General features: G+C 55.3%; 41 protein-coding genes. 17 read left to right on the top strand and 24 right to left on the bottom strand.

What is annotated here, in order from left to right; genetic code table 11:
- From V2P20_RS02385 to V2P20_RS02375, 3 genes are all read right to left on the bottom strand, one after another.
- Positions 1-202: hypothetical protein (locus V2P20_RS02385; RefSeq protein WP_331815751.1), on the bottom strand; the 202-nt coding region annotated here is incomplete at its 3' end.
- 13 nt (positions 203-215) lie between these two features.
- A complete protein-coding gene (ilvE, locus tag V2P20_RS02380; RefSeq protein WP_331815749.1) occupies positions 216-1,085 on the bottom strand; it encodes a branched-chain-amino-acid transaminase in 870 nt (289 codons plus the stop codon).
- An 11-nt stretch (positions 1,086-1,096) separates the two neighbouring features.
- Positions 1,097-1,999, bottom strand: coding sequence for a DMT family transporter (locus V2P20_RS02375; RefSeq protein WP_331815747.1), 903 nt, complete (start codon positions 1,997-1,999; stop codon positions 1,097-1,099).
- A 249-nt stretch (positions 2,000-2,248) separates the two neighbouring features.
- Between V2P20_RS02375 and V2P20_RS02370 the strand changes: the two genes are divergently transcribed.
- Positions 2,249-3,655 (top strand): PLP-dependent aminotransferase family protein, encoded by a 1,407-nt coding sequence (locus V2P20_RS02370; protein ID WP_331815745.1) that lies wholly within the window; start codon positions 2,249-2,251, stop codon positions 3,653-3,655.
- A gap of 97 nt (positions 3,656-3,752) precedes the next feature.
- Here V2P20_RS02370 and V2P20_RS02365 read toward each other — a convergent pair whose 3' ends face one another.
- The 3 genes from V2P20_RS02365 to V2P20_RS02355 form a co-directional block, all read right to left on the bottom strand.
- Positions 3,753-4,271, bottom strand: a complete 519-nt coding sequence (locus V2P20_RS02365) for a hypothetical protein (protein ID WP_331815743.1) — start codon at positions 4,269-4,271, stop codon at positions 3,753-3,755.
- A gap of 272 nt (positions 4,272-4,543) precedes the next feature.
- On the bottom strand, positions 4,544-4,807 hold the full coding sequence (locus V2P20_RS02360) for a hypothetical protein (RefSeq protein ID WP_331815741.1): 264 nt from the start codon (positions 4,805-4,807) through the stop codon (positions 4,544-4,546).
- A 336-nt stretch (positions 4,808-5,143) separates the two neighbouring features.
- Positions 5,144-7,666, bottom strand: a complete 2,523-nt coding sequence (locus V2P20_RS02355; RefSeq protein ID WP_331815739.1) for a PAS domain S-box protein — start codon at positions 7,664-7,666, stop codon at positions 5,144-5,146.
- A 187-nt stretch (positions 7,667-7,853) separates the two neighbouring features.
- On the opposite strand from V2P20_RS02355, the gene V2P20_RS02350 reads away from it, so the two are divergent.
- The gene (locus tag V2P20_RS02350; protein WP_331815737.1) at positions 7,854-8,120 is read left to right on the top strand and encodes a hypothetical protein; all 267 of its coding nucleotides are present in this window, start codon (positions 7,854-7,856) and stop codon (positions 8,118-8,120) included.
- A gap of 100 nt (positions 8,121-8,220) precedes the next feature.
- On the opposite strand, the gene V2P20_RS02345 is transcribed toward V2P20_RS02350, so the two are convergent.
- From V2P20_RS02345 to V2P20_RS02325, 5 genes are all read right to left on the bottom strand, one after another.
- Positions 8,221-8,454, bottom strand: coding sequence for a hypothetical protein (locus V2P20_RS02345; protein ID WP_331815735.1), 234 nt, complete (start codon positions 8,452-8,454; stop codon positions 8,221-8,223).
- Between the two features lie 40 nt (positions 8,455-8,494).
- On the bottom strand, positions 8,495-8,995 hold the full coding sequence (locus V2P20_RS02340) for a hypothetical protein (protein ID WP_331815733.1): 501 nt from the start codon (positions 8,993-8,995) through the stop codon (positions 8,495-8,497).
- A 191-nt stretch (positions 8,996-9,186) separates the two neighbouring features.
- Positions 9,187-9,690, bottom strand: coding sequence for a nuclear transport factor 2 family protein (locus tag V2P20_RS02335; protein ID WP_331815731.1), 504 nt, complete (start codon positions 9,688-9,690; stop codon positions 9,187-9,189).
- Between the two features lie 198 nt (positions 9,691-9,888).
- On the bottom strand, positions 9,889-10,317 hold the full coding sequence (locus V2P20_RS02330) for a hypothetical protein (protein ID WP_331815729.1): 429 nt from the start codon (positions 10,315-10,317) through the stop codon (positions 9,889-9,891).
- A 312-nt stretch (positions 10,318-10,629) separates the two neighbouring features.
- Positions 10,630-13,668 carry an AAA family ATPase gene (locus V2P20_RS02325; RefSeq protein ID WP_331815727.1) on the bottom strand — a complete coding sequence of 1,013 codons (3,039 nt, stop codon included), beginning with the start codon at positions 13,666-13,668 and terminating at the stop codon, positions 10,630-10,632.
- 553 nt (positions 13,669-14,221) lie between these two features.
- On the opposite strand from V2P20_RS02325, the gene V2P20_RS02320 reads away from it, so the two are divergent.
- From V2P20_RS02320 to haoB, 7 genes are all read left to right on the top strand, one after another.
- Complete coding sequence (locus V2P20_RS02320; protein WP_331815725.1) at positions 14,222-14,722, top strand: hypothetical protein; 501 nt, start codon at positions 14,222-14,224, stop codon at positions 14,720-14,722.
- A 26-nt stretch (positions 14,723-14,748) separates the two neighbouring features.
- Positions 14,749-15,786 (top strand): dienelactone hydrolase family protein, encoded by a 1,038-nt coding sequence (locus tag V2P20_RS02315; RefSeq protein ID WP_331815723.1) that lies wholly within the window; start codon positions 14,749-14,751, stop codon positions 15,784-15,786.
- 222 nt (positions 15,787-16,008) lie between these two features.
- Complete coding sequence (locus tag V2P20_RS02310) at positions 16,009-17,565, top strand: MBOAT family protein (RefSeq protein WP_331815721.1); 1,557 nt, start codon at positions 16,009-16,011, stop codon at positions 17,563-17,565.
- A 3-nt stretch (positions 17,566-17,568) separates the two neighbouring features.
- The gene (locus V2P20_RS02305) at positions 17,569-18,573 is read left to right on the top strand and encodes a hypothetical protein (protein WP_331815719.1); all 1,005 of its coding nucleotides are present in this window, start codon (positions 17,569-17,571) and stop codon (positions 18,571-18,573) included.
- Positions 18,574-18,662: 89 nt separating this feature from the next.
- Positions 18,663-18,941, top strand: coding sequence for a hypothetical protein (locus V2P20_RS02300; protein WP_331815717.1), 279 nt, complete (start codon positions 18,663-18,665; stop codon positions 18,939-18,941).
- 239 nt (positions 18,942-19,180) lie between these two features.
- Positions 19,181-20,887, top strand: a complete 1,707-nt coding sequence (locus V2P20_RS02295; RefSeq protein ID WP_331815715.1) for a multiheme c-type cytochrome — start codon at positions 19,181-19,183, stop codon at positions 20,885-20,887.
- 29 nt (positions 20,888-20,916) lie between these two features.
- Entirely contained in the window at positions 20,917-21,891 is a 975-nt protein-coding gene (haoB, locus tag V2P20_RS02290; protein ID WP_331815713.1) for a hydroxylamine oxidation protein HaoB, read from the top strand.
- Positions 21,892-22,252: 361 nt separating this feature from the next.
- Here the strand turns inward: haoB and V2P20_RS02285 are convergent, their stop codons facing one another.
- Positions 22,253-22,660: a hypothetical protein gene (locus V2P20_RS02285; protein ID WP_331815711.1), complete on the bottom strand. Its 408-nt coding sequence runs from the start codon at positions 22,658-22,660 to the stop codon at positions 22,253-22,255.
- A gap of 198 nt (positions 22,661-22,858) precedes the next feature.
- Between V2P20_RS02285 and V2P20_RS02280 the strand changes: the two genes are divergently transcribed.
- The 3 genes from V2P20_RS02280 to V2P20_RS02270 all read left to right on the top strand — a co-directional run bounded on the left by V2P20_RS02280 (position 22,859) and on the right by V2P20_RS02270 (position 25,472).
- Complete coding sequence (locus V2P20_RS02280; protein WP_331815709.1) at positions 22,859-23,041, top strand: hypothetical protein; 183 nt, start codon at positions 22,859-22,861, stop codon at positions 23,039-23,041.
- A 372-nt stretch (positions 23,042-23,413) separates the two neighbouring features.
- The gene (locus V2P20_RS02275) at positions 23,414-23,992 is read left to right on the top strand and encodes a hypothetical protein (protein WP_331815707.1); all 579 of its coding nucleotides are present in this window, start codon (positions 23,414-23,416) and stop codon (positions 23,990-23,992) included.
- Positions 23,985-25,472 (top strand): M64 family metallopeptidase, encoded by a 1,488-nt coding sequence (locus V2P20_RS02270; protein ID WP_331815705.1) that lies wholly within the window; start codon positions 23,985-23,987, stop codon positions 25,470-25,472. The genes V2P20_RS02275 and V2P20_RS02270 overlap by 8 nt, the downstream gene beginning before the upstream one ends.
- A gap of 188 nt (positions 25,473-25,660) precedes the next feature.
- Here the strand turns inward: V2P20_RS02270 and V2P20_RS02265 are convergent, their stop codons facing one another.
- From V2P20_RS02265 to V2P20_RS02245, 5 genes are all read right to left on the bottom strand, one after another.
- Positions 25,661-26,479, bottom strand: coding sequence for a class I SAM-dependent methyltransferase (locus tag V2P20_RS02265; RefSeq protein ID WP_331815703.1), 819 nt, complete (start codon positions 26,477-26,479; stop codon positions 25,661-25,663).
- A 99-nt stretch (positions 26,480-26,578) separates the two neighbouring features.
- A complete protein-coding gene (locus V2P20_RS02260) occupies positions 26,579-27,748 on the bottom strand; it encodes an acyl-CoA dehydrogenase family protein (RefSeq protein ID WP_331815700.1) in 1,170 nt (389 codons plus the stop codon).
- A 189-nt stretch (positions 27,749-27,937) separates the two neighbouring features.
- Positions 27,938-28,348 carry a hypothetical protein gene (locus V2P20_RS02255; protein ID WP_331815697.1) on the bottom strand — a complete coding sequence of 137 codons (411 nt, stop codon included), beginning with the start codon at positions 28,346-28,348 and terminating at the stop codon, positions 27,938-27,940.
- Positions 28,345-28,980, bottom strand: a complete 636-nt coding sequence (locus tag V2P20_RS02250; protein WP_331815695.1) for a peptidoglycan recognition family protein — start codon at positions 28,978-28,980, stop codon at positions 28,345-28,347. Before V2P20_RS02250 ends, V2P20_RS02255 begins: the two co-directional genes overlap by 4 nt.
- Before the next feature lie 321 nt (positions 28,981-29,301).
- Positions 29,302-29,523 carry a hypothetical protein gene (locus V2P20_RS02245; RefSeq protein WP_331815692.1) on the bottom strand — a complete coding sequence of 74 codons (222 nt, stop codon included), beginning with the start codon at positions 29,521-29,523 and terminating at the stop codon, positions 29,302-29,304.
- Between the two features lie 12 nt (positions 29,524-29,535).
- Between V2P20_RS02245 and V2P20_RS02240 the strand changes: the two genes are divergently transcribed.
- The 5 genes from V2P20_RS02240 to V2P20_RS02220 all read left to right on the top strand — a co-directional run bounded on the left by V2P20_RS02240 (position 29,536) and on the right by V2P20_RS02220 (position 37,971).
- Positions 29,536-29,658, top strand: a complete 123-nt coding sequence (locus V2P20_RS02240) for a methyltransferase domain-containing protein (RefSeq protein ID WP_331815689.1) — start codon at positions 29,536-29,538, stop codon at positions 29,656-29,658.
- A gap of 686 nt (positions 29,659-30,344) precedes the next feature.
- The gene (locus V2P20_RS02235; RefSeq protein WP_331815686.1) at positions 30,345-31,505 is read left to right on the top strand and encodes a helix-turn-helix transcriptional regulator; all 1,161 of its coding nucleotides are present in this window, start codon (positions 30,345-30,347) and stop codon (positions 31,503-31,505) included.
- Positions 31,506-32,225: 720 nt separating this feature from the next.
- Positions 32,226-33,401: an efflux RND transporter periplasmic adaptor subunit gene (locus tag V2P20_RS02230; protein ID WP_331815683.1), complete on the top strand. Its 1,176-nt coding sequence runs from the start codon at positions 32,226-32,228 to the stop codon at positions 33,399-33,401.
- A complete protein-coding gene (locus V2P20_RS02225) occupies positions 33,398-36,496 on the top strand; it encodes an efflux RND transporter permease subunit (protein ID WP_331815681.1) in 3,099 nt (1,032 codons plus the stop codon). The genes V2P20_RS02230 and V2P20_RS02225 overlap by 4 nt, the downstream gene beginning before the upstream one ends.
- On the top strand, positions 36,493-37,971 hold the full coding sequence (locus V2P20_RS02220) for a TolC family protein (RefSeq protein ID WP_331815678.1): 1,479 nt from the start codon (positions 36,493-36,495) through the stop codon (positions 37,969-37,971). The genes V2P20_RS02225 and V2P20_RS02220 overlap by 4 nt, the downstream gene beginning before the upstream one ends.
- Before the next feature lie 501 nt (positions 37,972-38,472).
- Here V2P20_RS02220 and V2P20_RS02215 read toward each other — a convergent pair.
- From V2P20_RS02215 to V2P20_RS02185, 7 genes are all read right to left on the bottom strand, one after another.
- The gene (locus tag V2P20_RS02215) at positions 38,473-38,835 is read right to left on the bottom strand and encodes a hypothetical protein (protein ID WP_331815675.1); all 363 of its coding nucleotides are present in this window, start codon (positions 38,833-38,835) and stop codon (positions 38,473-38,475) included.
- Between the two features lie 14 nt (positions 38,836-38,849).
- Complete coding sequence (locus V2P20_RS02210) at positions 38,850-40,073, bottom strand: beta-ketoacyl-ACP synthase (protein ID WP_331815672.1); 1,224 nt, start codon at positions 40,071-40,073, stop codon at positions 38,850-38,852.
- Entirely contained in the window at positions 40,073-40,798 is a 726-nt protein-coding gene (gene fabG, locus V2P20_RS02205) for a 3-oxoacyl-ACP reductase FabG (protein ID WP_331815669.1), read from the bottom strand. The genes V2P20_RS02210 and fabG overlap by 1 nt, the downstream gene beginning before the upstream one ends.
- Positions 40,795-41,226: a hotdog family protein gene (locus V2P20_RS02200; RefSeq protein ID WP_331815666.1), complete on the bottom strand. Its 432-nt coding sequence runs from the start codon at positions 41,224-41,226 to the stop codon at positions 40,795-40,797. Before V2P20_RS02200 ends, fabG begins: the two co-directional genes overlap by 4 nt.
- 151 nt (positions 41,227-41,377) lie before the next feature.
- Positions 41,378-42,556 carry a beta-ketoacyl-[acyl-carrier-protein] synthase family protein gene (locus tag V2P20_RS02195; protein WP_331815664.1) on the bottom strand — a complete coding sequence of 393 codons (1,179 nt, stop codon included), beginning with the start codon at positions 42,554-42,556 and terminating at the stop codon, positions 41,378-41,380.
- On the bottom strand, positions 42,537-43,139 hold the full coding sequence (locus V2P20_RS02190) for a DUF3261 domain-containing protein (protein WP_331815662.1): 603 nt from the start codon (positions 43,137-43,139) through the stop codon (positions 42,537-42,539). The genes V2P20_RS02195 and V2P20_RS02190 overlap by 20 nt, the downstream gene beginning before the upstream one ends.
- Entirely contained in the window at positions 43,136-44,416 is a 1,281-nt protein-coding gene (locus V2P20_RS02185; RefSeq protein ID WP_331815660.1) for an NAD(P)/FAD-dependent oxidoreductase, read from the bottom strand. Before V2P20_RS02185 ends, V2P20_RS02190 begins: the two co-directional genes overlap by 4 nt.
- Positions 44,417-44,743: the final 327 nt, after the last annotated feature.

The raw sequence follows: 44,743 nt of genomic DNA, 5'->3' as shown, positions 1-44,743 counted from the left end.
GGGCGATGGACCACCTGGTCCTAAGGTTAGGTGGATCGGGCTCCAGCGATTGCGTGATTTCGCCATCGCGCTGAACGCCCAACAGTGTATCTCGAAGAGATGTGTATAACGATGAGCGCTCCCGCGTGGGAATGCCGCCGGTGACGCTCCGGCGTCGCGCAACGCAGGAGCGTTGCAGGATGCGTTCCCACGCATAGAGCATGGGAACGATAAATTTACCTGGATTCCGTCTCGATGCGCTCGAAAAACAGCCGGTTCAGCTGTTTGAAAACCGGCCCCGGGCATTTCGTCAATCCTCGTCCGTCAATATCCTTGACCGGAATCATTTCCGCGCCGGTGCCGGTCAGAAAACATTCATCCGCCGTATAAAGATCATAAGGCGCCAGCGGCGCGATTTGCGCAGGAATGCCCGCCTCGGCGGCCAGTTCCAGAATCAATTCGCGGGTAATGCCTTCGAGCGCCCCTTCCGTGCACGGCGGTGTGGCCAGCGTTCCGTCCCGCACGATAAAAAGGTTGTCGGCCGTGCCTTCGGTCACCCGCCCCTGACCGTTCAATAAAACGGCTTCATCGACGCCGGCGTGATTGGCTTCGATCTTTGCCAGGATATGGTTCAGATAGTTGAGGCTTTTGATCCTCGGGTCCAGGCCGTCGAACGGCAGCCGGCGCGTGGCCGCGATGATCAGGCGGGCGCCCTGTTCGCGGCTCTGGCTGTGCACGAGACTTATCTGATCGGCAATGATGATCACGTTGGGCCGATGGCAGCCGACGGGATTCAACCCCAGCGGGCCGGGCCCGCGCGTCGCCATCAGCCGGATATAACCTGTCTCGCAGCCGAAAACCTCTACGATTTCCTCGACGGCCGCCGTCATCTCGGCAAGACTGTAAGGCATATCGAGCGCAATCGCCCTGGCCGACAACGCGAGGCGGTCAAGATGCTGTTGCAGGCGGAACGCGCGTTTATGATAGATGCGGATCCCTTCGAAAACGCCGTCGCCGTACAGCAAACCGTGATCGTTGACCGGAACGGACGCATCCGCCAGTGGTAACAGCTGGCCGTTCAGCCAGCACAGAGCTTGTTCAGACATATCAATCCTCGCTAATGTTTTTGGATAACGACTGTATTGGCGGGCAGAGATTTTCTGCCAACTGCAACACAACAAAGCACAATGATGGCGGTAATGATTTGGGAAGCCTGTACGGATTCGCCCAGCATGATTGCCCCGCCGGCAAGCGTTAAAAACGGTTGCAGTAACTGAAGCTGCCCTACGCGGGCGATGCCGCCCATGGACAGCCCTTTGTACCAGGCAAAAAAGGCCAGGTACATGCTCACGATGCTGACGTAAGCGAATCCGAGCAGGCTCGTCCAGCGCACCGCAAAAATATCCGTCGGCGCCGACATGACAACAGGCGGCAGCAATACCGGCACGGACAGCAGCAAGGCCCAACTGATGGTTTGCCAGGCACCGATCTCCTTGGACAGCCGGGCACCTTCCGCATAGCCGAAACCGACCGCGATAACAGAGCCCAGCAATAAAAAATCCGCAGCTTGAAACGCGCCTGCTCCGGCCACAAAAGAAAACGCGACGATTGCGGCGCTGCCGACTATCGTCGACAGCCAGAAGAAAGGGCCGGGACGCTCTTTTGCGAGCCAGGCGCCAAACAGCGCCGTCGACAGCGGAATCAGACCGACAATAACAGCGCCATGCGCAGCCGGAACGCTTTTCATGGCCAGGGACGACAATAGCGGGAAGCCAATGACGACGCCGAGTGCCGTGGCTCCTAACCTGAGCCATTGTCGTTTAGTTGGAATGGTCGCTTTCGTCGCCCAAAGTGCGATAGCGGCCAGGCTTGCGGCTATGACGGCGCGCCCCAATCCTACGAAAGCCGGGTCCAGATCGACCACAGCCAAGCGGGTCGCCGGCAATGTCAGACTGAAACAGAATACGCCTAACAGGCCCAGTGCCAGGCTTTGACGATTTGCCGGCCCATATTCAGGCATAAAACTCACCTTTCAAAACCGTTCTGGCTCGGCCGGGCAAATGCGCTTGGCCGTCGGCTTTTCCGCTGAACGGCTGTTCGACGATATAGAGGGATTTAATCATGATGAACTCCTTGTTGTTGACGCCGTTATCGTAGCCCACTATGCTTGTGCCGATACAGAAGCAGAAATAACTAATTAAACCGGTACAGATGGCGTCGATCGGCCACTGTACCGCTGTCCTGACGCCTTATCTGTAACGGTAAAACCATGGCATTACTCTATGAAGTCATCGCGGATCATTTACTGACAGCCATCGACCAGGGTGTTTACCGCCAGGGCGACCGCCTGCCCAGCGTCCGCAAGCTGCGCGAGCAGCATAACATCAGCGCGGCCACGGCGGTTGCGGCGCTGCACCAGTTGGAAGACCAGGGCTGTATTGAAGCGCGGGAGCGTTCCGGCTATTACGTGCGCTTCCGGCCCGGTGCCAGATTTCAAGAGCCGGCCGTGTCCAAACCGTCCAGCCGGCCGACGCCCGTGACCGGCCAGGACATGGTGCTGCGTCTGGCACAGGCGACTAACGATCCGGGCATGGTGCAACTGGGCGCGGCAGTGCCGGCACCGTCGTTTCTGCCTACGCAACGCGTGGAGCGGACGCTGGCTGGCTGTTCGCTCCGCTACCGCAACCGCGTCGCCGGCTACGAATTTCCGCCCGGCAGCCCGGAGCTGAGACGGCAGATCGCCCGGCGCATGTCCGAGGCCGGCTGTCAGGTCAGCCCCGACGACATCGTCATCACCAACGGCTGTCAGGAAGCGATCACGCTGGCCTTGCGCGCGGTCACCCAACCCGGCGACATTGTCGCGATCGAATCGCCGACCTTTTACGGCATGCTGCAGGTCATCGAGTCGCTGGCCCTGAAAGCCATCGAGATTCCGACGCACCCGCGCGACGGCATGGCGCTGGACGCCCTGCAACTGGCCTGCGAACAGTGGCCGATCAAGGCCTGCATCGTCGTGCCCAATTACAGCAATCCGCTAGGCTATTGCATGAGCGACGAGCGCAAGCGCGATCTGGTCAACCTGATGAATCGTTACCGCATCGCGCTGCTCGAAGACGATGTCTACGGCGATCTGGGTTTCGGCCTGCAGCGGCCCTCGGTCGCGAAAGCCTGGGATACCGAAGGCCGGGTCCTGCATTGCTCGTCGTTTTCCAAGTCGTTGTCGTCCGGGTTGCGCGTCGGCTGGATCGTGCCGGGCCAATACTTTGAAAAAGTGGAATACCTGAAATACGTGACCAACCTGGCCGCTCCGACCCTAGCCCAGCTGACCGTGGCGCAAATGCTGGAAGGCGGCAGTCACGACCGCTACCTGCGCCAGGCCAGAAATCAATACGCCCGCGCCATCGGACGCATGACGGAAGCCATCAGCCTGCATTTTCCCAAGGAAACCCGCGTGACCCAGCCGGCGGGCGGCTTCGTGCTGTGGGTGGAACTGCCCGGCGGCATCAATGCCGTCGAACTGGCGCAGCAGGCGCTGAAGGCAGGCATCAGCATCGCGCCCGGGCCGATTTTTTCAGCGACGCAGAAGTACCGGAATTTTATCCGCCTGAACTGCGCCTGCGAATGGGATGAACGGGTCGATCGGGCTTTGGTGACTTTGGGCCGGCTTATCGGTTAGCAGCTTAGCGTTCCCACGTTCCCGCGTGGGAATGCATCCTGCAACGCTCCGCGTTGCGTGGCGCCGGAGCGTCACCGGCGGCGTTTCCACGCCACCACTAGCTCAGAACAAGGGCCGGCACTTCACTTATGAAAGAGCGCTGGAGCATGTGCTTGATCGTCTGATGCAGAGTTGCGCCCGCCAATGAGCTTGCGTCATCGCTTTTAAAGAATTGATACAGCGCGGCGAGTTCTGATGGTCTATAACTTGACAGTTGATCAAGCCCATCCAACTCGGTTATATCCATTAACATGCGGTAATTGGCTTCGGTCGCCGGCAGGTCGATCATGGCCAAAAGATTCCGGAGAGATTGCCGGCGACACTGCAGCCATTGCTGATCAGACCAGTCTTGACGCTGCGCATAATAAACCAGCAGCAGAAACAACAGCGGGTGCTGTTGCCAAAGGGATTGCTGATAATAACGGGTCAGCCAGTGCTCGCTAAAGGCAAACACGCTGCCTTCACCATGATTTGCCGGATGGCTTATGGCCGGCCCTTCCAACGCTTCTGATGAATGGGCGGGGTATCGAAGGATGCCGGGATTTGTTTGGGCGGCGGCGATTAAGGCCTTGCTCATAAAAAGCTCCTTTTTGACGCTTTGCGCTTGAATCATATAAACAATCAAAAAACGGAAGGACCTAAAAACAAAAGATAAACGTGGGGTATTACGGGCGAGTTACAACACGGTAAAAATTTGAATAAAGACCGAATACACAGGTTTTCGCGTCTGAACCGGCTACAGATCATGACCAGGGAGGTGTCGGATTGCGACGAACCGCACCCGGCTTGTCTCTCTTAATGCAGCCGTTAGCTTTCCGGGAGTCCAGACGCTATTTCTGCCTCCGGCAATCAGGCAGACACCACTCGCTTGTCTCGGTTATCTGCCTGTTTCAGCGGAAGATCACATGGCTGATTTCCATGATTTTCATAGGCATAAATACCGGTGCCGCCCTTCTCTGGCAGGTCATAGGTGTGGATGTTACAACCCTGGCCGGCCTTGATTTCGCCGGTCGTAAATGTATAGTCAGGCTCCGCTGCCATAACTATGCCACTGATGCCCAGTGACAGCGCTGACACCATGGATAATGCGATTGCAAAATGTATCATTTTCATTTTCGGCTACTCAAAATTTACAAAATTAATAATCAATGATCCATCGAGCATGGCTGTTATGGCGCAATGGTTCTCCGGATCTCTGGTTCTTAATAAAGCAACTCTCGTGCCAACTAAGTAAAAATAAAAAACAATATAAATATCAAAATGATATGTTCAGAGGAAAAGAATTGAAAACAACTTTGCCTGGCGGGTGAGACAGTACGGCTGTCTCACAGCTGTCTTATGAGACAGTCGCGAGACAGTGTCCAGGCAAGGTCGGAGGATTACGGAATCTGCGAGTCGGGCCCGGGGCGAACACTGGATTGAAAAGCGCCTGTTACGGCCATAGGCTGGCTATCGATTCAGCGAAATGTCCAATTCAGACAGACGCCGGTAGAACGTAGCGCGGCTGATGCCGAGCATTCTGGCGGCTTGCAGGCGATTGCCGCGGGTTTTGTTCAGAGCGGCCAGAATGCGGCCCCGCTCGTCTTCCACGGCCGTCGTGGGTTCAGTCTCGATAAAGGCAGGTGCTGCGCCCCGGCTGAATTCGGGCGGCAGGTCCTGAGGATTGATGCGCTCGCCTTTACTGTGGATAACCGCATAGTCCACGCAGGCTTTCAGCTCGCGCACATTGCCCGGCCAGTCGTAATTCATCAGGCATTGCAGGGCTTCGGCCCCGAACCGGGGCTGAGCCCGGCTGGAAAAATGGAAGCTCTGGCAGAGGAAGGACTCGACCAGCAGCGGGATGTCCGCTTTGCGCTCGCGCAGGGCCGGCACATAAAGCCGCGCCACGCGCAGGCGGTAGAGCAGGTCCTCGCGGAAGCGGCCAGCGCGGACCTCTTCGGTCAGATTCTTGTGCGTCGCCACCAGAATCCGCACATCGACCTTGCGTATCCGGGTGTCGCCGAGGCGGGTGATTTCCTTTTCCTGCAGCACGCGCAGCAGGCTGGCCTGCATGCTCAAGGGCAGATCACCGATCTCGTCCAGAAACAGGGTGCCGCCGTGCGCGGCCTCGAAAAAGCCCTCCTGGTCCGCGACCGCGCCCGTAAACGCGCCCTTGCGGTGGCCGAAAAGCTGGCTGGCCAGCAGCGATTCGCTGAGTCCTGCCGAGTTGACGGCGATGAACGGCCCGTCCTTGCGCGGGCTGGCGGCATGGATGCTGTGGGCGACCAGTTCCTTGCCGACGCCAGTTTCGCCCTCGATCAATACGGTCCAGTCGCCGCGCGCCACATCCTCGATGAGCCGGTACAGTTCCTGCATGGCCTCACAATTGCCGAGCATCCGGCCGTAGCGGCTCTCGTCGATGGTCTGCCGCAGTTGATGGATTTCGGTGACGTCGTAGAGCAGCAGAATGTGGCGGTCGGGCGCTTGCGGATCGTCGCGCACGTCGCATTCCACCCAGCAGGCTTTCCGGTCCGGACACTGCCAGTGCAGGGTGATGCGGTAGCGTTCGGCGGGCGGAAGATCCAGCAGCCGCTGCAATTGTATTTTCGACTGCATTTCGAAAGGCAGAACCTGATCCCAGGAACGGCCCACGGCGGTGTCGCGGTCGATGCCGGCAAACTGCTCGCAGGACTCGCTGACGAATTCCACGCGGTGATCGGCGTCCAGCATCAGGGTGCCTACGCGGAATTGATTGAGCAAGACCAGCAGGTTTTCCTGGCTTTTCTTGAGCTCGGCCAAGGTATGCGCGGCCAGCGCCTCGGCTGACTTGCGCTCGGAAATGTCGCGCACGATGCCCTTGAACGTGACTCCCTGGGGGAGCTTCACCTCGGTCACGGTGAGATCGATAGGGAATACGGTGCCGTCTTTCTTTAGCGCCGAGATCTCCCGAGCCGCCCCGATCATTTTGGCGCGGCCGGTTTTCAGGTAGTTTTCAAGGTAGCGGTCATGCAGGTTGCGATGCGGCTCCGGCATCAGCAATCTGACGTTATGGCCCAGCAGTTCTTCCGGGCGGTAGCCGAAGATGCGCTCCGTGGCGGGGTTGACGGACTGGATGATGCCGGATGCGTCGATAGTGATGATGGCATCGACGGAGCTGTTCAGCAAGGCGCGATGGCGGACTTCCTCTTCCTTCAGCTGGTTTTCCTTTTCCCGGATCTCGGAAATATCGGCGAAAACCGCAACCGCATGGCTGATGTCGCCTTGCTGGTTATGTATCGGGGAGGCGCTGACATGGAGAGGGATACAGCGGCCGTCGCGCCGGATCTCTACGTCGCTCACAGCCAGCGTTTCCCCCGCCAGCGCCCGCGTGGTCGGCAAGGCTTCAAGCGGATAAGGCTTATCGGTGCCGGCCAGGGTCACCTGGAAATAGTCCACCAGATTTTCAATTATGCTGCCCGGCTCGAGCGCTTTTCCGGTAATGTCGCTGGCCGCCCGGTTGGCAAAGAAGATCCGGCTTTGCGCATCCAGCACCACGATACCGGAAGGGATGGCTTCGAGGAATTTATGGAACTGCCGGGCTTGCCTTTGCACTTCGGCCTGGGCTTCCTTTTGCGCCGTCACATCGGTCTGGATGCCTATGTAATGGGTGAGCCGGCCCTGGTCGTCGAAAACCGGGGCCAGACGCAGTTCGTTCCAGAAGAACGTGCCGTCCTTGCGGTAATTCCTGAGCACGACCGTCGTTTCCCGGCCCTCGTCAATCGCCTTGCGCAGAATGTCCAGATCGGGCTGGTCATGGTCCTCGCCCCGAAGGAACCGGCAGTTCCGTTCCAGGATTTCGGCTTTCGAGTAGCCGGTCATGACTTCGAATGCCCGGTTTACATAGATGAGAGGCGTGTCATACTGTCTCGCGTCGGCTACGGTGATGCCGCAGCTGGCGGAGTCCAGCGCTTTGATGATCCAGTCCGGTACGTTTTGGGGATTAGTCAAGGGCACGATGGTCGCCTTTTTTATTAGTTCAGGTTGGCAGAAAGATACTATACGTCTGGCCTTTGTTTGCTCCTCCTAGTTCCCGGAAATCTCTGGAAAATAAACCCGGACTCTACCATCCGGTTACCGTTTCTACGCTCCGGCGCCGCCTTACGAAAACAGGAATAGAGGTGCGTATTGCGGAAGACAGGTTATGGCATATGGAAAAGCCGGACAAAAGTGGCAGGGCTTATGCAAGCTTGTCCGCTTCGGCGCGCGCTCGCGCAGTCTCTTCTTGCGCCAGCCTGTATTTGCCGACAATCTGGTGGAACAGCAGCCGGAAGCGTCGCTCGATCAGAACGCCCGCTTCCATAGCGGACATGATTTCCGCGAAGCAGCGCGCGGTGTCGTCATATTGCCCCAGCCCCAAGTGCGCCCGTCCGAGCAGGATCGGTCGGAAACTGACGGCATGAGGGACTAGGATGACTGGCCGTCTCGCGCTCCTTTCTCAAAGCTCGGGATGTCCTGCCACCCAGTCTGCCAGCCACAGAATCGGGCGCATCCTGCTGCTGTTTCCAGGATCATTTTACTTTTTTGGGCGAGGTCGCAAAGTAGGCAGTGGCCAAGCGTTTGACCTGGTTCGGCTTCAGCCCGTCCCGCCCCGGCAGCACGGTGGCCTTGGGATCGTAATACTGCATGACATTAAGGACCTCGGCATTCTTGATGACGGCTCCCTCATGGACAAGCCCCGCCGCGTGTCCGATCTCGTGAAGCAGGATCACATTGTCGGGAGATTTGATCTGGGAGTTGATCAAGATGAACTCCAGGTTCCAGTTTCCAACGCCCTCATCGACATTAAGGCAAACAAAGTTCGCCGCTTATTGGGGTTTCAAAATGCCCGTTGACGGGTTTGCCGGCGAAAAAAAGATACCCTGACGCGCCTTGGTATTTCCCTGTCCCATCAATAACAGTGGCAAAGGCACTAGAAAATCCACTCGTGGATGTTCCCGTCGATGTATCAAACACCCCCGTGTCACGAGTTATCAAAGTACCGTGATTCGTTGTAATCTCCAAAATTCCGCTATACGAGAGGGTAGTGGATGGATTTGGAGCAGTGCTAGGACCTGGAGCGGTGCTATCCACGGTAAAGAATTCAATCGCTCCGTTTAACCCTAGATTTCCGCTGATGGTCCCGGTATCGCAGAGGCCGATGGGACTCGTGCATCCAGTAGTCGTCAGGAACGATATGGCGTGTGCCTTGACTGGCTTGCATTCGGTGGCTTTCGCCTGAAAGGGGATGCCGGCCGACAATACAGCGGATACCAATACCGCCGCCAAGTTTTGGGGAATTTTCATGATTATATCCTTGTATTCTTCGGGTTGTTAAAACGCTTCGTCGAAATGGTTTTTAAGGCCGGACGGGATATTCATCCCGTCCGTAACGTTTGGAGGAACTTCGGAAATGAAGGAAGTTGTTGGGGCTGCCCAAGGGCGTCCAAACGTTGAGACAAGGTTGCAAACCCCGTCCCGCTCAGCCGCGCCAGAGCTCACTCGATCATCATACCGCCCGCGAGTTGCTGTACCTCGGCGCCGTCGTCGCTCGCTCGAAGCGCACTCGTTTCGAGCTCTGGCAGGTCGGCCACAAACTCGCGGGCTTCTATAATATGACCGTGGTGAACTTTGTAGAACGCCCCAACCTCTAGGCTTATCCGGCTGCCCTTGGGGTAATCCAACAAGTCTCCGTTAACGGTGGCCGACCATGTGCAGCGCATTGAAAATGCTGAATCGTTGGCGAGGAGCTCATGGAGAACAACATGCCGGTCAACCATCACTGATTGAGCGAAGGTGAGCGCTTCTCTGAGTTGTGCCAATCCTCCACTTCTGCCGGCCGGAAACAGCTTCGAAGGATATTCAATCCAGACACAGTCTTCGGCGTAAAGCTCGAGAAATCGGTCAGAGCCATAAAATGTTGGCGTGCCGTCGTTATAGAGTTCAATCCACCGCCGCGCGATTGCCGCAGTCTTGCTATTATTCCTATATAACTCATTCATAAATAATAATTCCTTAAATCGTGGGTTACCTGTTGATGAAACCGCAAAATCCCGCCCGCAAGCGGATTGAGCTGAAAGCCTGATTAGGGTGGACAGTTTGGATATGCGATTCCCATTTCAGTAGTCATGCATGTATCCGGGCTAGCCTCTTGCGCGGAGCAAACAAAGAAACCTGCCCATCCTAGCCGTCTTTACTTATCATTTTGGTATAGTTGGTATAGTCTGTCCGTACCAAGACCACTGTTCTACACCATTGTGCGCAAAAGTTCCGGCCATGCCCCTAAGCGTTTCGGCACTTCCACCTTCAAATAACCAGCCATCATAATCTTGCTCGAAGCCACCTTCTCTGATCCTTTTAAAGGTTATGTGTCGATCTTTGCATTTACCTATAATTTTGTCACCCTTTTCACCCTTAAAGAAAATTACCGATTGGAATGTGTATGTACCATCAGCCGCTTTTGATAGCGATAGCCCTGGTGAAACGTAGGCGGCGTCACCTTCATGCCCATTTGCCGTGATCCTTAATCCCTTATGGTCTAGGAAGCCACATACATCCTCGGCTAAAGCAGAGGTAGGGATTGCCGCACTCAGTAGTAGAGCGAAGGTAAACAACGTATTTTGTTTCATTTGTATCTCTTAAAATTTATGGGAAAGATGATAATAAAGACAGCGGTTTTTCTCATACCACTGCCCCGCTGCGGCTATGGCTCGCGGTGAGTTTAGCCGTAAGCCAACCTGAACGGGACGGTCGGCAGATTACTGGATGACTGCGCTCAAAGTCGTTAGGCAGCGGTAAGGTATCGGTAAGGAATTGGTAAGCCTTTCACCGCGAATACCGGATCGGTAATCGGGCATCCGGCCGAAAGGTCATGATTGGGAAAGGATTTTTGAATGCCGGCTTCCGGTATTCGGCAACCGGCAGACAAATCTTCGAGCCGATTAGGACGTATATTGGAGTTCTCTTTTCATGAGCTCGGCATTAAGCAGCGAGGCGCGCAAAATCAGGGCTTCTTCATCGTCCTCGCCCAGGGAATCCACAAGTTTATGGATGATAGCCGCGGATTGCGTCCAATAGCGGCGTGCTTCCTCGTGGCGATCCAGGCGCTGGTTGACATCTCCCGCGAGGGCATACACCCGCCAGGCCGCCAGCGGGAGTTCCGCACCTTCGGCATCGACGATGGCGAGCGCGCGCGACAGATGCGCCAGCGCTTCCTCCCAGGCATGCTCCGCCATGGCGATCTCCGTGAGCAGCCGATGGCCGAGTGCGAGATAGGCCCGTTCGCCCGGCGGGCCGGCCAGTTCGAACAGCTTATCCGCTTCGGCGCGCGCCCGCGCCGGTTCTCGCTGCGCCAGCCAGTATTCGCCGACTCCGTGGTGGAACATCATGCCAAAACGCCGATGGATCAAAACGCCCGCTTCCATACCGGAGGTGATTTCTGCGAAGCAACGTGGGGCCTCGTCATATTGCCCCAGCCCCAAGTGTGCCCGTCCGAGCAGAATCGGTCGGAAAATGACGGCATGGGGATCACCGAGCCGCGGTTGCGCTCGTTCGCACAACGCCAGTCCGCCTTGAAAGTCCAGGGCCTCCAGGTGCAGCCACGCCGCCAGCAACTGGAGCAAGGTCTGGACGAAAGGACTGGCGTTTTGCTCGGCGGCGCGCAAACCTTCCGCCAGGAGCTTTCTCAGTTCGCCCCACTCGCCTAGATGCAGCAAGGCCCAAGTCTTGGAAACATCACCGGCTGCGCAATGAAAACCGTCGCCCAGCTCGCGGCCGAGCTGCGAGTACTCTCGCGCCGCAGCCAATGCAGTGCGGTAATCGGACCGATACAATTCGAAGGCCGTGTACAGCATGAGATATAGAGCCAGCGTCGGCCAATTTCCCGCCTCCCGAGCCGCATCGATAGCGCGCACGAGGGCCGTCTGCTCCCGATCTCCCGGCCAGACGCCCATTTCGAGGTGAAAATAGACCCGTTGAGCTTCCGCATATGCCTTAAGGCCCTCATCGGCAACCGCCTTGCTTCGTTCTACAGCCTGTTCCATGGTTACGAGAAAGCGCGCAGAATCATATAACATCAGCGTGAAGCACAAGAAAATCAGGCCCCCGACTTCCTGCTCCAATCGGCCTTCGGCGCGGGCCAGGGCAGCTAGGCCATCGAGATCCTCCACCACGCTCGGCCAATCGTTCAGAGCGCGGTGAACGAGGGCGCGTTGCTGCAACAGCACCAAACGCGCGTCGACCCGCTCTTCCGCCGGCAGCCGGTCCACCCACGCGAGGGCTCGGCCGAGATAGTCGAGCGCTTCGCGATTGGCGAAGCGTGCCGCCGACTGATCGGCAGCCTGGCGCAGATAGCGCAGGGCTCTGGCGAAATCACGCCCCTCTTCGAAGTGGCGGCCCAACTCGGCGGCGATCTCTCCCGACTGTTCACCATAGGCAAGCTCCAGCCGTTCGCCCAGGCGCCGGTGCAAGGCGACTCGATAGGCCGGGGGAAGCTGTTGGTAAAGCACTTCTGCGTACAAGGCATGGCGAAACCCATAGTTTCCGGCGACCGTGCCATCCTGCCACTCCGCCACCCCGGCCGAGGCCAGCATCGGTCCCCGCCGCGCCAGCGCCTCGCAGTGGGACTCGACGGCGATCAGGTCCTTCTCCAGCACCGCCGCCAAAAGCGCCGCGGAGCTTTCCATGCCGGCCGCGCTGGCCACCTGGAGAATTTGTTGCTCCTCCGGGCTCAGCCTTCGGATCTGGTGTTCGATCATTTGCTGGATATCCTCCGGCACCCCCCGTTCCAACCCTTCGCCGTCCTCGGAGATACTCCATAAGCCGTCAGTGTGCCGCAGCCGCCCCTCGGTCAGAAGATAATCCAGGAGGTTCGCCACGAACAAAGGGTGTCCGCCGGTGCGGCGATAAATGATTTGAGCCACGGCTCCGGGAAGCGGTTTTTCCGGAAACCGGCAAGCGAGATAGGCGTTCACTTCATCGGGCGAGAAGGCGTCGAGGGGAAGGGTGGCGCAAAGCCGATGCGTCTGCAGCTCCTGCTGCATTCGTTCCATCGGATGACCCCTCAGCGCCGCGTCGCTCGGCCGATAGCTGCCGATCACCAGGAGACGCGCCCGCTCCCGCTGCCGCCCCAGCGCCGCGAGCAGATCCAGGGTGGCGTAATCGCTCCAGTGCAGGTCTTCCAGCACCACGATCAACGGCGCATTCATGCTCAACACCTCGAGCAGCTCGCAGCCTTCCCGCACCAGCCGTTCCCGCGTCGCCCCGAGCACCTCCTGCTGCAAGTCCAGACGTTCCTCCGCCGTGAGCAGTCCCGGCAACTGCAATAGCCAGGTCGGCGCATAGCCCCTCAAAGCGGCTTTTACCTGCCGGGAGTCGCCCGCTCGGCTGAGCGGATCCAGAAGCGGCAACAGCGCCTCGCCCGAGCCATAATGCTCGATGCATTGCCCCCGCAGCACGGCGGGCGCATCCGCCACGGCAGCCTGCAGAAACATCTCGACCAGCGTGGTCTTGCCCAGCCCCGCCTCGCCGGTCAGGAACACGATTTGCCGCTCGCCCTGCAGCGCAGTCCGCCAGAGTAGCAACAGGCGTTCCAGCAACGCCTCCCGGCCTACCCAGTGCCGCGTTTCCGCATACGGCACATGTTCTTTCGCCATGGGCCTGGCCGGGTTCACTTCGGCGATGAACCGGTAGCCACGCCGGGCCACCGTCTCGATGTACCGGGGCTCGCGCGGATCGTCCCCGAGCGCTTTGCGCAGCTCATATACGGCCAGCTTCAGTACGGCCTCGCTCACGAACCGGTGCCCCCATACCGCATCCAGCAACTGTTCTTTGCTGACCAATTGGCCGTGATGCTCCACCAGGTAAGTCAGTACCGCCAATTGCCTGGCCGGCAGCGTCAGCGCCTCCGTCTCCCGCCAAAGGCGCGCACCGCACGGCTCCAGCCGGTACGGACCGAATATCCATTCCCCCTGCTCCGACATACTCTTTCCTCGTTATTTTTCTTAACCGAAACCTAACCAAATCTTACCGTTTCCTAACGACTTTTCCTAGTCGCCGCAACTATTCTAGTCCCGCTGTCCAGTTCGAGCTTACCTGTGAACCGCGCGTCGATTGACCGATCGGCATACAAATCAGAGCGGAACAAGAGTAGCCACAAAAAGCGGCGGTTCTTAAATCGGCCAGAATCGATACTTTCTTGAACCCGAAATCTCCGAAAGTAAGCGCAGACCGGCAGAAAAATCATCTTTTACCAACCGCCTTCCCGGTTTAAAGGAATCTTTTCTTGAAAGACCTAAAGAGGGCAAATATTCAATTCAAGGGGAAAACTATGGCAGATCCAATACAGGGTAAAGTCGACTTCATCGATGCCAATGGAGAGCCCAGGCTGCACATCGATCCGGATAAGGCCGACCTGTTTCTGGGTGGGAGCAGTCAAGATGGGACAGTCGTTCTTATAAATGGCAATAAAGATCACATGATCGGCCCGGAGCGCGCTTATCCCTTACGAGTACTTTACGAAACCAGGAGATCACCATGTCACATACATTGAAGATACGTTCGCTCAAGCATTTCGCAACGCTCGCCCTCGGCACGATCGCATTGCTGTGCATGAGCCATGCCGCATCCGCTTCCGGCGGGTCCTGCAAGAAGGTCCACGCGCGTGTTTTCCTGCACGCGGAAGAGACACTCACCTGCGGTTCCCCGATCGGTCTGTGCGTTTCCGCCGAGCTGTATGGTTCGCTTGCGGGCACCGCGACGGTCGTCGGTACCAGTTCAACATCCCTCCCGGACACACCGGCGACCGGGGTGGTATTCTTGACTGCCGAAGATCGGATCGACACCGGCGACGGCATACTTCTGACGAAAGGCGCGGCTGTGCTGCAGATTACCGGCGAGGGTGTGCTCGCGGAGATCAATCAGATCGTCGGCGGTAGCGGTCGCTGGGCCGGAGCGACCGGAACGCTGACCGGGACCGGTACTCTCATCAACGGTGCGGGCGAGGCCCTGGTCAGCGGCGAGATCTGCACGCCATAGTGCGACTACAAGGAGAACAACAAATCATGAAAACCAAAAACCAAGTTACCGGCTGCTTCGGCCGCTTGACCTCAGGAATAGCGATCTTCGCATTAGCTCATCAGATGGCATCGGCAGAAGTGATCGTTCAAGAAGTGACGATTCAGCGGGGCGACCTGGATCTCCCCGGAGTCATTTTTTACGACAGCAGCATTACCGCACAGAAGCCGGCCGTGGCGATGCTGCATGGCTGCAGCGGCATGTGGCGGAACGGCATTCCCCATGAACTCGACCCGGTTACCCAGCAGCCAAGAGTCGAGCAATATCTGGACAAATGGGGGCGGAGGCTCGCCGAGGCCGGTTATATCGCCGTCGCGGTAGACAGCTATACCGTCCGTAGACCCGCGGACCGGACGGAGAGCGCCTGGCAGAACCAGTGCGGCTGGAAATACGATCAAGGCGTCAGCGAGAATACGGTGCGGCCGGGCGATGCGGAAGCGGCCCGCGCCTGGCTGGCGGCACGCAGCGACGTCAAGGCCGACAAGATCGGCCTAATGGGATGGTCGCAGGGAGCTACCGCCGCAATGGTTGCCATGGGTGCCACGCCCATCGACAGCAAAACGCTGAGAACGGAGGCGAGCACCAAGCCGTTCAAGGGGGCGGTCGCATTCTATCCCGGCTGCGGCTTCAAATACGGCGAAGACACTTGGGCTTTCAACGGCACGTCCTATTCGTATTGGCGCCCTTACGCCCCGGTGCGGATCAATCACGGCAGCCATGACCAGCTCTATGATGCCGCTTACGTCAAGGAAACCGATACCTTTGATCGAGATCCGCTTCCCAAGATCCGCTACCACTGCGGAATCCGGGTGGATCGGGCCAAGGCCGTCTACGGCGCCAGCAAGGCCACCGGCAACGAGGTGACGCTGGCGGTCATGCCGGACGCCCACCATAGTTTCGATTATCCGCGCCAAACCGGCTTTCCTGCCGAGCCCTGCCCGGAGCCCGGGCATCCCGCAGATGTGCGGGCGGAATGTGTCTATGACCTCGAATCGCTGGGCTTTTTCGACGCGTTGCTGAAGTGAACACGGTGCGTCCGTAAAGGAAACTGTGATCAAGTCTTTAGGGCGCGCGGGTTCATTCGCTCGGCGAGGGCAAAATAAAGTGGGCCGATTTAAGGTTTACCTTTATCGGCCCTGTTCGATACCGGAGAATTGTCGGGTGGTAAAGCCTACCCCAAGGCTCGACATGAGATAAAATAGAGTGCTTATGAGCGCATGCTTACCCCTATAATTGAAGCTCCATTCATGCTATTTAACTCATACATTTTTATTTTCCTATTCCTTCCCGTTACCGTTCTGGGTTTTTATTACATCGGCAAACGCAGCCACCCTCTGGCCCTGTTATGGCTTGCTGCTGCGTCGCTGTTTTTTTACAGCTGGTGGGATGTGCGTTTTATCGGGCTGTTATCGGGCTCGATCGTCTTCAATTACAGCGCGGGCTATTTGATCAGGGATAGGCATTCTCTCTACCCCGGCCAGGCAAAATTGTTATTGATCGGCGGCATCATGGCCAATTTAATATTGCTGGGCTATTTCAAGTACGCCAACTTTTTTATAGAAAACATAAACAGCCTGATCAACACTTCATTCTCGACCGGCGACATTCTATTGCCGCTGGGTATTTCGTTCTTTACTTTCACGCAGATCGCTTTCCTGGCGGATGCTTATCAGGACAAAGCAAAAGAGCATAATTTCATTCGCTATATATTGTTCGTGACTTATTTCCCGCATTTGATCGCCGGCCCCGTACTGCACCACAAGGAAATGATGCCGCAGTTCGCCAGGCACGACATCTGCCGGATCAACTGGGAAAATATCGCTACGGGCCTGACTATTTTTGTGCTCGGGCTCGCGAAAAAGATATTCATAGCCGACTCGCTGGCCGATTTTGCCACGCCTGTTTTTACAGCCGTTCAGCAAGGAGGGCAGCCGTTATTCTTCGAAGCATGGATAGGCGCCTTATCGTACTCGCTGCAATTGTATTTCGACTTTTCAGCGTATTCGGACATGGCGATCGGCTTGTCGCTGCTGTTCAACGTGCGCCTGCCGATCAATTTCAATTCTCCCTACAAGGCCTCCAGCATCATCGAATTCTGGCGCCGCTGGCATATCACGCTGTCGCGCTTTTTACGCGATTACCTGTATATTCCTTTGGGTGGCAACCGCCACGGCCCTGCGCAGCGTTATCTGAACTTGATGGTTACCATGCTGCTCGGCGGGCTGTGGCATGGCGCGGGCTGGACGTTTGTCATCTGGGGCGGGCTGCACGGTTTGTACCTGCTGATCAACCATGCCTGGCGCGAGCTGAAGGCCTTGGCAGGCTGGCAGGACGGCGGCAGGAATGCGCGCCTGTTATCCGGAATAGGCACTTTTCTGGCCGTCGTCGTCGGCTGGGTATTTTTTCGCGCCGACAACGTCGATACGGCCATGCGGATGCTCAACGGCATGATGGGGTTAAACGGCTGTTCGGTGTCCAATAAACTGGGCCGGTTCGAATTCAGCCAGGCGCTGGAAAATTTCGGCTTCCAGTTCAATGGCGTCATGACCTTGACCAGGCTGAAAACGGAGAAAATTATTCAGATATTGATCGTCACGATGATCATCGTCTTCAAACTGCCCAATATCGCGCAAATCATGGCCAATCATCAGGTGGCTTTAACGGCGCCGAATCCGGAAATCAGAAAACCGGGTCTCATTCACTGGCAGCCGTCGTTATGGCATGCCTTGTCGATTTTGATTCTGGGCTTTTTTGCGTTGATTAACTTATCGAAGCAGTCGCCTTTTTTGTATTTCCAGTTTTAAGCAATGAATTCTCTCGCGCATACTTTTAATTTCAGAAAATACAGCCTGACACTGATCGTACCTCTTACCATTGCCATATTGACGTTGTGGGGCGTGGAATGGTATTTCGAGCCGCTTGATGGCGATCTGACCAGAGTAGGGCATCTGCCGGAAAAGGATTTTGGCTGGAATCAGTCTCAACCGCTTATTGCTCAAGACCAGCTAAAGAGCGATGCGTTGACTGACTCAGACGTGTTTGTAATTGGCGATTCCTTTTCCGAACAACTGCTTTGGCAAACCCGGCTGCTGCCAAAGCATTTAAAACACAGCTTCATCCATTGGGACCAATTCAAGCCCTGCGAGAATATCGGCGACGCCTTGCGCCAGGCCGGGTTCAAAGGCCGCTATGTCGTGCTCGAAAGCCTTGAGCGTTATTTTCAGCAGCGTATGAACGCTATTTGCAAAAACAATGGCGGCATTGAAGTCAAAGTCCACAGCAAGCCTTCACCGCTCATGACGCGCACGCACTCGCTGATGACATCGATAAAAAGCCCAACGGGCGGTGAATGGACGCTCAAAACGCTGATCAACAAGATCAAGTTCACTTATCTGGAGAGGCCTGGCGATTTTATCGTTTTCAATAACGCACGGCTCGTCGCTATGGATGGCTGCGGCTTGTTTTCCCACCAATTATGCAACTATGGTTTGTTTTTCAATGGCGACTTCGATAAACCCCCGTTTGACTCAATAAACAATGTCCTGGCTATCAATAACAACCTGCTTAAGGCGGGTATTCAGCCTGTCTGGCTTGTTGTGCCGGATAAATCCACGGTTTATTTGAATAAACGCGTATCAACCCCTATCTGGGATACCTTGGCCCGGTATCCGGCATTATCAGCCCCGAACTTAGCCGATCTGTTTATACAGCAGAGTAAACTGGTCAAGGATTTCTATAAGCCCAACGACACGCATTTGAGCGTCAACGGTTATCTGTATCTCGGCGATCTCGTGGCGGAGCGGCTGAAGTAGCAAGGCCGGATGAGGGCGCCAGGCTTGAGCGGAAGAAGGCAATTTGGTACTGTGGCGCTATCATCAACGTCAACTTACGGAATTTCATTATGGCAGGCACAGTTACCGCTTTACTCATCACTTACTGGTTTTACAGGAGCGCCGAAGCGACCGGCAAAAATCCCTTATCCTCGGCCGGACTGGGCTTCCTGTCCTTCTTGATACCCTGCATTGTCTGGACTTTCGCAGTCACGCCGGGACTGCGCGATGCGGTCGAACACAACCCGGGCACCCTCTCAGGCCTGTTTGTCAATTACGCCTATATCGTCGTAGGCGCGGCTTGCGCCGCCTGGGTCAAGCACATGCATTTCAAGCAGGCCGCGTCGTAAAGTCTCGCTATAAACTGAATAACATATCATTCCCACGTTCCGGCGTGGGAAACCCAAATTGGAAGCCGCTCGCCGTTTACGATTAACAGACCAATCCATTGCGGCGCTAAACAATGAATCCGTTGAAGCATCTGGCAGCGCTAGAGCCCCTCATAATATTTGTTTGATTATGCCCCGTATTGCGTTAGACTTTGGTTTCGAATCGATACAATAATTAAAGCCGGTCTTAGAGGTGCATTATGAAACGCAAGCTACTGGATTTGCTGAGTATTTTGTTATTCAGCTTAATAGGACTCAGCTGGATCGGGGTTGCCAGCGCGAACCAACCCGATTTTGAACAGCTCAAGAAGAATTACTATGACGCTCACCCGGGCAAAGGATCACATGCCGACTACTGGGAGCCGATTCCCATCCAGAAATACTGGAACCCCAAGGATTTTTACAAGCCGCCCAAAACCGTTCAGGGCGAATTCGGCCGCGATGACTGCGCAGGCTGCCATCAAGCCACCAGCCCAGGCGCCTTCCATGCCTGGAAAAACAGCGTTCACAGCGACCTGGCCGCGATCCGCAATCTGCCGGACAGCGACGTGCGCGCCTACAAGAAGCAAAAACTGGCCGAAGTGGAAGCCAATCTGGTGAAACAAGGGCTCCTTGAAGAAGGCCAGCAACTCAATCAGGTCGGCTGTATCGATTGTCATGGCGGCGTCGGCAAGGAAACCATCAACCACGCCGAGAATCTGGTGATGCCGGACCGTGCCGCCTGCGGCTCGTGCCATCTGGATGAATTCGCCGAAGCGGAGTCGGAAAAAGATCAGGAATGGCCACAAAAACAGTGGAGTAAAGGCCATCCTTCCCACGCGGTTGACTGGGAGGCCAACGTCGAAAACACCATCTGGGCGGCCATGCCGCAGCGGGAAGTGGCGCAAGGCTGCGATATGTGCCATTACCAGCAGAATAAATGTGACGGCTGCCATACCCGACACACCTTCTCCGTCGCCGAGGCCCGGCAACCGGAAGCCTGCGCCACCTGCCACAACGGCGTAGACCACAACGAGTTTGAGAACTTCATGATGTCCAAGCACGGCACCCAGTACCAAACACAGGGTAAAGCCAAATGGGATTTTGAAGCTCCGCTGAAAGACGCCATCGCCAAGGGCGGCTATACGGCGCCGACGTGCCAGCTCTGTCACTTTGAATACAAAGGCGAATATTCCCACAATCTGGTGCGCAAAGTGCGCTGGGCATTCAACCCGACGCCGGCCATCGCCGACAATCTCGGTCATCCGTGGTTTGAGGACCGCAAGCAGGCCTGGGTCGACACCTGCAGCCTGTGCCATTCAGCCAGCTTCGCCAAGGCCTATCTGGATGCGGCCGACAAAGGCACCATTCAGGCATTGGAAGTGGAACAAGAGGCCAAGAAAGTCGTTACCAAACTTTATGACGACGGCCTGCTGGTCGGCCAGAAAACCAACCGGCCTGCGCCCCCGGCTCCGGAAAAAGACGTGCCGGGCGGATTCTTCCAGTTGTTCTGGGCAAAGGGCAACAACCCCAGCCGCGTGGAGCGTATCCATGCCGATATGTGGGAACATGACCTGATCAAGCACTATAAAGGTATTTTCCACGCCAATCCCGGAGGCTTCACCTACACCGAAGGCTGGTCGGAACTCATGAAGGACTATACCAACATCATGGATGAAGACACGCGTTTGCGTGCAGCGGCCGGTAAGACCGCGCCTGCTCCGGCTTCTGCTCCGGCATCCTCTTCAGCTGGTGAAAAAGGTGGCGATAACAGCCTGCTCATCAGCGGCCTGTTGCTGATCGTGTTCGGATTGTCTGTAGCTTACATGGTCTTGAGGCCTGTTCGGAGCCAAAAGCCGGAGAAGCTGGAAGAACCGGATAAAGCGCAGTCGGAAGCTGTGAGCGAACAGGGCAGAGAGCAAGAGTGATGTCCCGGAAAATAAGAGAAGGACTGCTTATGCTGATCAGTATCGCCCTGCTGACGACGGGCGGCGCGATACTGTACCGGCAACTGCTGCCTCCGTCCTCTGCCAAGGCGGGTGGCGCGACAAGCGGCGATCAGCTCAATGTCCGCCATGCGCCGGAACCGCAAGCCGATGTGCAGGGCCGTTTCCCTGCGCAGTCGGTCGAGCGCTATGCCTTCAGCCAGGACGGCAAGGATCTGTTCAGCCTGTTGGTGGCCCGGTATCAGGACAGCGCCGGCCTGCCGCAGGGCGCGGTCCTGTTTCCGAAGGACGCGCAGGAGATTGCTTCCAGCCCGACCGGCCTGCGCCATGCCGTCTGGCAATCGGCGGCCGACGTCATTGCCCGCAAGGCGCCGCAGGACGCGCTGTTCCTGAGCTGGTGGGACGACGGCCAGCGCATTCATTATCTGAGCGGCAAGGAGGCCTGGCTGCGCAAGCCGTCCGATAAAACCTTCGCCCATCCGGTCTGGAAGGGGTTGAAGGACGGCTTGCCGGCGGCATCGGATGAGGAGCGCACGCGCCTGGCCCAAATGGCCCGCTGGCTGACCATGGACAGCGAAAAAGCCCTGGCCGAAATCGCCGCGCATTTTGGCCCGTCGCAGCCCGTTTATCTGCTGGTCAACAATGATCTGCTATTGCATCTGGCCGAGCTTACCGCCTACGGCGGCGCGCCTTTATCGCTCGATTCAAAAAATATCCCGGCGGGTAATGATCTGCATGGGGATATTGCCCTGGTCAAGCGTTGGGCTAATGAGACAGGCAGCGGCAATTATCTGGCGCAAAAAGAGGATAGTTATTACCGTGTCTGGTCAACGCCCGATGCGAAAGCCAAAAATGCCCTGTTGGTGAGATTGCTGCCTTTTGTGGATTCGCTGAAAAAGTTGCCTGAAGGCGTCAGTCTGGTCTATCAGAGCCATTGGGGCGGATTCTTGTCCGTTTACAAAATTGAGCATCAGCCAATCCATTAAAAAGCGTAAAAGCTTTGGATCTGACGTTATAGCTGCAAATATCAATTTGACAGGATTTACGCAAGCCTGTGGCGGCGGCTTCGCCTAAAGCGCCTACTGTTGGCAGTCGCCCCACAGGTTTTAAAACTGCTCGTTTCGGCAGGTGAGCAGGCAAACTGCGTAAGTCCTGTTTTTGAATCAAATCTGGCTGGTAGGATTCGATCCTGAGCGAATGATGGAATGTTTTAAAAACGAGTGAGATGGTGTCAAAACTTTATTGCAATAATTTGTTGGATAACGCGGAAGCCCAGCCTTTCGCATCCAAAGAAAAACTTGAATCTAACAAAGACTTGAAGATGGGGTCGAGTTAAGTATAACTGAGCTACGACGAGGGCGAGCATTCTGCATTATATTCTTCCTCGAGTACGCTGAGTTGCTCCCGATCCATCTCCAGTTCATCCTCCAATGCCTGTATTCCGTTCTTGATCTCCTCGATTTGATTGGCATCTTGACTCGGCTGTTTCTGCAGCTCACCGAGATGATCCCTCTGACTATCAATTTCGCGCTCCTTCATTTCGATTTCTTGCTTCAATGATTTGATGGCTTCCGCCGTCCTCTCGCAGAAAGTTCCGGTTGCATGATCATTATCCTCGGGCGGTTGAGTAAACATGAGTAGCCCTCCATTCTGTTGATGGTGATAAGCATTACTATCTGCCCCGACATGCCGCATAACCGGCTGCCGACGACGCATGCGTGGCGGGCAGGCCGGATTGACGCGATGGTTAGTCATTTATACTGAACCGAGATGGATTTCCGTTGCTTTCATAGCTATTGTTCATGTTTTCAGCTGAATTTCCATTCGCACCATTACTGTCTGGCTCAACAGGCGTTGAATCATTCATTCGGACTTTATGGAAAAGACTGACTGTCTGCTGTTGAGTGATTCTGCCATTTCTCTGCATTCATCCCATCCATGGGGCTTATGCAGATGCAAATATATTTCCATGCACTCGTTCCTGGTGAACCAAACTGCTTAACCTTGCGCCAGATCCGCATCATGGTCGATGACATACATGAGCCGGACCAGCCGTTCTCGGCCATGCGGGCCACACACAGGAAGGCGTTGCCTTCGGCGGCGAAGTCAGGCTGGAGCGCCTGTGAAAATCTGTAATTCTTCAGCCAGTTGCCATGAAATCGTACTGAACATGGCGCAAGGACAGCGCCTGCAAAGCCTCGTCCATGCACATATGGTCGGGCAGCGGGATGGTGCCGAGATTGTTGTCTTTTTTATACAAAATCTGGCGTTATCTGGAATTTTTTAATCCAGCATTTATCAAAATCAAAGCTTTTAAATAGATCGGACGGAAGTTTAAGCATCAATGTTATCCCTATCCGGCTAACATGCTCAAATAGGTTATCCCATTTAGAAAACGAGGACCTGGATAATAACTTATCAGGCCCGTCCTGAATGAAAGGAGGTGATGTTCGATATGCCTTGCATGAAGTCTAACATTGCATTGCCTTTTTATTAAGGAGACGAGCCATGAAAAAAATAAGTCAATTGAGGAATGCTGGCGTTTTGGCTGGATTCCTTACCTGTCTGTCAATGCGGCCGCGCTTCATTCAGGCGGTGATGCTTTCGTTTCTAGTGTTGCCAATCGGTCTTGCCGAAGCGGGAGATACCGAGATGACCCGCGTGATTGAACTCCACGTAAGTTCGACGTCTCCCAATGCGGCCAGAGACAATCTCTCAGCGGCTCCCCCAACTGATAATACGATAACGATACTATCCCAGAAGCGTGCCCAAGGCGCACCGCCCAAACAACGCAATCCGGAGCTTTCTCAACAGAATCTCATCATTGTCGGAGTGAATGCGCGGGGCCAGGAGATTTCTCGAACTGTTATGCTCGATCCAAGGATAATTCGGGCAGAGACGGCTGAACCGTCTGGGAAGCTCACTTCCTCAGGACTTCTTTATCGAAACGATGCAACTTTTTCGGTCATGGTACCCGATGAGCCTGGCGTCATTGGGTTAAAAGTTTATCAACCGCGCTGGTCAGGTGCTGAATACACGTTGGATCTTATAGGCGAAGCCAAGCTTCCGGAGGTGGGTCATGATTAAGCCCATCGGCATGAGTTTTCGCCTCAGTCAGCTCTTCCGGAAATCCGTGATCTTCTGCCTGGTAATCGCATCAGCAGGATTCTCGCCATGGACATCCGGCGAACCCGTAACTACCATTCGCAACAATGGCAATTCTGCAAACAGGGTAGATTTGGTAATTTTGGGTGATGGCTATACAAGTGCGGAGTTGGGGAAATACGCCACGGATGCAGAACAGGCTGTGCAGGGCTTCTTTGCACAAGAACCGTTCAAGGAATATCAAAAATATTTCAATGTGCACCGGGTGGATGTGACGAGCGCGGAATCAGGGGCAGATCATCCTGAAAACACGCCTCCCACCAGCAAAAACACCGCTTTTGACGCGACTTATAACTGTGGGAACATTGAACGGCTGATTTGCGTCACTGTCTCGAAAGTTCAGACGGTACTCGACAATAGTGTACGAGCTGATCAACGGGATATGGTTCTCGTTGTGGTAAACGATACAAAATACGGAGGTTCCGGAGGAAGCATCTCGGTGGCTTCTCTGAATTCCGCGGTTATCGAACTTGTCTTACACGAGGTTGGCCACAGCTTTGGACTGCTGGCGGATGAATATGAATATACTCCCCCTTCTTGCAACAATACAGTGGAACCATCTGAGGCAAACGCCACCCGCCAAACGAATAGAAATCAGATAAAATGGAACGTCGGAGGCGGACCTCCCGCTGGCTGGATAGATCCTGCCACACCCGTTCCCACCACCTCGACCAATCCGGGCGTACCCGGGCTCTACCAAGGAGCAAAGTATTGCGGCACCGGATTATTCCGTCCTACCTTTAACTCCAAGATGCGGACACTTGGCCCTCCGTTTGAGCAGGTCAATGAAGAACAGCTCATCAAACGGGTCTACAACTGGGTTTCGCCACTGGATTCCAGTACCCCGCAGCCTTCCGACATAACTCTCGCGCTTGGAAACAATCAGGCTTTCAAGGTCACCGTACCGGCTCCTAATACGCATTCTCTGTCAGTTACGTGGTACGTAGATAAATCGCAAGCAGCAACGGGCCTGGCATTTACCTTTAATTCCGCGAGGTTCGGAGCTGGTCCTCATACCGTTCAGGTCGTTGTGGACGATCCGACGCCTAAGGTAAGGAGCGACCCCGCGGATGTGTTGAGGGAGGCGAGGACATGGAACATTACTGTCAATGCGCCAGCGCTGAACTGCTTTGGCATGCGCGCAACTATCGTTGGCACTGATGGCAATAATTTCCTGCAAGGGACGCCCGGCAACGACGTCATCGCCGGGCTGGGCGGCAATGACATTATCAACGGCAGAGGCGGCAATGACCGTCTCTGCGGCGATGCGGGCAGGGATGTGATCTTGGGCGGAGATGGCAACGACTCCCTTGATGGAGGCCCCGGCCTCGACGTGCTTAACGGCGGCTCGGGCTCTGACTCCTGCATTAACGGCGAAGTGAACGTCGCTTGTCGCCCATAAAAAGCGCGGGTGAACAAGCCGAGGCAGAGGCGAATCTCTGGAGAGCAATAACAACCCTGCCTGATGCGTGGAGCGGGATGCGCCTTAATCGGCGTTCCCGCTCCACGTGAAATCGCTGCCATTATCCAAAGAAAAGGCTAAAGAGCCTTTTTTCGTCCAGGCAAGCCGTTCGTGATGAATCGATTGGCTTAACCCGGCGCCAGATCCGCGTTATGGTCGATGACATACATGAACCGGACCAGCGTCTCGCGCTCGGCGTGGTCCTTGAACCAGCCGTTCTCGGCCATGCGGGCCTCGCACAGGAAGGCGTTGCCTTCGGCGGCGAAGTCAGGCTGGAGCGTCCGTGAAAATTCGTAGTTCTTGATCCAGTGGCTGCGGATGTTTGGCGTGAAGTCGTGCTGAATGTAGCGGAACGACAGCGCCTGCAAAGCCTCGTCCATGCGCGTATGGCCGGGCAGCAGGATCGTGTCGGGATCGCTGTCCTCTTTGGCCTGAAACGCCGCGATGATCATGCGGCTGCCGGGCCGCAGCTTGGCGTTGAGCTTGGTCAGCGTCTTGTTGTAATCGCCCATGAAGTAAATGGAATCGATGGCCAGGATGACATCGTAATCGCCGCCGGGCAGCTCATCCTGAATCAGATCCGCGCACCGGAAATTCAGCGTGGCGGCCTTGTCCCGGGTTCTGGCCTGCGCCTGGGCAATGGCGATATCCGCATAATCGAGGCCCAGGATGTTGCAGCCAGCTTTTTCGTGGAGATACTCTGTGATGTGGCCGTTGGAGCAGCCGATTTCCAGCACTTTTTCGCCGGTCTTGAGCAGCGAGGCCAGAAAATCCATCTCCTCGACATCCATCATGCCGTGCTGGCACAGGTCCCTGCCATAAACGGCCTCGCAGAAGCGCGAGTGCGCCTGACTTTCGGCTGCGCGCCGGAAATATTCGTTGTACCAAGCCTTCGAAAACATTTCCGCCTGCCCCATGTCGGCCGTGTGGTTCATCAGTTCATTCATACTCTGTTCCATACTCGCCTTTTACCCCCGTTGTTTAATAAATCATTACTTTCTAATATAACATCTGGACCGCTTTTTGAATAGGTCCGTATTTCAAGCTTAGAATTGGAAAAACGGCCACTCGGGATCGAGCCCGAGCAGGATCTGCCCGACCGATTCCAGCTTGCTGGCATTCAAAAAGCCGTGCTGCGTGATGACGTGAATGTCGCGGAAGTGCCGCTCAAAGGCATACTCCTCGCGGATGCCCGAAGCGCCGGCGATCTCGTGAATGAGGCTCACGGCCTTCGCGCATTCGAGCGTGGCATGCGTCATGGCCAGTTGCATCCGGCCTTTCAGCGCTACTGTGATGGGCCTGCCGGAAACGGCTTCCTGCCAGGCTTCTTCGAGCGTGCCAAAGAAAAAGGCGCGGCTGGCGCCGAGCTTGGCTTCGGCCTGCGCTAGCTGCGACTGCACGACCCCGTAATCTTTGAGCGTCCTAGCGCCATAGGCCGGCGTCTTGTTGATGATGAGTTCTATCGCTCCATCGATGGCCGCGCGTGTGATGCCGAGCGCCGGCGCGACGAGCGCCGCGATCGCCGGCCAGACCGTCAGCCGGTAAAGCGGGCCTTGATAGGCGCTGCCCGGCTTCTCCAGCGGCCCCCACGGCGCGGCCCAGTGCTCAGGGATGAACGCGTCCCGCATCTCGACGTCATGGCTGCCGCTGCCGCGCATGCCCATCGTGTTCCAGTTGTCGACGATTTCGGCTTCGGCTGCGGGAACTGCAATCAATCGCATCTCGGGCACGCCATTGGCATCCAGGCGCAACTTGTCGCCGTCATACATATTGGCGAAGCCGATAAATGCCGTGGCATGGTGCGCGCCGCTCACGAATGACGTGCGTCCTGAGATGCGATAGCCGCCCGCGACCGGAACGGCTTTGCGCGCGGGATTGAAAGCGCCGACCGGAATCGCGTCGACATTGAAAATCTCCTGCGCGGCCTGGTCACTGAACCAGGGCGCGAACATATCGTGTGCGACGGCGATTTGCAGGTTCCAGCCCGCCGCGCTGTCGATGCGTGAAACGGCCTCGATAATGCGTAAACCGGAAACTGGATCAAGCTCGAAGCCGCCGAACGCCTTCGGCCGCCACAGCCGGTAAAGTCCTGCCTGGTGCATTGCTTTGGCTACGGGCGCGGCCAGCTTCCGGTTGCGCTCGGCTTCAGACGCGTGCTGCCGGATGATCGGCTCGATTTCCCGAACGGCTCTTAGAAGGGTATCGGTTGTGGACATGAAAGTCTCCTGTATTTACATCGTAATCGAATTCAGGCGCGAAACTCATCGCCTGCCTAGACCGGATTATAACCCATGAAAACCATAATTTATTTATGGAAATGCTATAAACTTCGTAGCGCAAGACTTCAGGAGTTCCTGATCAAAGAGCAGTCGTTTTCGAGAAATGATGAAGATGACTCTTTTGACTTAATTCCGACCTCCGAATAGATCATTACAAGTCGAACAACCATAAAGAGATACTTGACCATCTGGCATAAGCAATTTTCCAGTACCACCGGCTCGGATTTCCCAGGTAACGTTAGAACCATCCAACATTGCACGACCTCGGATATAACAGGGAAGATAATCAAAATTTGCGTGTAAACCGGCCTGATCGATTATCTTGGCCCGATTGAAAAAAGCGGACACGTCTTCAGCAGACATGCTGAAGTCACTGCAGAATTCCCCTCCATTTTCAAACCCTGCTTCGGTCACATAAATCTTATCCAGCGAAGTAGATTCTTTGGGTATAAACGAACAACTCACCTGAAAAAGAATTATCAAGACATTGCCCCATTTTCTCGTAGACTGATAATGCCTCTTTAGATCAGTAATCATTTCCATTGCGCCGTTTTGGCTTCAGATGCTTGTTTATATGAAACTTCGGGATGACGATAAATATCATTACCGGACAGACTCAAACTGGACTGGAGTACAGAAATGAGCCAGGTTAAAGAACTGTTTTGCTGCTTATTGACTATCTCATAAGAATCCGACTTTGAGTCAAAGCTGCCGACTATTTCGATTCCCAAGGAGTCTTCATTGGTCGGATATCGATCTGGATAATTCTTGCTCATCTCGTGCTTGCTAAGATTTTTGATACGGACTCCGTAAGCTTCCCCTTTCTTAAAAAGAATGGCTTCAATTTTCTTTAACTCATCGGCAGAACATGATTTCAACTCGCCGCACCGGCTACGGATATTGCCTACATGCCAACACTTTTGATTAATACGCGCCGTCTGATAAATCGTCCCATCCTTATCTATCAGAAAATGAGCGCCGTTAGCGCCATCGTTATAACTACTGAGCGAGGACTGAGCATTACCTGACCCCGTCTGATGAATAATTATTGCATTTACAATTGACAGCGAGCCTTTCTCGATTTTGCTATTAACTTTATCGATTATTTTGGGTGTAACCAGCTTGCCGTTTTTTATCTCTACAGCCAGATCTGAAGTCGATTCAGCCATGTGTTCTCCTTAATTTAATATTTAATTTCCTAAAAACAAACTCGCTGTAATTAAATCACTCTCAGATAGTAAATGTAGCGTTATCTATGTGCTCTTCGTAACAAAATCCGGATTTTTAACCCATCAGGCTTTAAAACCGCTTGTTTCGGCGGATGAACAGGCAAACTGCGTAAGTCCTGCCCATAAAAAGCGTTTGCATCCCGAATAACTATTTAAATCCTGTACCTTACAATGCCTCTCTCTAAAATCGACATTCAGGATGGGTTCAAACAATGCCATCAACGCACTGGGTAAAAGAAAGCGCGTTCTAAATCTGGTTTCTCAATATGGACATGTGGCGGCAGCGCGTGCTGAAACGAGCGCTCGATGCTCCAGAGACTTTGATTTCTCGGCAATCGGCCCGTCTATTCCACCATACTGGATATTAGCTGTGGGCGCGGCCATGCGTTCAGGATGCTCGACCAGCATTTCAATCTGGCCTATATCTACGCCATTGAAATCGATGATGCGCTGATAGGCGATGACGTCCGGTAGGCTGAACACTGCCAGCGCCCTGTGATTATAACGGCCGGCAATGCCAAAGCCTTGCCTTATACCGACCAGTCATTCGACATGATCTTCTGCTATCAGAGCTTTCACCATATCGTGCAGCATGAAAAAGTCATCGCTGAGTTTTAACGCGTACTTAAACCCGGCGGCATTTTGCTGTTTGCCGAATCGTGCCGGAAATTCATCCATTCTTTCTTGATACGCGCTGTCCCGGCATCCGATGCATGTACTGAAAACGCCTGATGAGTCTATCTCGCTAGCCCGGATATTTCATGAAACCATAGAGATCACGAACGACTGCATGGATGCAGGAGGTAGAATTGCGTCTGGAACAGCAATCGGAAACACGAATAAAATCAAGGTGTTGCCATTTTCTTCCCGTCACTTTATGAATTCGTCCGGAAACATAGGCAAGCATTTGAATTGAAAAACTTTCATGTACTTCGTCTCCTTCGTGGTGAAATATTCAGGTTAGTTGAAGTGAGAGAAAATGTATCAATTTTCAGAAAATCACATGATCCCATGATTGATTTTAAAGGCGCTCACTATCCGGAAAGCCGTTACTCTCTACGTTGTTTTCTTCTCTGTCCACTACGCTGCTTTCTGGTGCATGAATGAAACCAGTATTAAAGTTAAAGGTGAATGGATTTATTTGTATCGTGCCACTGAAACGGCGCATATGATTTGAAAGGAGGTAGCTTATTGAAGAAAGCATTCCTGCTTATAAGCAGTTTATGGCTCGAACAGGATAATTTTGTCTAAAAAATAGGCGCTATCTACATTTGTTTAAATTTTGCGACAGAACCAATAGAGTTATGGACGAAAACCAATATGATCATTTAATTGGAAAAATCTACGATGCTGCGGTCATGCCGGAGTTATGGCCGGTTTTTCTGGAACAGTTGTCGGATACTTTCAAAAGCAAGGGCACAGCACTTTATCTGGTCGATTTTGCTGACCGCAGTTCCACTTGCCGTAGCGATGGCATTTCCTTTATTCAAACCGTCCGCACAGACCCTGAAACCGTCGTGTCTTACGAGCGCTATTATTCCAAGGTCAATGTTTGGCTTGAAAATTCCAAAGATTTACCTGAAGGCGAACTGATAACATCTGATCGCCTGTTTCCCGTGCAGGAATTTGTCAAGACTGAATGGTATAACGATTGGCTTAAACCGCAGGATTATTTTCATGCCATGATCGGGCATCTTATCAAGCGGGATACGCTGACAGTGCGTCTGTCGATTTTTAGATCCAAACAACAACCATTTTCTGCTGATGAAACAGCACTCTTCGCCCGCTTGGTGCCGCATCTGCGCCGTTCTTGTATGATCCACAAGAAATTTTTCGAAGTTAAAAGCGTGCTAACTACGGATACCGTCCTCTTGAACCGCTTGCCAGTCGGATTGGTTGTGTTCGATAAATGCGGCCAAGCCATATTTGTCAATCACATGGCAGACATTTTAATCCGCTCTTCTGATGGCTTTTGTCTCGATGCCGCAGGCCGCTGTCTGACGGGTAACGCTAATGAAACCCGCGCCTTGAATCAGTTAATCGGCAATGCCGCAGAACTGGGGCAAAGCAATGCGATGAGTTTGCACCGGGATAGCACAAAGCGACCGTTATCGGCCATAGTGATATCGCTAAAAAACCAACCCTTACCTTTTTTCGATTCGGAGCCATCCGTTGTGCTATTTATTGGCGACCCGGATATGCTGCTCGATTTAGACGGCAACCTGTTGATGCAATGCTACGGCTTATCCCCGGCCGAAGCCAAACTCGCGACCGCTTTACTGCGTGGACAAACGCCAGGCGATTATGCGAAAACACAATATATCAGCAATAACACCGTAAAAACGCAGTTAAAGCAGGTACTGGCAAAAACGGGCACGCATCGTCAATCCGAACTCATACAACTACTGACAACAGGTTTTGGTATGCTTGCATCACCGGCTAATACCGCTTTAACAAAAGATTGATCCTCACCTGCTTATATTCCCACAGATTTATTTTCAAGCCTTTCCCCTTATGATCGCGAGTATGCTGGAGGGGATAGATGAGGAAGAATCGAAATAAAGACTTCCTCATTCCAGCTTTCCCGTCAAATTGCCTCACCTTCTGTTACATCTCGCTACGAGACGGGAAGCCGAGTAGTCCCCAGAAGCGATAGGGCTGGACGTTTTCCCACTGCGCTGTTTGCGGAAGGAAAATGCAAAGCTATCCGACATCGCGTTGCCTGCAGGGATGCAGGTACTTAGCGTGAGCAGGATGCGGAAGCTGCGAGTCATTGTGGATGGATACCTTAACCCCTTGTTGGATTAAGGCGAAGGCCGCAGGCAATAGCGGTTGCGTGATTTTTGCTGCTTGCTTGGGCTGAGAGGCCAAAAACAAGCTTTCGCAAAAATAGCGACTCCCCGGTTCATTTTTCACCCTAACGGGTGATGCATTGTTGAATCGATTGATTTAATTTATTTGCTCATAGGCTATTACAGCGGGTTCAGCCTGCTTGGATTGTCTAATAAAAGAGTCGAAGGTAACTGTAGCGATTGCCGGGAGAGATAGTAAAGCAAGGCAAAATATCTTTTATTCTCTCATCCTAATTTTTTCCAGGGGACAGAAGGGATTGTTCGCCCGGTTAAATAGATACAAGTCGAGAACCTTCTTACCCTGTGTGTAGCTATATTAAATTTGGAGTGTAGATGAATTTTCGCCATTTGCCCGGCAGCGGCCTATTGTCTTTATTCTTCAGAAATATCTCTCTTAACAGCTTGATAGGCTTATTAATTTTGATATTGGCGGGATGTACGCATCAAAATAAAGACCGGCAAACTCTTCGCCCGGTCAACGTTGTTCGAATTACAAATCAAAAAGGACAAAACGACAGACCTTTTCCCGGAGAGGTTCGGGCTCGTTTTGAGACGGCCTTATCGTTCCGGGTGGCAGGAAAACTGATAAACCGTTCTGTCGATATTGGTGAGCGGGTGCACAAAGGTCAGGTACTGGCAAAGCTTGATCCTAGCGATTACCGCTTTGCGGAACAGAACATCAAAGCCCAGCTTATAGCCGCTAAAGCCGACCGCGAATACACTAAAGACGACTTGACTAGATACCGGGAATTGTTCGATCAAAACGTCATCAGCCAGCCTGAACTGGATCGTCATCAAACACTCTACATTAATGCACAGCAAAAGGTTGCAGCGCTCGAAGCCCAGCTTGGGCAAACCGGCAACCAGTTAACTTACACCGATTTACTGGCCGACCGCGATGGCGTGGTGACAGCATTGACAGTCGAGGCCGGGCAGATGGTTGCCGCCGGTCAGCCTGTCATCAAGTTAGCCCAGCTTGATGAGAAGGAAATACATATTGACATTCCCGAGCATCGTGTTGGCGAGATCAAACTTCAGCAGGAAGTCAGCGTAACCTTGTGGGTCGATGGCGACAAGCGAATCAAGGCGCGCATCCGCGAGATTGCGGCGGCAGCCGATCCCGTCAGCCGCACATATCGAGTCAAGGCGGCTGTTCTGGAAGGCCAGGACGATGTGCGTCTGGGCATGACAGCGACGGTTTGGATACCTTCAAATACGCCCTCCAATCTCATTGTTCCGCTCTCGGCTGTCTTTACCTCCCAGAATAAACCGGGGCAGCCTTGCGTTTGGTTAGTCGACGAGCGCACCTCTACAGTCAACGCCGTACCGGTACGAATCGGTGCAGCGTTATCCAGTGAACAGGTTGAAGTTACAGGACTGGCAGCCGGGCAGTTGGTCGTTAGTGCCGGCGCAAATCGTCTGATCGAAGGTCAAACCGTGCGTTTACCACAAAAACTCACGCTGGAAATAGCTGGCGACAGTGGCGCAAACGGGGAAACTCGTCAATGAAAGAATTCAATCTCAGCGCCTGGATACTAAATTACCGCGCTTTCACCGGCTTCATCATGGTGCTGTTGTTACTCGGCGGGCTTTTTGCCTATTTCCGTCTTGGCCAACGGGAAGATCCCGAGTTTACCTTCCGGGTCATGGTCGTCAAAACTTTCTATCCGGGCGCGACGGCGCTGGAAGTCGAACAGCAGCTGACCGATCGACTGGAAAAGAAAATCCAGGAATTGCCGAACCTGGACATTTTGCGCAGCTATTCCAAACCAGGCGAATCGGTCATTTTCGTGACCCCGCGTGAAGACACGCCGCCTAAGGAAATCCCCAACCTTTGGTATCAGGTGCGCAAAAAGGTTGACGACATTCGCCTGACATTGCCGCCCGGCAGCGTCGGGCCGTTTTTCAATGACGAATTCGGCGATACCTATAGCTTGATCTATGCCTTTTCGGGAAAAGATTTTAGTTATGCCGAGCTGAAAAAAGCGGCCGACTCAGCACGTCAACAGCTGCTGCGGGTCAGGGATGTCGAAAAAGTCGATCTGATCGGCACTCAAGACGAAAAAATTTACATCGAATTTTCCGACAAAAAACTGGCTGAACTGGGATTGGATACCAATACGGTTGCCGAGGCGTTGCAAGCGCAAAACAGCATGACCTCAGCGGGAATGGTATACGCTGCCCAACGTAATTTGCCGATACGCATTACCGGCCAATTCGATTCGGTAGAGAGCATCGCCAACCTGCCGGTACATATTCAAGGCCGCACCTTACGCGTCAACGATTTCGCTCAGGTTAAGCGAGGATACATTGATCCGCCTGAGCTCAAAATGCGCGTCAACGGCAAGGAAGCCATCGGTCTCGGCATCACCATGAACAAGCGCGGCGATGTCTTGGAACTGGGCAAGGCGCTGGAAGCCGCCAAGATTCAAATCGAGGGCGAACTCCCGCTAGGGATGGATATCGATCAGGTCGCCGATCAGCCGCGTGTAGTCAAAAAAGCCATCGGCGAATTCCTGTCCACCTTCTTCGAAGCTTTGGGCGCGGTGCTGCTGGTTAGCTTTTTGAGCCTCGGTTTCCGCACCGGTTCCGTAGTTGCGTTGACGGTGCCGCTGGTACTGTCAGGAACACTGCTGTGCATGTTGCTGTTCGGCATGGAAATCCACCGTATTTCATTAGGCGCTTTGATCCTTGCCCTCGGATTGCTGGTGGACGACGCCATGATCGCTGTCGAGATGATGGCGCGCAAGCTGGAAGAGGGCTGGGGCAGGATAAATGCAGCGACTTACGCCTACCGTGCCACCGCCTTCCCGATGCTGACCGGTACCTTGATCACTATTGTCGGCTTCCTGCCGGTGGGTTTGGCCGAATCGCAAGCGGGCGAATACACGGTGGCGATATTCCAGGTGATGGCTATCTCATTATTGCTGTCGTGGATAGGCGCGGTTGTTTTTACGCCCTACCTGGGTTTCCTGTTGCTCAGGGTTCAGCCCCATAGCGCGCATGAGCACGACTTGTTCGACACGCCGTTTTACAATCGCTTGCGCTATTGGGTGGCATGGTGCGTGGAGCATTGCAAAAAAGTTGTTATCGCCACAGTCGTATTATTCGGCATAGGCGTGGCAACGTTGACCCAAGTTCCCGAACAATTTTTCCCGCTGTCGAATCGGCCTGAGGTCATCATCGACCTGTGGCTGCCCGAAGGCAGTTCCTTTGCGCAAAGCGAAGCGGTCGCCAAGCGCATGGAAGACATCTTGAGTAAAGACGAAGACGTGTTGAATTACACGGCCTATATCGGCGGCGGCACGCCACGCTTCTTTCTGCTGATCGTACAACAGCTCGCCAATACCAATCTCTCCGAATTCGTGGTGATGACCAAGGACAACGGTGCCCGCGAACGAGTGATGCAGCGTATTCGGCAGGCTTTCGCGACTGATTTTCCACAAGTGCGCGGACGCGTCATGCGGCTTAATGTTGGCCCGCCGATGGATTATCCGCTGGTGTTCAGGGTGTTCGGTGAAGATCCCGCGATCGTTCGGAACATTGCAGACCGGGTGAGCGAGATCATGCGCGCCAACCCCAATACCGTGGATGTGAATGACGATTGGCATGACCGGATTCCGTCGCTACGCTTAGTGCTCGACCAAGAAAAGGCCCGTGCAGTCGGTGTTTCTACCTCAAGCCTGTCGCAAGCCTTGCAGGCGCACTACACGGGTATTCCCGCCGGGCAGTTCCGGGAAAACGACAAACTGATCGATATCGTCTGGCGGGCGCAAAACGACTTGCGTACTGCCGCCGACCGCTTACCCGACGTGACTGTGCGCACTGGCAACGGCCGGGTCGCGCCGTTGTCGCAGTTCGTCAAGTTCGAAACCGTATTCGAGGACGGCGTGCGTTGGCGCCGCAACCGCTTCCCGGCCATTTCAGTGCGCGCCGATGTGGTCGACGGCAAGATGGCTCCCGACGTGGCGTCTGAAATCATCCCAAAACTCAAACCTATCCAGAACCAGTTGCCGGCCGGTTATTTTTTGGAAACAGGTGGCTCCAAAGAAGACGCCTGGATCGCGCAAAAGTCGATCCTGGTCTGGATTCCATTGGTCCTGATCGTAACGCTGATCTTGCTGATGATGCAATTGCAGAATCTGTCCCGGACCTTTTTGGTGTTTGTTACCGCGCCTTTAGGAGTAATAGGCGCGGCGTTCGCCCTGCTGCTGTTTCGGGCACCTTTCGGCTTCGTGGCCCTGCTGGGCATCCTCGCCCTGTCCGGCATGATCATGCGCAACTCGGTGATCCTGGTGGACCAGATAGAGCAGGACCAAAAAGCCGGACTCGATACCTGGACCGCCATCGTCGAATCGACGGTGCGGCGCTTTAGGCCCATCCTGCTAACTGCGGCGGCGGCCATCCTGGCGATGATCCCGTTATCGCGCAACGATTTCTTCGGGCCGCAGGCTGTCGCCATTATGGGCGGACTCACTGTCGCCACGGTGCTGACGGTTTTCTTCCTGCCTGCGCTCTATGCGGCTTGGTTCAGGGTGAAAAGTGCGCCTCCCGATGCCAAATCATCCCTGATCTTGTCACCCGAAAACGGAACTTCCCAATGAATCTAAAAAAATTGCCGGTTTTCAAGATAACCAGGCGGCATCGGCTAGTGCTCCCCATTCTGGCAATACTGATTGAGTTGAGCGCTTGCACCCCGACCCGTGTCGGCAATCCGGTAAACAAGATAGTGCCGCCCGAGGATTGGCATCATGCTCCCGATGCCCGAACGAATTCTAATCCGGCAAATCTTAAAACATGGTGGCAAGGGTTTCAGGATCCGAAGCTGAACGCCCTGATTGTCCAAGCCTTGGCGAACAATCACGATCTCAGGATAGCTATAGCGCGTATCAGCGAAGCTAAAGCCATGACCGCTGCCGCCGAATCGGCGCTATATCCCAGCATTGGCTTGGCCGCAGCCGGTGGCCGGGAAAAAAGAATCGACCGGGTCATAAGTGTACCGACCAATCAAGGCCTCGGGCTGCTCATACCCGCTGCCGATATGATCAGCGGAGGACTGGCCGCGCGCTGGGAAATCGACCTATTTGGCGCCAGGCACCTGGAAGCGGAAGCCGCCGCCGCTCAGGCTGAAGGAGCTGAGGAAGCCCTTCATGCAGTGCAAGTAAGTCTGCTGGCCCAGGTAGCGACGAATTATCTGGAGTTGCGCGGCGTGCAGCAGCGTACCGGCATCCTGCGGGAAAACATCAATATCCAGCGAGAACGATTGAGAGCGCTACAAGCATTCAATCGCACCGGCTTGAGCAACCAATGGGATATCGCCCGCCAGGAAACCCTGCTACGCACCACCGAGAGCTCGCTTCCGGTTCTCACGAGTGCGGCCTCCAACTTGATCCATCGTCTTGCGGTGTTGTTGGGCGAGCCGCCGGAAAGTCTGGAAAGCCGATTGGCTGATGCCGATCTGTTGCCTGCAAAAACGCCGAACATCCCTCGGCTGCTACCTTCGGGCTTGTTGGAACAACGGCCGGACCTGCGCTTGGCGCGAACCGAGGTCAGCGCCATGGCGGCCGGTCTTGGTGCGGCGCGGGCCGATTTGTTCCCGAAGTTAGTGTTGTCGGCGAACGGCGGTTTCGGTGCGCTGGCGGTGAGCGGCGTTCCAAGTCTTGCCGAAAGTGTTTATGCGCTCGGCTCGGGACTGACAGCGCCGATATTCAGCGCCGGGCGCATCCAGGCCCATATCGCTGCCGCGGATGCCCGCTTGGATCAAGTCGCGGCGAATTACGAAAAGACCTTTCTGCTTGCCCTAGAAGATGTGGAGAACGCTTTCGTCGCGCATACCGCTTCGCTGGAGCGTCGTGAGCAGATGTTCCATGCCGAAACAGCGGCAGAGAAAGCCTACCGGCTTGCCAATGCGCTATATCAGCGTGGCGCTAATGATTATTTGTCTGTGTTGGATGCCCAGCGCAGCAAACTCGCCGTTGCGGATGAACGTGCCAAAGCCGAAACTGCGGTACGCGTATCCGTAGTTTCGCTCTACCGGGCCTTTGGAGGAGGATGGACAGCCGAACTTGCTCTTCAATAATGAATTTCCATGATACCCATTACAGCAATAGGCTGCGTAGCATGGGTTGTAGACACATTCGGTGAAACAGACAAACTTACTCAAGCGTTGAAGCTCAAACGGGGCGGTGCCGTTCCGCTGCTTGTGAAAGGTTACCTTCTTAAACTCGAGGACTTATTGTCTTGGTAAGAGAGCCGCCACACAAGCAACACCGAAAATAATGCCGAAGCAACATTTTCAACGAACCGTTCAAAATTTGATTCAGCCCAAACGATAGAAGTAACGCAGGCTTCTATCGATTCCTAATTCAAACTTGAAACTCGGCGCGGCCAAGTTCGATCGCAAATTTAGTTGAAGTGAGTGAAAACGCCGTATTTATGGTGGAGCAGGCCCGATGTCGGCGCCTTGGAATAGCTCGACTTTGGCATGTCCGAAAACCGCGAAGAGACGTTGTTGAATTCGATGGGAGTAAAAGGGCTTCAGCCGTGGCTAAAGCCGTGGCTAAAGCCCTTGCCCGGCCGGCTATTCCTGCTTGTCGTTAACCAAGTCGTAAGTAATATCCGGATTGAAGCCCATCGGCCAGTAGATGAGGGCCGCCGGTGGCCAGAAGATGGAAACGGTGCGGAATTTGGCTCTCAACTTGCCTTCCTTGACGGTCTGGCCGTTCTGCTCCAGACGGTAGGGGATGCCGCCGCCGGGCGGCATGCCTGCCGCAGTCCAGAAGAAAGGTTTGGTCGTGACTTCGCCGTTGGCCTTGATATCTACCGGCTCCGGCCGTTTATAAACATACAGTTGCGATCCTTCCGGCACCTTGAAATGTCCCGTTGTCGTACAGCCCGTTACGGCTGCCGCTAACGCTAGAACCCCACAAATTTTTCTTATCATTTTTATTTCTTCCTCTATGCTACGCGTTTGAAAATCAGAGATGTATTTATACCACCAAAAGCGAAATTATTGCTCATGATGTGTTCGCATTCCAGAATCCGGACATCGCCTGTTATGTAATCAAGCTCCGCGCATTTGGGATCGATGTGGTCCAGATTGGCGGTGGGATGGAACCAGCCCTCGTTCATCATCCGGATGGCCGTCCAGGCTTCCAGCGCGCCGCAGGCGCCCAGCGTATGGCCTGTATAACTTTTCATGGCGCTGATCGGCGTACGCGAGCCGAACACGGCCGCCGTGGCATGGCTTTCGGCGACGTCGCCGTGATCGGTCGCCGTGCCGTGCGCACTGATGTAGCCGATGTCGGCCGCTTCAAGCCCCGCATCCTGCAGCGCCAGACGCATGGCGATCTGCATGCTCTCGCTGTTGGGCTGGGTGACGTGCAGGCCGTCCGAGTTGGTGCCGAAGCCGGCCACCTCGGCGTAAATATGCGCACCGCGCGCCAGCGCATGCTCGCGCTCTTCCAGAATCAGCGTGCCGGCACCCTCGCCGATGACCAACCCGTCGCGGTCGCGGTCAAAAGGCCGGGGCCTTCGGTGCGGCTCGTCGTTGCGGATGCAGGTCGCGAACAGCGTGTCGAACACGGCTGCTTCGGAGGCCGAAAGCTCCTCGGCGCCGCCGGCCACCATCACGGTCTGGTAGCCGTGCCTGATCGCCTCGTAGGCATAGCCTATGCCCTGGCTGCCCGAGGTACAGGCGCTGGAAGTCGTATAAACGCGGCCGTTGATGCCGAAAAACAGGCCGATATTGACCGGCGCCGTATGCCCCATCATGCGGATATAGGATGTGGCGTTGAGGCCGTCGACGGCATGATTGATCAGCATATTGCCGAATTCGGCCACCGCCTCGAGGCTGCCAGCCGAACTGCCGTAGGCAATGCCCGTCTGCCCGCTGCTCAGGCAAGGATCGCCTAAAAGTCCGGCATCGGCCAGCGCCAGTTCGGTCGCGTAAACGGCCAGCAGGGCGATGCGGCCCATGCTGCGCGTCTGCTTTCTCGTATAATGCGCCGGCTTCGTGAAATCGGCCGGCGCGCCGAGCCGCGTATTCAAGCCCCGGTATTTTTCCCAGTCGGCCATATAGCGGATGCCGGTGGCTTGGGCTTTCAGCCGCGCTGCGACCTGCGGCCAATCGTTGCCTATCGGCGATATGCCGGCCATGCCGGTCACAACGACCCGCCTCATCAGCACAGGCCTCCGTTCACGGAAATGACTTGGCGCGTGATGTAGCCGGCATCGTCCGACATCAGGAAGGCCACGGCCGCAGCCACTTCGCGCGGATTGCCGACGCGCCGAGCCGGCACTATTTTTTTGATCTCATCGAGCGGCAGTTCGCTGACCATTTCGGTATCGATCAGGCCCGGCGCCACGCAGTTGACGGTAATGTCGCGCTTGGCCAGTTCCAGCGCCAGCGCTTTCGTGGCGCCGATGATGCCGGCCTTGGCCGCGCTGTAGTTGACCTGGCCGCGATTGCCGATCAGCCCCGACACCGACGACAGCGTCACGATGCGGCCAGGCTTGCGGCGCCTGACCATAGGCATGATCACGGGATAGAGGACATTGTAGAAGCCGTCCAGATTGGTGTGCACGACGCTGTCCCACTGCGCGCCGGTCAGCGACGGAAAGGCGTTGTCGGCCGTGATGCCGGCGTTGCAGACCACGCCGTAGTAAGCGCCGAAGGCCTCGATATCGGCGTTGATCCGCTCGGCGCATTGCGCCCGGTCGGCGATGTCGAATTGCAGAATGCGGGCAGTCCGGCCCAGTCGCTCGATGTCGCCGGCGACGGCCTCGGCTTCGGCGCGCCGGCTGCGGCAGTGCAGCACCAGATCGAAGCCGCGCTCGGCCAGATACAGGGCAATGGCCTTGCCGATGCCGCGGCTGGAGCCTGTTACTAAAATCGTTTTATTCATAACTCTGTGTCATTAAGCGGAGGTTGGTAAACATTCAGATTGGCGCTGATCTCGATGCCTTCGCCCAGAATCCGGCATTCGAAAGCGCCCAGCCTGTCGTCCTGCATGATTTTCTCGACATGCACCGTCAAGGCAGTGCCGACCTTGAATTCGGCTGCGTTGCCGCTGTAACGCCGCGTACCCAGCAGGAAGCCGAGCCTGATCGGCTCCCCGGCGAGCCTGGCTTTCATGCCGGCATAGGCGCCGATGGTCTGCGCCATGTATTCGATGCCGACCCAGGCCGGCACGGTTTTATCGTCGCCGAACAGGCCGCTGCGCACGACCAGTTCGGCCGATAAACTATCTTCATCAAAGGCAATGACGCGGTCCAGCAGTATCATCGGGCCGGTATGCGGGATCAGTTCGGCAATAGCGGGAAAATCGTTCATGAGGCTATGAAAGTTGTAGAGTACGCAGCGCGTGCCATCCCGGATTCATGATGGGCCGGCAGATGTTGAAAAAGGTATGCGATGCATACCCTACAAAGCTTCGTGTCCTTTGTGGCAAATCTATTTATGCCTTTAATTCTTCCATAGCCGATCATGCTCTGCCCACCACTATCGAAAGATTGTTGCCGCCGAACGCGAACGAATTGCTCTGGCAGGTCTCAATGCGCCGCCCCAGGCGCTCGCCTTTTTTTACCAGATGCAGCGGCGCCAGTTCGGGATCGGGCTCGTCGCCGCTGACATTGGGGATCAGAGCGTCTTCGCTGCCGCCGGTCAGCAGCAGCCAGCAGAAACCCAGCTCCAGCGCGGCCGCCGCGCCCAGGGTATGGCCGGTCATGCCCTTGCTGGAACTGACCGTCAGCGCCGGCCCGAACACGGCGTTGACGGCCGCGCTTTCCATGGCATCGTTCAATACCGTGGCAGTGCCGTGCAGGTTCAGGTAATCGATTTGATCGGGCGTCTTGCCGGCATCGGCCAGGGCCAGCTGCATGGCTTTGATCACGGCCGTGCCGGCCGGGTCCGGCGCCGAAAAGTGGTAGGCATCGCTGGTGGCGCCGATGCCCAGCAAGGCCACGGGGCCGGGCTGCCGGCTCAGCACGAACAGGCTGGCCGCCTCGCCGATGTTGATGCCGTCGCGGTGACGGCCGAACGGCTTGCAGTGGCCGGCGCTGATCGATTCAAGCGCGGCGAACCCGTTGATGGTCAGGCCGCACAGGCTGTCGGCGCCACCGACGATGACCGCATCGCAAAGGCCCAGATTGAGCAGTCGGCGCGCCGAAGCAAACGCCTTGCCGCTGGACGAGCAGGCTGTGGAGATCGTGTAGGCAGGCCCGGCCAGGTTCAGATAAGCAGTCAGAAACTCGGCGCCGGCGCCCATTTGCTGCTGCTTGTAGTGGAACCGGTCGGGTAAGGCGCCGGTTTGCGTCACCGAAGCCAGTGCCTGTTCGGTGCTTAGTACGCCCGACGTACTGGTGCCGATGACGACGCCGATGCGGTCGCGCCCGAACGATGCGGTCATCGCATCGACGGTCGGCCTGATTTGTTCCAGAGCGGCCAGCAGCAATTGATTGTTGCGGCATTGGTAAACGCTGTATTCAGGCGGAATCTCGGGCAATTCGCTGCCAATGCGGCCCACGATGGTCTCGCGCCCGGGACTGAACCGATCGGTCATCACCAGCCCCGAGCGGTCGCCTGCCGTGAGCCGGCTGCCGACCTCGGCTTTGGAACCGCCGAGCGCGCATAAGAGACCTAAATCATTCAGGTAAAACGTCATAACTGAGAGTCTTGATGTTCAAGCGATAATGGTATTGATGGTTGGTCAGCTCGACGTTCCGGGGCCATGCGGCGTCGGGCGACAAATAGCGGACTTCAACCTTCTTATCATCCTGATGATACAAAATCCGGCCGTTCGGGCCGGCCTCCAGCCGCCAGCCGGCCGGCAGTATTTTTTCCAGGCCGGCGACGGGCCAGTAGACCAGCTGCAGATCGGCGATCATGAATTCCGGCGCCACGGCATCGGGCAGCAGCGGGCTCTTGTCGGCCGTCAGGGTATGGCCGTCGTAGCTTAAGTTGAACAGGCTCAGCCCTTCGTTCGTCAGACCGGCCATGGCGATATGCCGGCCATCCAGTTCCAGCACGCAAACCAGGGTTTCCTGCCTGTCTGTCCAGGTAGCCGTCAATTGCTGCACGACATGCCGCGCCGGCCCTGTCGGCGGCGCAATCGGCAGCGCGACAGGTTCTCCTGCAATTTCTTTGTGTTGCAGCGCCGAGCAGCCCGTCAACAAGGCCAGCATCATGAAAAAAACAGCCATAAAAACGGGCGGCCTGCCGGTCGCTGCGTCAATCAATCCGGTCATTCCTTGTCGCTGCGGCAAAATGCCGCCAGCGTATCGAGCCTTGAACGGGCATTTTTGACGTAAGGGTTGTTTTCGTCCCAGGCATAGCCGGCCAGTATCGAACTGATCATCGCCTTGACTTCGGGCCGCTGTTTGTCGTGGAAGATCACATCCTGAAACCGGCCGTCGTACCAGGCGTCGACGAACACGCGAAAGGTGTCGACGCCGCGCTGCAAGGGGCTCGCGTAATCGGCCTGCCAGTCGACCGCTTCACCGTTGAACTGGCGGTCCAAAGCCGCGGCGGCCAGGCTGGCCGATTTCATGGCGATCGTGACGCCGGACGAAAACACCGGATCCAGGAATTCGCCGGCATTGCCCAGCAGGGCGTAGCCCTCGCCGTACAGGCTTTTGACATTGGCCGAATAGCCAGTAATGGTGTTCACGGGGCTGTCGAAGTCGGCCTTGCCCAGCAGTGCCGTCAGGCTCGGGTCCTGGCCCACGACCTGCCGCAACGCCACCTTGTTGTCAGCGGGCAGCGCATCAAAGAATTCCTGTCGGGCCACGACGCCCAGGCTGCTGCGGCCGTTGCTGAACGGTATCAGCCAGAACCAGACGTCTTCATGGTCGGGATGCACGGTAATGCGGATCTTGTTCCGGTCGAAGCGCACATCGGCGTCGATGCGGTCCTCGATATGCGTGAACAACGCCTGCCGGACCGGAAAGCCCGAAGGCGATTCCAGATCCAGCAGTCTTGGCAATATGCGGCCGAAACCGCTGGCGTCGAGCACGAAATCGGCTTCACAGGTCGACAATTCGCCCGACGCATCGCGCACAGTCAGCTTCGGCCTGTCGGCCGAGAAATCGGCCTCCAAGACCTCTTGCTGCCAACGGATTTCGACGCCCATGCGCTCGGCTTCCTGCGCCAGCAGCATGTCGAATGCCCCGCGCTGTACCTGGAAGGTCGTGCCGATGCCGGCGGTAAACTTGTCTTCGAAGGAAAAATCGGTGTATTTGCAGCCGCGCACGAACGAGGCGCCGTCCTTGTATTGAAATCCGGCATTAATGACGGCTTCCAGCATGCCGGCTTCCTTGATGAATTCCATGCATTGCGGCAACAGGCTTTCACCGATGCTGAAGCGCGGGAACAGATTGCGCTCCAGAATCGTGACGCGATAGCCCTTGTTTGTCAGCAAGGCTCCGGCGATGCTGCCCGAAGGCCCGGCGCCGATAATGATGACGTGGTGAGGATGGCTGTTTTGAATATTGGCGCCTTGTTGCTGACCTGCTGCTGATGACATGGTTAAATGCCTACGACCTGATAAAAAATGCTAATTATATCAGAATAGGTCCGGCGAAATCAGGGTCATCGATTGCTTGTCCGGTCTGAATGGCTTCGTCTCTTTTTCTCTCAGCATTCAATCATTGGCGCGGTGCGGGCCGCAGCTCCTATCGATAAAAACCGATTTTCTGCAATCGTCACATGAAAAAAACGGCCGCCGTTTAAAATCAGGGCAAGCGCATATAAATTGTCATAAAAATCAGAGATACTGAGCATTTTGGAGAGCAAACAGTGGCCTTGAGTTTACAGGAAGTTTTTTCAACGCTGGAAGACCCACGGGTCGAAC

Source organism: Methylobacter sp. Wu1, assembly GCF_036553575.1.
Taxonomy (GTDB): domain Bacteria; phylum Pseudomonadota; class Gammaproteobacteria; order Methylococcales; family Methylomonadaceae; genus Methylobacter.
The sequence above is the reverse complement of the archived record's forward strand: the minus strand, read 5'-3'. Positions and strand labels throughout refer to the sequence as shown.

Coding starts and splice junctions, on each gene's coding strand:
- ilvE (WP_331815749.1), bottom strand. CDS start 1,085: ATGTCTGAACAAGCTCTGTGCTGGCTGAACGGCCAGCTGTTACCACTG.
- V2P20_RS02375 (WP_331815747.1), bottom strand. CDS start 1,999: ATGCCTGAATATGGGCCGGCAAATCGTCAAAGCCTGGCACTGGGCCTG.
- V2P20_RS02370 (WP_331815745.1), top strand. CDS start 2,249: ATGGCATTACTCTATGAAGTCATCGCGGATCATTTACTGACAGCCATC.
- V2P20_RS02365 (WP_331815743.1), bottom strand. CDS start 4,271: ATGAGCAAGGCCTTAATCGCCGCCGCCCAAACAAATCCCGGCATCCTT.
- V2P20_RS02360 (WP_331815741.1), bottom strand. CDS start 4,807: ATGAAAATGATACATTTTGCAATCGCATTATCCATGGTGTCAGCGCTG.
- V2P20_RS02350 (WP_331815737.1), top strand. CDS start 7,854: ATGGCATATGGAAAAGCCGGACAAAAGTGGCAGGGCTTATGCAAGCTT.
- V2P20_RS02340 (WP_331815733.1), bottom strand. CDS start 8,995: ATGAAAATTCCCCAAAACTTGGCGGCGGTATTGGTATCCGCTGTATTG.
- V2P20_RS02335 (WP_331815731.1), bottom strand. CDS start 9,690: ATGAATGAGTTATATAGGAATAATAGCAAGACTGCGGCAATCGCGCGG.
- V2P20_RS02330 (WP_331815729.1), bottom strand. CDS start 10,317: ATGAAACAAAATACGTTGTTTACCTTCGCTCTACTACTGAGTGCGGCA.
- V2P20_RS02325 (WP_331815727.1), bottom strand. CDS start 13,668: ATGTCGGAGCAGGGGGAATGGATATTCGGTCCGTACCGGCTGGAGCCG.
- V2P20_RS02320 (WP_331815725.1), top strand. CDS start 14,222: ATGTCACATACATTGAAGATACGTTCGCTCAAGCATTTCGCAACGCTC.
- V2P20_RS02315 (WP_331815723.1), top strand. CDS start 14,749: ATGAAAACCAAAAACCAAGTTACCGGCTGCTTCGGCCGCTTGACCTCA.
- V2P20_RS02310 (WP_331815721.1), top strand. CDS start 16,009: ATGCTATTTAACTCATACATTTTTATTTTCCTATTCCTTCCCGTTACC.
- V2P20_RS02305 (WP_331815719.1), top strand. CDS start 17,569: ATGAATTCTCTCGCGCATACTTTTAATTTCAGAAAATACAGCCTGACA.
- V2P20_RS02300 (WP_331815717.1), top strand. CDS start 18,663: ATGGCAGGCACAGTTACCGCTTTACTCATCACTTACTGGTTTTACAGG.
- V2P20_RS02295 (WP_331815715.1), top strand. CDS start 19,181: ATGAAACGCAAGCTACTGGATTTGCTGAGTATTTTGTTATTCAGCTTA.
- haoB (WP_331815713.1), top strand. CDS start 20,917: ATGCTGATCAGTATCGCCCTGCTGACGACGGGCGGCGCGATACTGTAC.
- V2P20_RS02285 (WP_331815711.1), bottom strand. CDS start 22,660: ATGACTAACCATCGCGTCAATCCGGCCTGCCCGCCACGCATGCGTCGT.
- V2P20_RS02280 (WP_331815709.1), top strand. CDS start 22,859: ATGCAAATATATTTCCATGCACTCGTTCCTGGTGAACCAAACTGCTTA.
- V2P20_RS02275 (WP_331815707.1), top strand. CDS start 23,414: ATGAAAAAAATAAGTCAATTGAGGAATGCTGGCGTTTTGGCTGGATTC.
- V2P20_RS02270 (WP_331815705.1), top strand. CDS start 23,985: ATGATTAAGCCCATCGGCATGAGTTTTCGCCTCAGTCAGCTCTTCCGG.
- V2P20_RS02265 (WP_331815703.1), bottom strand. CDS start 26,479: ATGAATGAACTGATGAACCACACGGCCGACATGGGGCAGGCGGAAATG.
- V2P20_RS02260 (WP_331815700.1), bottom strand. CDS start 27,748: ATGTCCACAACCGATACCCTTCTAAGAGCCGTTCGGGAAATCGAGCCG.
- V2P20_RS02255 (WP_331815697.1), bottom strand. CDS start 28,348: ATGATTACTGATCTAAAGAGGCATTATCAGTCTACGAGAAAATGGGGC.
- V2P20_RS02250 (WP_331815695.1), bottom strand. CDS start 28,980: ATGGCTGAATCGACTTCAGATCTGGCTGTAGAGATAAAAAACGGCAAG.
- V2P20_RS02235 (WP_331815686.1), top strand. CDS start 30,345: ATGGACGAAAACCAATATGATCATTTAATTGGAAAAATCTACGATGCT.
- V2P20_RS02230 (WP_331815683.1), top strand. CDS start 32,226: ATGAATTTTCGCCATTTGCCCGGCAGCGGCCTATTGTCTTTATTCTTC.
- V2P20_RS02225 (WP_331815681.1), top strand. CDS start 33,398: ATGAAAGAATTCAATCTCAGCGCCTGGATACTAAATTACCGCGCTTTC.
- V2P20_RS02220 (WP_331815678.1), top strand. CDS start 36,493: ATGAATCTAAAAAAATTGCCGGTTTTCAAGATAACCAGGCGGCATCGG.
- V2P20_RS02215 (WP_331815675.1), bottom strand. CDS start 38,835: ATGATAAGAAAAATTTGTGGGGTTCTAGCGTTAGCGGCAGCCGTAACG.
- V2P20_RS02210 (WP_331815672.1), bottom strand. CDS start 40,073: ATGAGGCGGGTCGTTGTGACCGGCATGGCCGGCATATCGCCGATAGGC.
- fabG (WP_331815669.1), bottom strand. CDS start 40,798: ATGAATAAAACGATTTTAGTAACAGGCTCCAGCCGCGGCATCGGCAAG.
- V2P20_RS02200 (WP_331815666.1), bottom strand. CDS start 41,226: ATGAACGATTTTCCCGCTATTGCCGAACTGATCCCGCATACCGGCCCG.
- V2P20_RS02195 (WP_331815664.1), bottom strand. CDS start 42,556: ATGACGTTTTACCTGAATGATTTAGGTCTCTTATGCGCGCTCGGCGGT.
- V2P20_RS02190 (WP_331815662.1), bottom strand. CDS start 43,139: ATGACCGGATTGATTGACGCAGCGACCGGCAGGCCGCCCGTTTTTATG.
- V2P20_RS02185 (WP_331815660.1), bottom strand. CDS start 44,416: ATGTCATCAGCAGCAGGTCAGCAACAAGGCGCCAATATTCAAAACAGC.